The following is a 57,671-nucleotide window of genomic DNA, read 5'->3' on the forward strand; positions in this document are numbered from 1 at the left end:
GCGAACACCAACTTCGGCAAAATATCCCCAGCTACGGAGGCATGAACCAATAAAGATTCCATAGCATTGCAAACACCATAGCGACGGGTCTTGGCATTCATCGCAATAACAAACGCTTTATCTAAGTCTGCTTCGTCATCAATATAAACATGACAATTGCCATCCAAGTGTTTAATAACAGGAACTCGAGCATCCTTACTAATACGCTCTATCAAGCCTTTCCCACCGCGAGGAACAATGACATCGACAAATTCAGGCATAGAAATTAACTTTCCAACCGCCTCTCTATCTGTCGTATTAAGAACCTGCACCGCATGTTCTGGTAATCCCGCAGCCACAACACCCGCAGTTACCGCCTCAGCAATGGCTTGGTTTGAATAGAATGCTTCAGAACCACCACGCAGGATAGTTGCGTTACCAGACTTCAAACATAAACTTGCTGCATCAATAGTCACATTTGGGCGTGACTCATAAATGATACCAATAACCCCCAAAGGGACACGCATCTGGCCACGTTGGATACCAGACGGTAAATACACCATATCTGAAATTTCACCAATTGGGTCAGGTAAAGAAGCAACCTGCTTCAAACCCTCGATCATTCCATCAATTCGCTTATCGTCTAGCAACAAACGATCTAACAAAGCTGAATCCAAGCCTTTAGCACGACCATTTTCCATGTCCTTAGCATTCTCTTCTACCAATCGAGGTCGAGCATTTTCCAAAGCCTCTGCCATAGCAAACAGAGCCATATTTTTTTGCTTTGTGGATGCTTTAGCAAGTAGACGAGATGCCGCCCTAGCTTGCTGACCAATTTGATTCATATAAGATTCTAAAGACATTTTTAATCTCTAATATAGGTAAAAATAACAAACAGCAGATCGTCAAATAAGTCGCGATCTAACTCATCTAGACAGTATACTATCACAATATTTTTATTCATTTAGTGCAGATTTTCACGAAAGGATCTTCCATTGCCACCTATCAACTCTTTTACTCTTTCAACCATTGGCATAGTGCATTCTTGCTACAAAGAAAAATTTGGCATACCAAGACAGCCAGGACTGGTAACAGAAGCAACAGCGCGTCTAGAACTAATTCCTCCTTATAGCAGGTTAGACATACTAGAAGGGCTAGATGGATTCTCTCATATCTGGATCCAGTTCGTTTTTCACGCCTGTATAACCGAAAATTGGAAAGCCAAAATACGCCCGCCACGACTTGGCGGCAAGACCAAAATGGGTGTATTCGCCACTCGAGCCACACATAGACCCAACCCCATAGGCTTATCTGTTGTGAAGATTGGACGCATCTACCAAGAAGACAAAAAAACCTTTATTGATTTGCATGGTGCAGATTTACTAGATGGCACACCCGTTCTCGACATAAAACCCTACCTACCTTATGCCGACAGCATTGTCGACGCAAAAGGCGGCTTTGCTCCGACACCAGCACAAATGCAAATTAAACCCGTGATATTTTCAGAACTCGCAAGAACACAATGCGAAAACTATCAAAATTTGCATAAAAGAGAAATAACGACTTTAATTAAACAAATCGTGGAACAGGATCCTAGGCCCTCTTACTTATCAGAGCAAATTGATAGAGAGCACGGCATCAAGCTCTGGGATATCAATATAAAATGGTGTGCAAGAAACGATCACTTTGAAATACTTCGTATAGAAGACGAATAAGAGAGCAGGAGATGAATAAAAAGCAGTTCTTAAACACTTATAAAAAAATCGACTCGCTCAACCAAGAGAGAACAGAAAACACTCAAAAGCGGGCACTTTATCGCTCAGAACACGATGAACGCCTAATAAAAGACTTTCATTACGCTAAATTCCAAAAAAACCTACATAACGCGCAACAAAACAACACGTTAAAAGAGCTGCTTGAGAAAGATAACTGGAGCGAAGAAGATACAGAAAAGCTTCTCAGCTCGCTACGCTAAAAAACATACACCGAGTCTATACCCATGGTTATCCACATGTTCTGTGTATAGTTTCCTTGTCAATAAATTCAAAAAAATAAGTAAAAAAAAGCGGACCTAAGTCCGCTTTTTTACAACAACCAAGAGATCAAAACTTAGTTTTGGTTTTCTAGTTGTGCTTTGATCAAATCACCAATAGTGGTTGGACCATTAGTTTCAGCTTGTTGCTTCTCAGAATGAGATTTCAACGCAGCTTTCTCTTCAGTAGCATCTTTCTGCTTGATAGAAAGAGTGATAGTACGAGCTTTACGATCAACATTGATGATCGCAGCTTCTACTTTGTCGCCTTCTTTCAATGCAGTTGTTGCATCTTCAATACGTTCACGGCTGATTTCAGATACTTTCAAAGTAGCTTCAACGCCTTCAGCAAGAACAACTACCGCACCTTTTGCATCAACTTCAGAAACAGTACCGTTAACGATAGTGCCTTTGTCATTTTCAGCAACGAATGCTAGGAACGGATCTTCTTCTAGTTGTTTAACACCTAGAGAAATACGCTCACGCTCAGCGTCGATAGACAATACAACAGTCTCTAACATATCGCCTTTCTTGTATTGACGTACTGCTTCTTCACCAGTTTCGTCCCAAGATAGGTCAGATAGGTGAACAAGACCATCGATACCACCGTCAAGACCAATGAACACACCAAAGTCAGTAATAGACTTGATAGCGCCAGAGATTTTGTCGCCTTTATTGAAAGAAGTTGCGAACTCTTCCCATGGGTTCATTGTGCACTGCTTGATACCCAAAGAAATACGACGACGCTCTTCATCAATATCAAGAACCATAACTTCAACTTCATCACCGATCTGAACAACTTTAGATGGGTGAATGTTTTTGTTAGTCCAATCCATTTCAGAAACGTGAACTAGACCTTCTACGCCTTCTTCAAGTTCAGCGAAGCAGCCGTAATCAGTCAAGTTAGTAACTTTAGCAGTTACTTTAGTGTTTTCTGGGTAACGTGCTTTGATAGCAACCCATGGATCTTCACCCAACTGCTTAAGACCTAGAGACACACGGTTACGCTCGCGGTCAAACTTAAGTACTTTAACATCGATTTCATCGCCAACAGCAATGATTTCGCTTGGGTGTTTGATGCGTTTCCAAGCCATGTCAGTGATGTGTAGAAGACCATCAACACCACCAAGATCAACGAAAGCACCGTAGTCAGTAAGGTTCTTAACGATACCTTTAACTTCTTGACCCTCTTCAAGAGAAGCAAGCAATGTTTCACGTTCAGCGCTGTTAGTCGCTTCCATAACGGCACGACGAGAAACAACAACGTTGTTACGTTTTTGATCAAGCTTGATAAGTTTGAACTCTAGATCCACACCTTCCAAGTGAGATGTGTCGCGGATTGGGCGAACATCTACCAAAGAGCCAGGCAAGAAGGCACGGATGTTAGCGATATCAACTGTGAAGCCACCTTTGACTTTACCATTGATAACACCGTGAACAATGGCGTTTTCTTCGTAAGCTTTTTCAAGCACAGACCAAGTTTCTGCACGTTTAGCTTTTTCACGAGACAATTTAGTCTCACCGAAGCCATCTTCAACAGCGTCAAGAGCAACTTTAACTTCGTCACCGATGTTTAAGTTGAACTCACCACTATCCGTTAGGAACTGAGAACGAGGAATTACGCCTTCAGATTTAAGACCTGCATGAACAGTTACCCACTCGCTGTCGATATCAACAACAATACCAGTAACAATTGAGCCTGGCGCCATTTCGACGGTTAATAGGCTTTCTTCAAACAGTTCTGCGAAGCTTTGAGTCATTGTATTTCCTATATAGTCGGCCTATATAAAGAACTAGGCCATATCCACATTGCCAGCAAATGTGGGTCAATTTTTTTGGATGATGCGATGAAAGCTTGCTGGCACTTTCATCGACTTGAATAACATTTGATCTATTCTAGCACATTATAGATAAAAAATAGTAGACGCGAAAAAGAACAGATTATACAAGACCCGCTTTTGCCGTTTCAGCAAAAATCATCTCGACAACCTGTTCTATGGTCAAATTCGTACTATCTATTACTAAAGCACCTGCTGCAGGCACAAGTGGAGCAATCGCTCTATTTGCATCACGCTCATCCCGCTCTTTAATCTTTTTAACTAATTCGCCTAGATTAACAGCTTCCCCTTTTTGCTGCAATTGCTGCAAGCGACGCTGAGCACGTTCTTCTGCCGATGCCGTCAGAAATATTTTAATCTGCGCAGAAGGAAAAACCACCGTCCCCATATCACGCCCGTCCGCCACTAAACCGGGCGATTGCGAAAAAGCACGCTGACGTAACAACAAACCTTCTCGAACTTCTGGAATAGCCGCCAACTTAGACGCGCAATTACCAACCTCTTCAGTTCGAATGGCTTGGGTAACGATCTCGCCTTCTAGAATAATTTCAACTTTACCCTCTTCTGACTGCTGAAACTGTATATCCAAATGCTCAGCCAAGACTTTCAAAGTCTCAACATCATCAGAGGACATACCGTGATGCGATACAGCAAGTGCCAGCAGTCGATATAAAGCACCACTATCAAGTATGTGCCATCCCAGCTTTTCTGCGATTAATTGACTTACAGTGCCTTTACCTGCACCACTTGGACCATCAATCGTAATAACTGGGCCTTGGTTGATCATAACTATTCCTCTTAAAAAACTATTGCGCCACAGTGCAGTGAAAACCTAACTGCATAGCAACACTCTCCAACTCGTTAAATTCTTCTAATAATTTTTGGCAATCATTCACTTTTGTAACCGATTGGCTTCGCGCTCCTAACGCCAACATGGCAAGCGCTAATTTATCATCACCAGCACAATCCAACTCACCACCAAATGGAAGACCACCTTTTATAAGTAAATCACCATTTTCGTAAGCACAACAAATCTTCACATGCTCAAGAGCATCCACTAAAGCCAAGACCCTATCCTCACAATAATAAGGTAGAGAACCGACACCTTGAATACAGCTTTCGCCCTTCGCATAAGCCGCAGCAACACACAACAAAGGCAACTCATTTCTAAATTGGTAAACCTGCTCTGGCAGCAGGGTAAACGATTTTAACTCAGCAAAGCCCGCCTGAAGCTTACCTTCACACAAGCCAAACTCACCTTGCTCAGGAATACATATATTCGCACCAATCGATTTTAGAAATGATAAAAATGCATAAGACACAGAATCCAAACCCGCATTCTCGATTAGCAACTCAGAACCCGGCAACAAGCTCGCCAATAACACCAACCAAGCCGCCTCATACTCATCACCAGATAATACAATATCCGTACCAACCAAAGACGCTGGAACAACGCTAAAGCCGTCGGCATGCTCCAATATGGTCACACCAAAATGACGCAACAACACCTCGCAGTGAGACAATCCCGTCGACAGTGTCATAACAGAACCTTCAACAGGCGAGTATAGCGCCGCCAAAAACGCCGACATACGCAAACGCTCAGAACCTGCCGTCAAATCAATATACACATTAGACGAGACGCCCGGCACAAGACTAACAGGCAGACAGTCGGTCACTTCAGAGACCACATCACCACCCATTTTGCGCACCAAAGAAAACAAGTCACTCATAGACTGATTTAACAATGCACCTTCCGCCACAACAGAGACAGGAAATGACTGCCCAGCCAAAACAGGCAACAACAAATACAAACTTTCCCGCGATTGATGAACATTAATGGGAGCAATAGGTGCTTTTAAACCACGAAGGCCAACCCCATGAACACGCAAGTGATCAGCAGATACCTCCTCAATCACAACCCCCATATCGCGAAAAGCCTGTATTGTAATGCGAACATCACCAGTCAAATCAACGTTCTTTATTTCACTCACGCCTTCAGAAAGCGCAGCTATGGTAATCACTTTATGTGACAGAGATTTGTCACCCAATAAAGAAATATCACCTTTAATCGCAGAAGCAGGCAAAACAGAAACCGATACTGGGCGAACCTCTTTCGTAGAGCCAATTGTACGCTGCTCTAATAACCGAAGAAAATGATCTCGCGCAGACTTAGCACGAGTAAAAACACCAAACATGCTTGCACCATCACCTTGCTCTATCGCAGCGCGCATATCAGCAAGACGATCCGTGAAATGATCTAACGTAGCCAAGGTAGCCTCTTTATTGGCCATAAAGACATCGCGCCACATAACAGGGTCGCTTGAAGCAATCCGAGTAAAGTCTCGAAAGCCACCAGCAGCAAACTTAAAGATATCCTGACTACGCTCACCATTAGCCAATGCATCAACCAAAGTATAAGCAAGGAGATGCGGCAAATGACTTGAAGAAGCCAATACATGATCATGATGATCAACATCCATACTCACGACATCTGCCCCAACGGCACGCCAAAGACGATGAAGACGATCCAACAACACAGGATTACTGTCTGCCAATGGTGTCACTATAGCCATATGCTTCTCAAAAAGAAGAGGATTAGATGCTAATACACCACTCTTTTCCGCTCCAGCAATAGGGTGCCCAGGAATGAAGTTGGTTGGCACATAACCAAAAACACGGCGAACAGATTCAACCACACTACCTTTCGTGGAACCCACATCCGTGACAAGCGTATGCTCAGACAACAAAGGCTTCAGATCCGTTAATACTGACTCCATTGCCCTTACCGGAGTAGCAAGAACAATCACATCCATTTGAGAAATAAATTCAGCCGTCATTTCTGCTGGATGATCAATCACTCCCGTTGAAACACCAAGAGATAATTCCCCTTCTCGACGGTCAATTGCAAACAATGTCGCCAAGCCACGCTCTTTTAAAGCCTTAGCAAATGATCCACCAATCATGCCAAGACCGATGATCATGACATTGCCAAATTTCTTTTTTTCTTGAGACGTCACTGCAAAAGACGCCTTAAAATCACGTTCACCAGCCAAAGCACAACACTCTTATAAAATTGCTAAAGTACAGCCACAGGGTAAGAACCCAACACTTTTACTTCCGATGCACGTTCACGCAATTCATCGATCACGGCACGACACTCGTCATCTTCATGATGACCAACAAAGTCAATGTAAAAGATATAGCCCCAACGACTCATTAATGAAGGACGAGTCTCAAGGCGAGTCATATCCACTCCATGACGTTCGAACGCCTCAAGCAAACGATATAAAGCACCCGGCTCATTTTTTGCACTAATTAGTAGTGATGTCTTATCTTTACCGCTTGGTGGAACATCCTGATTACCAACGATCAAAAAGCGCGTGGTGTTATCAGGACGATCTTCAATATTAGAAGAAATTTTCAATAATCCGTATAGCTCGCAAGCCACCTCCCCCGCAATGGCAGCAATAGCACGACCACTGCGACCAGCCTCAGCCGCAAGACGAGCAGCTTCGGCATTGGAACTCACAGCAATGCGCTCAACATGCGGCCAATAACGATCCAACCAAGCACGACATTGCGCCAAAGACTGCTGATGGGAATAAATATGAGTGACGTCATCGGAGTTAATATTCGGACTCACCAACAAATGATGATGAATACGCTCCTCCACTTCACCGCATATTTTTAAACGCGAGTCACGAAAGCTATCTAACGTATGATTAACAACACCTTCTGTCGAATTTTCAACCGGCACGACACCATAATTAGCTGCACCAGACTCCACTTCACGGAACACCTCATCAATAGCAGCCATCGGCGCACTAACAATAGATTTACCAAAGTGCTTCAATGCCGCTTGCTGTGTAAAAGTGCCTTCTGGCCCTAAAAACGCGATACGCATTGGCTTTTCAAGAGCCAAACATGAAGACATAACCTGTCGAAAGATCTTCGCCATCTCTTCATTACCCAAAGGCCCTTCATTGCGTTCCATAACTCTACGCAACACTTGAGCTTCACGCTCAGGGCGATAAAACACGACGGCCTCATCCCCCTGCTCAGCCAATTTAACTTCGGCCACTTTTTGAGCACAAGTTGCTCGCTCGTTAATCAGCATTTGTATTTGCGAGTCAATGGAATCGATACGATCGCGCAATAAAGGCAGCGTATCTGGTACTGCTTGTTTGGAATTTGACATGCTATTAAATATCCGTAGAGGTTAGTGTCTTAAAAAGTTTTATCCGTGGCGCTCTTCAAAACCACGCATAAATTCAATCAAAGCCTCAATACCTTCCATCGGCATTGCGTTGTATATACTTGCACGCATCCCACCAACAGAGCGATGCCCTGCCAAGGTGCGCAGACCAACCGCCTCAGATTCTTGCAAAAATAGAGCCTCAAGTGACTCATCCGCAAGAATAAATGGCACATTCATTCGAGAGCGGTAGACAGGATCAACAGGGTTTGAGTAGAAATTACTAGAATCGATAAAGTCGTAAAGCGCTTGTGCCTTACGGATATTGATCTGTTCAATCGCCTCAACACCACCCTGCGCCTCTAACCACTCAAACACTAAGTCAGCTAGATAAATAGCAAAAGTTGGCGGCGTATTGATCATCGAATCATTTTCAGCCAAATGAGCAAAGTTCCAAATGGCCGGCAAATCATCACTAGAACGAGCTAATAAATCCTTACGAATAATGCAAATAACCACACCCGCTGGACCAACATTTTTTTGTGCGCCAGCGTAAATCACACCGTATTTACTGACATCTACTTTGCGAGACAAAATAGTTGAAGATAAATCCGCAACAATAGGCAAATTTGTTTCTGGCAAGTCTGCAAACTCTAAACCACCAATGGTTTCATTTGGACAAATATGTAAATAAGCAGCGCTTTCATCTAATTCTAGCGTAGAGAAATCAGGAACTGTGGTGTAGTTTTGAGCTTTAGAGGAGCCAACCACACTAACTTTTGTGTATTTTTTCGCCTCTTTAATTGCCTTTGAAGACCAAGCACCGGTATCCAAAAAACAAGCCGACTCAAACCCATTAGCCAAATTCGCAGGAATTTGAGAAAACAAGGTAGATGCACCACCTTGAACAAACAAGATTTCATAGTCATCACTGATATTCATCAAGCGCGACAAACGAGCCTTAGCTGATGCCAAAATAGACATAAACTCAGAGCTACGATGACTCATTTCCATCACAGAAACGCCCGCACCATGCCAATCTAACAATTCAGCCTGTGCTTTTTTCAAAACCGCTTCAGGAAGCGCTGCGGGACCAGAACAAAAATTATATACTCGGCTCATCCTGCTTATTACCTCTAGTATTTTCAGGATCTATCTACAACAAAAGCGACGCACCTAAGTGCGTCGCTTTATTTTCTATTCCGTATCGCTATCAAGGATATCAGGAGATTCGCCACCATCATTCGGTGCTTGATCAACAACTGTAGTATCATCTACCTCATCGATCTCAACATCTTCTTCTTCATCATCTTCAACAACACGCTCAATGCCAACCAAGTGCTCATCGTTGGTCAAACGAATCAAAGTAACACCTTGAGTATTTCTACCCTGACATGACACTTCCGTCACACGGGTACGAACCAAAGTACCTTGATCAGTAATCAAAATAATCTCATCAGTTTCATCAACCTGAGCAGCACCAACAACAGGGCCATTACGCTCAGAAACCTGAATACCGATAACACCTTGACCACCACGACCATACACAGGGAAATCTTCTACCAAAGTACGCTTGCCATAACCATTTTCACAAGCCATCAACACAGCAGAACCATCCTGAGGAACAATAAGTGAAACAACCTTAGCATCTTCACCCAAACGAATACCACGTACACCTGCTGCAGTACGCCCCATTGCACGAACATCAGATTCTTTAAAGCGGATTGTTTTACCAGAAGATGAAACCAACATAATATCGTTTTCACCATTAGTAACAGACACACCAACCAACTCATCGGTTTCATCTAAGCTTAGCGCAATCAAACCAGTCGAACGTGGGCGCGCAAAATGCTGCATCGCTGTCTTCTTAACTGTTCCATTTGCCGTCGCCATAAAGATATAGCTACTAGCCTCAACAATGGCATCATCAGAAACATCATCATCCGCTTCGGAATCAGCCTCAACCGCTTCAACAACAGGTAAAGGCAATAGTGCGGATATAGACTCACCTTCTCTCAAAGGTAATAAATTAACAATAGGACGACCTTTCGCACTACGGCTAGCTACCGGAATCTCAAACACACGCAACCAGTAAACTTTACCAAAGTTACTAAACAGCATGATTGTGTCATGACTACTAGTAACCAACAAATGCTCGATGTGATCCTCATCTTTCATGCTCGCAGATGACTTACCGCGACCGCCACGACGCTGAGCTTGATACTCAACTAATGGCTGGGATTTCGCGTAACCTGTATTCGAAATCGTCACCACCATTGGCGCTTCATCAATCAAATCAGCAATAGTCAGATCTTGGCGAGACGTCAGAATTTCAGTACGTCGTGCATCACCAAAAGTTTCTTTAACTTCTTGCAGCTCTTCACGAATCACTTCCATCAAACGATCTGGATTAGACAGGATATTGAGTAACTCGCCAATAAGCTCAATCAGAGTCTTATATTCACCCAGTAACTTATCGTGCTCCAAGCCTGTCAAACGATGCAGACGCAAATCCAAAATTGCTTGAGCTTGATCAGGTGATAAATGATATGCACCATCAACAAATCCGTAACCAGCCTCAAGATCATCAGGGCGGCAAGCATCAGCACCAGCGCGCTCAAGCATGGCAACCACATCACCCGGCTCCCAAGACTCACTAACAATTTTTTCTTTTGCTTCAGCTGACGTCGGCGATGTACGGATTAGCTCAATTACACGATCAATATTCGCCAGAGAAACAGCCAAACCTTCTAAGATGTGGCCGCGTTCACGAGCTTTACGAAGTTCGAAAATCGTACGACGAGTAACCACTTCACGACGGTGTTTAACGAAGCACTCAAGAATTTGCTTGATATTAAGTAACTGAGGACGACCATCAACCAAGGCCACCATGTTAATACCAAACACTGACTGCAACTGAGTTTGTGTGAATATATTATTCACAACAACATCAGGGTTTTCACCGCGACGCAACTCGATAACGATACGCATACCGTCTTTGTCAGATTCATCACGAAGCTCACTGATACCTTCCAGTTTTTTCTCTTTAACTAGCTCAGCGATTTTTTCAATCACTTTCGCTTTGTTTAACTGGTAAGGGATTTCAGTGAAAACGATGGACTGGCGATTGCCTTTCTCCATGTCTTCAAAATGGTGACGGGCACGCATGTAAATACGACCGCGACCAGTTTTATAAGCTTCAATAATACCAGCGCGACCATTAATAAACGCCCCAGTAGGGAAGTCTGGCCCTGGTATATGATCGATAAGCTCATCAATAGTAATGTCAGCATTATCAATAACTGCCAAACAACCATCGATAATCTCACCAAGATTATGAGGTGGGATATTAGTCGCCATACCTACTGCAATACCCGCCGAACCGTTCACTAACAGCCCAGGAACTCGCGCAGGCAATACTTCTGGCATAAACTCTGTGCCGTCATAGTTAGGCACGAAGTCGACGGTTTCTTTCTCTAAGTCCATCAAAAGATGGTGAGAAATTTTCGCCATACGGATTTCGGTATAACGCATTGCTGCAGCACTGTCACCATCGACAGAGCCGAAGTTACCTTGACCATCAACCAAGGTGTAACGCATTGAGAAAGGCTGCGCCATACGAACAATCGTATCGTATACAGCAGAATCACCATGTGGGTGATATTTACCGATTACATCACCGACGATACGCGCCGATTTTTTGTACGGTTTATTCCAATCATTTTTAAGTTCATTCATCGCAAATAGAACGCGACGGTGAACAGGCTTTAACCCGTCTCGCACATCAGGTAATGCTCGACCTACAATTACACTCATGGCGTAATCTAGGTAAGATCCCTTAAGTTCATTTTCGATACTGACGGGAATAATTTCTTTGGCTAATTCACCCATAGATACAATCGATCCTTATGCCTCGGAGTCAAAAAGACTCCCTAATATCTTTTTATAAGCGCCGCATTGTAACATAAGGAAATAAATAACACCCCTTCAAGGAGCATGTTTTGTTGCTCTATATCGCATTTATAGAATCCATCTACGGAACACTCTCTTTAACAAAGCAAGTTTGCTATTGGTCACCTCTGAGGTTGGCGCTATACTAGGATAACGTAATAAAAATAAGCATCGCCTCCACTACCTTAAGAAGCATTTCAGAAAACAGGCGATCGGTTCAGTACAACGAACATAGCTTTCTCACTCTTAGCGACATTGAAAAATGGAAAACAAAACATGACAAACACTCAACAGAACAACGTAGACCTGAATGAAGTTGCGAAGTTTGAAGCACTTGCGAGCCGTTGGTGGGACACAGAAAACGAATTCAAACCATTACATGATATCAATCCGCTACGTACCGATTATATCAGCGATAGAGCCAATGGATTGCAAGGAAAGAAAGTCATCGACGTAGGTTGCGGTGGCGGCATTCTATCTGAAGCGATGGCAAAACTAGGTGCAAATGTGAAAGGCATCGATATGGGTGAAGCCCCCCTTGCCGTAGCAAAACTACATAAAGAAGAATCCAAACTCGACATTGATTATGAAAAAATCACCGCTGAAGAAATAGCGCAACGAGAAGCAGGCCAATATGATGTTGTCACCTGCCTTGAAATGCTTGAGCACGTACCCGACCCATCTTCAGTTATCAAAGCCTGTATGACTCTAGTAAAACCAGGTGGTCACGTATTTTTCTCTACGATCAACAGAAACCCGAAAGCGTACCTTTTTGCCATCGTTGGCGCAGAATATATCTTAAAAATGCTACCAAAAGGAACTCACGATTACGCTAAATTCATCCAGCCAGCAGAGCTCAACAATTATGCAAGACAAGCCGGATTAGAAGTTACTCACATGACAGGAATGACATACAACCCTCTCACCAAAATATACAAACTTAATGACAAAGATGTGTCTGTCAACTACATGATGCACACCAAAAAAAACGAAGCCTAAGCAAGGCACAAGGAGGAGATATGTTTGATTATCAAGCCCCAAGCCAACTACTTAAAGACAAGGTAATCCTTGTTACTGGAGCCGGTGATGGCATAGGCAAAGAAGCCGCAATCACCTACGCAAAACATGGCGCAACCGTCATACTTTTAGGCCGCACAACAAAAAAACTCGAAGCGGTTTACGATTACATCGAAAAACACCAATACCCACAAGCAGCCATTGTCCCACTGAATCTTGACGGTGCTGCCGAACACGACTATATCGAACTTGCTAACACTATAGAAAATGAATTCGGCCATCTTGATGGCATCCTCCACAATGCCAGTCTACTGGGCGAGCGAACCAGTCTAGCAACCTACGATCCAACACTGTTTGAACAAGTTATGCGTGTCAACGTCACCAGCCAACTAATGCTGAATCAGGCCCTTCTGCCTATTATGCAAAAAGCAGAGCACGCCTCCATAATATTTACCTCTTCAGGCGTTGGGAGAAAAGCAAAAGCTAACTGGGGAGCCTACGCGGTATCAAAGTTCGCCACTGAAGCTATGATGCAACTACTATCCAGCGAACTAGAAAGTCTATCACCTAACATTCGGGCTAATGCCATAAATCCGGGCGCAACAAGAACCAACATGCGAGCAAACGCCTACCCTGACGAAGATCCCAAAACACTCCCCACCGCAGAAGAAATTATGCCGATTTACCTCTATCTAATGGGTAAAGACAGCCTAACAGTGAACGGCAAATCGCTGGATGCCCAATAGAATAATCCGACACCATATGCAATGGGCCAAAGCCCATTGCATCCCACCACATGCTTCAGTTAATCTGAAGCCATGACCAATATCAGAAAAAAAGTCTCCACCTATTACTTTCTACTTATGGCACTTGCATCTTTTTCGATACAAGCGGATACCTCGTATCCTATCGAAAACAACACAACCCCCAAAATAAGCAATCACATGAACCAAGACAATACGTCATTTCAAGCAGCACAAGAAAGCAATCAAGCCAGCCCACAACAAACCAACAGTAGCGCAGTAGAAGTGATAAATGATCAAATTATTAACATACCTAACAAAAGCCTCACCGACAAAAATGACTACCACCTCATAACTCTAACTAACAACCTAAAAGTATTATTAGTAAGCGACCCGCAAGCTGAACGTTTTGCCGCATCACTATCAGTCAATGTCGGTAATTTTCAAGACCCAGACAACCAACAAGGGTTGGCGCACTTTTTAGAGCACATGCTTTTTCTTGGTACTAAAAAATACCCAGAGGCGGGCAACTACCAATCCTATATAAATACTCATGGCGGCTCCCATAACGCTTATACAAGCACCGACACAACAAACTTTTACTTCGACATCAAACCCACCGCATACGAAGGTGCTTTGGATAGATTTTCGCAGTTTTTCATCAACCCACTTTTTAGTGAATCACTCACTCAGCGTGAGAAAAATGCCGTTGATTCAGAATACAAAGCTAAACTTCAGGACGAAAGCAGACGAAATACCCAAGCACTAAAAACACTAATCAATCCCAAGCACCCATTTAGCCATTTCACTGTTGGCAGCCTAGACACCCTCAAAGACCAGCCAAATAACCCACTAAGAAAGCAGTTACTCACACTTTATAAAGAAAACTATTTTAGTGAGAACATGGCGCTAGTTATGGTAGCAAACTTACCCTATAACCAAATGGCCACACTTGCTCGTCAGTACTTTTCAGATATCCCAAGCGAAAAACCTAAGACAGAAATACACTACCCAACACTCATCCCAAAAGGTAAACTACAACTACAGTTTGTGCGTTCATTAATCGACAACAGCACATTAAGTTTTTACTACCAAATAGACGCCCAAAATAAAAACTACAAGACCCAACCAACACGCTATTTATCTTATATTTTAGGCAATGAGAACAAAGGATCACTATATGCGTTCCTTAAATCCGCAGGACTAATCAACGGAATTTCAGCAAGCACGAGTACAGACTATGGCGACAACGCATTATTCACTGTCAGAATAGCTTTAACAGATGAGGGATTGAAAAAAATAGACACAGTAGCCAAGCATTTTTTCGCCACTGTTAGCACTTTAAAATCCTCCCCCATCAACCCAATGTATCTACAGGAGGGACTAAAACTTAGCCAGCTCATGTTTAACAATCAAAGCTATGTCGACCCACAAAATCTAGCTAGATCCCTATCTGCAAGAATGCTTAAAACACCACCGGAAGACATTCTCAGTTGCTACCGCCTAGAGTCTACAGCAGACGAGAAACAAGTTCGCCATTTACTAAAACAACTATCTCAAGAAAACCTTTTAGTACAAATAACATCAAATCACGAATTCCCAGAAAGCTGGGCCGATCAAAAGCCAACATGGCAAACAGAACCCTGGTACCAGAGCAAATACAGCAATAATAATTTCAGCCAACTATTTTTAGACATCATCAATCTATCAGTAAAAAGTACACAAGTTAGCTTGCCCGAAAAGAACACTTTCATCCCTGAGTCTTTAGATTTAATTGATAAAAAAGACACAACCCCATCAATCATTTTTCAAAAAAAGGGATTCACCTACTGGAATAAATCTGACTCAAGCTTTGGCAAACCCACCGCCATGAACTTTCTAGCAATACGTTTTGCCGATGCTGCAGATACACCAGAACACACCCTACTCAACAGATTATGGAGTCGCCTTTTCAATGATAGCGTAAGCGAATCAACCTATGCACCATATGTTGCAGGACTGGGTTACGCATTTTACCCCCACGTCAACGGCGCAACCTTACGAACCAGCGGCTATTCAGACAAACAAAATGCCTATATCACTTGGCTAGTTGATCAACTTTTCTTATTTCGCCCGACACTAGAGCGATTCAAACAAGCCAAAACACAACTAGAAAAAGATTTAAGCAACCAAAAAAGCCGACAAGCCTATAGCAACGCTAGTAGCGCACTAAGCACATTGATTACTAAAAATAGCTTTACCACCAAACAACTTGAAGATGCACTGGCACAACTTTCTTTAGAAGACCTTCGAGAATACACAAAAAAGGCACGCGAACATTTTGATGTAGTTGGCTACAGCACAGGCAATTTAACTAAGGAACAGACAGAAAAACTTGCAGACTCGATTTATCAACGTTTTAGTGATCGCCTCACCCCTAGAGAGCCACTGGAAATTGAAACCAAAAATCTCACCACTCAAAAGAAATACCACTACCAGTTCGAATCAACAAGCGACGACAAGGTGATTTTATATGCGCTAATAGACACCAGCGCACAGACAACAAAAAAAGCCATTACAGAAAAAGCTTATTTTTCAATACTAAGAAAACTAATAAGCAGCCCTTTTTATCAGGAGCTAAGAACCAATCAACAGCTTGGCTATATTGTTGGAGCACAAGACCTCAGCATTAGGAACACACCAATACTAGGATTATTAGTACAATCCCCCAACAACGACAGCCTAACGATCATTCACTCTATAGAAGACTTCCTAAAGGAACAGAGAAATAGATTACCCAACATATCGGAAAAAGATTTTTCACAAGCTAAAAACGCCCTACTAAGCGAACTGAAAATGACCTCCAAAAACCTAAGTGACAATGCAATAAATGAATGGCATCAAATTGCCAAACCAGACCCAGATTTTCTAACCCGCGAAGAATGGATAAACAACGTAGAAAAAATTCAGCGAGAGGACTTTATTGCTTTTATAAATCGCAAACTGCAATCAACAGATACGACAAAAATAATCATTCACAATAAAGCATTTCCAAAAGAACTCATCGAGCAACAAGACTGGAGAGAAACATCACCCAACTCCCCCAACCTTTAAAATAAGGCTACCTAGACAACCTCAAAAGCCTCAACCACCAATCAGCTTCTCTAGCTTCTCTTGATCTGTTGCTGGGGCACCCTTAGCCCCGCTTGCTGCAGGAGCAACCCCTTTGCCAATTGGTGAAAAATCACCAACATCTGGCTGCACCTTATCAACTGACGCATCATCTTTTTTGGCTTGATCACCAAAAATACCAATCTCCGGCATCATCCGAAGACGCTTAGCCTGAATGTCTTCAGGTATATTCCCAGTAAACAGAACCGTAAACGGAGCTTCTTCGGTGCGCTTGTTCACTTCATCGTAAATAGCCTGTTCCCGCTCAGCAATGGCATTCTCTTCCAAATACGACATACCTTTACCATCAGCCGTTATCACAATATTTGGCCCCAATGTCGTTTTTGCCTTTTCAGCCGGAATAATTGCAACCTCTTCTTTGGAGCTAACCACAACTTGATGCTGCGTATGGATTACCTGATTACCGTAAATGATATCGACAGGCTGACGCTCTATTGTCTGAGCATTCGCAAGCAAGGACAAAGCAGAAAACAACCCCAATGAATATTTCATAACCACCCCAGAGTAAGACCTTATTCACTATAAGAGATAAAAACACATAAAAAAAGGAGCTCAAGCGATACCTGAACTCCTTTTTTGTCTCTTTTAGTAAAAACTAAAGAGTAATTACTTCAAAATCTGCTTCTGGGTTTGCTTCGGCATCATAATCAACACCATCTACACCAAAACCAAACAGCTTCAAGAATTCGTCTTTATAAAGCTGATAGTCCGTTTCAGCAAATAAATTCGCATCATTTACTTTCGGCCAAAGCTCACGACAAGCTTGCTGAACATCTTCACGTAATTCCCAATCATCCAAGCGAAGACGATTTTTATCGTCTGTCAACTCTGCAGGATTATGGTTATTGTACAAACGCTCTGCGAACATACGATAAATTTGATCCATACAACCTTCATGGATACCTTTCTCGCGCATTACCTTGAAGACCATCGCCAAATATAGCGGCATTACTGGAATTGCTGAGGAGGCCTGAGTAACAACTGATTTCAATACAGCAACGTTCGCGCCACCGCCAATTTTAGCCAATTGAGCATCGATAGCAGCGGATGCACGATCCAAATCCTCTTTCGCCTTACCTAACGCACCATGCCAGTAAATTGGCCAAGTAATGTCAGAGCCAATGTAAGAGTAAGCCACAGTACGCGTACCTTCAGCTAATACACCAGCTTCTTGCAAAGCAGACATCCAAAGCTCCCAGTCCTGACCACCCATAACAGTAGTCGTAGCAGCAACTTCTTCTTCTGTCGCCGGCTCGATTTCCGCTTCAATAATCACGTCTTTATTCGTATCAATCGCAGTAGAACGGTATGGCTGGCCAATAGGCTTAAGAACCGAACGAACAACTTCACCCGTTTCTGGCATTTTACGAACTGGAGAAGCCAACGAGTAAACCACCATGTCAATTTGACCAAGATCTTGCTTAATCAAATCAATAACGGTTGCACGCGCTTCGTTTGAGAAGGCATCACCATTAATGCTTTTAGCATATAAACCTTCTTCTTTGGCAACTTTATCGAATGCCGCAGAGTTATACCAACCCGCTGTACCTGTTTTCTTATCTGTACCTGGCTTTTCAAAGAAAACACCTATTGTAGCTGCGCCAGAACCGAACGCTGCAGCAATACGAGAAGACAAGCCATAACCACTTGACGCACCGATTACAAGTACTTTTTTAGGACCATTTTCGATAGCCCCTTTGCTTTTAGTAAAAGCAATTTGCTCTCTTACATTTTGCTCACAGCCTACTGGATGTGTTGTTGTACAGATAAATCCGCGAATCTTTGGTTTTATGATCATAATATCTTCTCAACGTCATGTTTTGCTTACGTCTTGCCAGACAATCCCTTCAAATGAGGCAGGCAAGACAAATCTGCTTGCCATGATACAATAGCCGGACGAATATGTCCTGATTCTGCTAAAAATTCAGAACCAAAAATCACTGAAACATTGAGAGAATACCGTGCACCTACTTGTCATCGGCTATGTCTGGCCAGAACCTAACTCATCTGCCGCTGGCAGCCGAATGATGCAATTACTTAATTGTTTTTATAAACAACAATGGCAAATATCATTTGCGAGCCCCGCACTACAAACAGAACACATGACAGACCTATCTCAATTAGGCATTGAAGCGGAACATATCGAACTTAACGATGCTTCTTTCGATACCTATATTGCAGACAAAAAACCGGACATTGTGATATTTGATCGCTTCATGATGGAAGAACAATTCGGTTGGCGGGTTGAAAAATTCAGCCCAAACTCATTAAGAATTCTCAATACCGAAGACCTTCACTCATTAAGACAAGCCAGACACAACGCCCTTAAACAAAATAAAACTTTTGTGGTTGAAGACCTTTATAGTGACCTAGGCATTCGTGAAATCGCCGCCATTCATCGCTGTGACTTAACCCTAATGATTTCAGAAGTGGAAACAAAACTGTTAATTGATGAATTTCACGTGCCAGAAACCCATGCATTTCACCTTCCATTTATGCTACCTAAACCTAAAGACACTGACACTCTAACCAGCTTTGAAGAGCGCCAAAACTTTATTAGCATCGGCAATTTTCGTCATGCACCAAACTGGGATGCTGTCCAGCAATTAAAAACAGAGATATGGCCAAAGATTCGAAAGCGTCTACCAAAAGCAGAAATGCATATTTATGGTGCATACCCTCCACCAAAAGCCACGCAATTACATAACGCAAAAGAAGGTTTTTTAGTAAAAGGCTGGGCCGAAGACGCCCAAAAAGTCATGCAACAAGCTCGACTTTGCTTAGCACCATTACGTTTTGGGGCTGGTATTAAAGGAAAATTGGTTGAAGCTATGCAGGTAGGAACTCCAAGTATAACCACCAGCATTGGCGCTGAATCTATGCATGGCGACCTCCCTTGGAACGGCGTGATCACTGACGATATAGACACCTTTGTCGATGCCGCTGTGTCACTCTATGAAGATAAAGAAAGCTGGCAACTGATGCAACAAAATGGCAATAGAATATTGCAAGCTCGCTATCAAGCAGAAGAATGGGAACCCAAATTAATTAATCGATTGAAGCTACACGTTCAGCTAAAAGAAAGCCTAAGAAAAAAGCATTTTTTGGGATTAATGCTGCGACACCACAGCCTTAAGAGCACGCAATACATGTCGCAATGGATAGAACTTAAAAACAAAAACGAAGATAAGTAACATTAATAAAAAGCACTAGCTAGAAACAAAATTACTTTTAGCCTCTCGCTCGCGAACCTTTTTCATCACCGCCTGCTGAGAGGCTTTATTCATACTGCCCCACAGGCTAATTTCCTTACCAGTACGATAACAGCCCACACAAATATCTTCGTCATTCAAAAGACAGACATTGACGCATGGAGATTTCAACTGAGGTTTTGGCTTAGTCATTTTTAATCAGTACACCTAAAATAAAAGGCCTTAGCAAAGAACTTCACCAAGGCCTCAAATTCTAATATTCAGCGTTATGATAAACGCGCTGAACATCATCCAGGTCATTCAATAGATCTAAAAAGCGGTCAAACTGCTCCACTTCTTCACCTTGAATTTCGGTTGTGTTTTGAGCAACGAATTGAATTTCATCAACCTCAAATTCAATCTCGCCAAATGCATCTGTTAATGCTGTTTTTGCCTTGCTGTAATCGGTATGAGGCGCAAAAACAGTTACTTTACCGTCCTCTAGCTCAATATCTGTTACATCAACATCAGCCATCATCAAGGCTTCCAATACAGCCTCTTCGTCAGTACCAGCAAAAACAAAAATAGCACTGTGGTCAAACATATGACTCACGCTGCCTTGGCTACCGATTTTACATTTCACCTTGTTAAAGCAAGTGCGCACGTCACCAAAAGTACGGTTTGGGTTATCAGACAAACAATCCACGATAACCATAGTATTGCCAGGACCAAAACCTTCGTAGCGAGCAGTATCAAAGTCTTCTCCACCACCACCTTTCGCCTTATCAATCGCTTTGTCGATAACGTGAGTTGGCACCTGATCTTTTTTAGCTCGGTCGATCAGAGAACGAAGTGCCAAATTACCATTAGGATCAATACCACCGGATTTTGCGCAAACATAAATCTCACGGCCGTACTTGCTGTAAACCTTGGCTTTTTGGTCAGACGTTTTTGCCATGGACTCTTTGCGGTTTTGAAAGGCTCTGCCCATTACATATTCCTATTCTATACAGTCTTAAAAATAAGATTCTAACGTGTCGCCCAAAAAGAAGGAACTGCTAGCCAAGTATAAATACAATAAAAAGCCAACCTTACCACAACAAAAATGCTATGAAACAAGAAACCTAGCCAATATAGACATACAACCATCAATCCCCAAGTGACAAGTAACTAAGCAAGCTGTCGAATAACTTTCGCAAGCACCGTGATTGCTTGATGGATTTGCGCCGGAGAAACACGAGCAAAACTCAATCTTAGAAACGAATCATCAAGTGGACTTTTACATGGGAAAAATGGCGTACCAGGAAGAACCAACACCTTATCCTTCAACGCTTCAGTCAGTACTAATTGTGATGAAACACCTGCGGGCAATTTCACCCAAAAGAACATACCACCAGCAGGAATAGAAAATTCAATAAGGTCGCCAAGCTCTGCATTTAAAGCCTCAGCCATTACAGCCCGCTTTTCCTTATAAGCTTTTTGGAGCTGAATAACGTGATCCGGATATTGTCCAGACATAAAGAATTGGGTAATCATACTCTGACCAAGACGATTGGTATGAAGATCAACAGCTTGTTTTACTTTAACCAAGTACGGAGAAAAAGCATCACAGGAAACAATATAGCCAGTACGCAAACCTGGCCACAAAACCTTAGAAAAACTCCCCATGTACAGCCAAGGTGTTTGTTTTATCAAAGTGGAAATAGGCGTAAGGTCAACATTGTCATAACAAAGATCGCGATACGGATCGTCTTCAATGAGCAATATATTTTTCTCATCGAGCAGAGCTGCAATCTCGCGCCGACGCTCCAAGCTATAACAATGCCCTGCTGGATTCTGAAAATTAGGAATCAAATAAACGGCTTTTGGATGATATTGCTCAATCGCATCGCGTAAAGCTGAAACAGACATCCCTTCAGCATCCGACAAAACATCTTGAACCTTTGCGCCTTGTAATTTAAATACCTGACAAGCAGCAAGATACGTAGGCTGTTCGGTTAAAATGGTCGAACTTTCGTCTAAAATTAAGCGACTAACAATATCCAAACCTTGCTGCGAGCCGTTGGTTATCAGTACATTCTCAGTAGATGTCTCAATGCCCCGATCTGCCACAATCGACACAATACAGTCGCGCAGGTCTTTTTCGCCTTCACTTGGGCCATATTGTCGACTGTCGGTTAGTTGCTTCAGTTCTGGGTAAGCAGGCATCAAATTTTCATCTGGCAAACCACCCGCTAAAGATAGAACGTCTGGCTGTTGACTATAATGCAGCAATTCACGAACCAAAGAAGCTTCCATGTTTCGTGAGTGTGGAGTCAATAAATGAGAAATATCCATGCCAAATGCCTCGATATATTAAGAGTAGAGAAACAGAGTCAGACATTTTAAAAAAATAGAAAAGATACAATTCTCGATTTATTGAAGGATACAGAAAGAGAATGAGACCTTTGCACGAAGTCACGAGCAAAGCCAAGACGAGGCAAAAATAGACGAAAAAGCGGAGTTTATGGGTTATAAATGAGCATTTTGAGTCTATTTTTAACAAAGTATTGGCAAGCGCAGTAGTCGTGCAAAAGTCTCAGAATGTATTATTTATTGCTCAATACTATTCGTCTCAGCGTGCAGCAAGCACTCGAACTGCTGATTTTTTTCTTGCCAAAGACCATTCACCCACTGCTGAAAATACGCTCTATATTCTGCATCATCTTGATAGTTCCCAAGTAAAGAATCATCAATAGGCATTACTCTAATATGCACTTTAATATTGGACACTTTTCCACAAAGATAATCAAAAAAACTCGGAATACCTTCAGGATAAACAATAGTTACATCAATTAATTGATGTAACTTTCCGTCCATAGCATTTAAAGCAAAAGACAAGCCGCCCGCTTTTGGCATAAGAAGGTGCTTATACCGACTAGATTGTTGATCATGTTTTTCAGCGGTGAAACGAGTTCCTTCTAGGAAGTTCATAATCGACACAGGGAAGTATTGAAACTTATCACAAGCTTTTTTCGTCACCTCAATGTCTTTTCCTTTCAGCTCGGGTTTCTTTTTGAGCAGCGCAGAACTGTAACGTTTCATAAAAGGAAACTCTAATGCCCACCAAGCAAGACCAATAAAAGGAACCCAAATAAGCTCGCGCTTTAAAAAGAACTTAATGAAGGGAATACGTCTATTAAACAGGCGCTGCAGAATAAGAATATCCACCCAAGATTGATGATTAGCCGTTATCATATACCAATCATTCAATACAAAATCACACGTACCCGACACATCAATAACAGAACGGCCTAAGTAGCGCTGATTGATGTTATTTATCCCGATCCAAAACGTTGCTATGTTGTCCAATACAACATTTAAAACCGCCCGTATCGACGCAAAGGGTAAAATACACTTAAACAAAGCCAAAACCATGACAGGAACGAAACAAATCAAGGTATTCATTATGATCAAAAAAAAATGAAATCAGACCTTTTAACACAAACAAAACAGGCATAAGCCAACCTAAAATACAAAAATTGACGCATCATACTAAAGGAAACTCTTGATTGGAAATCCTCATTATTTACACTCCAACCAAGTAGCCAGCTTTCCACATAAAACTGTATAGTAAACAGACGATTAGAATGACTACTCAACCAGCTCGATGACGAAGACTTTGTGATAACGTATCGATAATTATTAACTCCCTGTAAATAACACATAAACACTACACAATAGGACCTCAAACTCCACTATGGCAATGACCAAAGGATTAAAAATTCGACATAAACTTTTTGCAGTTTTTGTTTTAAGTAATATTTTACTCATTGTTTCTATGTGGCAAGTATTTCAATGGAGTTTTGATAGAGGATTTGTATCCTACGCAACGGAACGTGATCGTGACTTTTTAGAGCAAATGGCAAACAGAACGGCCAACTTATACATTTACTACGACGATTGGTATTTTTTGGTCCAAGAAAGCCGAATGGAAAGCGAATGGCATAAAGCAAAACTAGAGAACTTAAGAGATTTGGTTCCGCCCCCTAGCACGCCAAACTTAGATTTAATCTATCCTTCCCAGTATTATCGCCAACGTTTTCTATTATTCGATAGCCAACAAAAACCGATCATCGGTAAAACTCGCTTTGCCGATGCAGAAACCCACGCAGTTAGCGTGAATAAAAAAGTAGTGGGGTACGTTGGCCTTCGCTCAATCAGAGAGCTCGTTCAGGATCAAACATTGCGCTTTGTTCGCCAGCAAGGTGAAGCATTCCTACTTATCTCAGCCTTCATGCTTGCGATAGCAGCACTTTTAACTTGGCCTTTGGCGCAGTGGTTAAGCCGCCCTATTAGTTCCATGCAGAAAGCCACAAAAAAACTGGCTGCTGGAAAGTTTGACACTCGCATATCAGTAAAAGGGGCAGATGAGTTAGCTAGCCTTAGTTGTGATTTCAATAACTTAGCTTGCACCTTAGAGCACGCGCGCGAGGCACGTAAACGCTGGGTTGCTGACACCGCTCACGAGCTAAGAACTCCTGTAGCAATTCTTAGAGGAGAAATTGAAGCAATGCAGGATGGGATTATTAAAGTATCTCCTGAAAGCCTCTCTTCACTGCATCAAGAAACTCTTCATATTGCACGCCTAATTGATGACTTAAACCAATTATCAATGCATGATATGGGTAATTTAAGCTATGAAATGGAAGATATTTCGATAAATGACATTATTGAACAAACAGTTCAATCAATGACACTTCCTTTTACTGAAGCTGGATTAGAATTAGGGTTTGAATATTCTCAAAAAAGCCCTATTGTTATGCATGGTGACTCTGATCGATTACATCAGCTCTTTTCGAATCTAATGAATAATTCATTAAAATATACAAATGCGCCTGGAAAGCTAACCGTAAAACTTTTAAAAAAGAACAAGAAAGCCGTCGTTCTTTTTGAAGATACTGCACCAGGTGTTAGCGACGAAGATAAAAACAGAATTTTTGAACAATTTTTCCGAGTCGAAAATTCAAGAAACCGCGCTACAGGTGGACGAGGCTTAGGTCTCGCTATATGCGCAAGTATTGTGGATGGTCATCAAGGCACAATCAGTGCTTATCACTCCCCTGATGGTGGCTTAGGAATAAAAGTTGAATTCCCTTTAAACTAGTATAGTTAAACGAACAGGAACGAATAATATTATGAGCAAAGTACTGATTATTGAAGACGAACCAAAACTAGCAGAACTAATGTCAGCTTACCTAGAACAGGCTGGCTATGAACATCATCACCTAGATCGTGGCGATATTGCTGTTAATTACATCAAAAATAACCAAGTTGATATCGTTCTACTAGATCTAATGCTTCCAGGATTGGACGGTGTAGAAATCTGTAAACAAGTTCGTCAATTCAGTGGCGTGCCTATTATCATGGTGACGGCAAAAGCAGAAGAAATCGATCGTCTTATCGGTTTAGAAATGGGTGCTGATGACTACGTTTGTAAACCATTTAGCCCTCGTGAAATTGTCGCTCGTGTAAAAGCAAACTTACGTCGCGTAGAATTAGACCAAGCAGAATCGCCAAGAACTGATGGCTTCGATCTAGATGTAGATCGTCTTCGCGCAACGTATAAAGGTGATTTAATCGACTTAACAACAGTTGAATTTCAATTGCTTCAATTGCTAATCAAAGAACCTGGTCGCGTTTTCGGCCGTGATCTTATAATGAAAAGCATTTATGCCGATAGCCGCGTAGTGAGTGATCGCACTATTGATAGCCATATCAAAAAGCTTCGTAAGAAAATTTCTGCTGTGGCACCTGAATTAAATGTTATTCATTCCGTTTACGGTGCAGGCTACCGCTTCGAAAACAACGATCAGTAAACACCTTCTTTAAGGAATGGCGTTGAACAACTTTTTAGATGTACTGGTATTTTCTTTCTCTATAACAATGCCAATATTTATGATATTAGCATTGGGAGTTATTTTATACCGAATACGAATTATCAATGACAACTTCATTGATGTCGCATCTAAACTGGTGTTTAACGTTACACTCCCTGCGTTACTTTTCATTAGTATTTCCAAGAGTGACATATCTTCAAACACTGACTTATCATTGGTGATATATGCAATGATAGCGGTAACTGTTACCTATATTGCATTAGAACTACTCTTGTCTATTTGGGAGCCTGATAAAGCAGAAAGAGCGGTTTTAGTCCAAGGCGCTTTTCGATCAAATATGGGCATTATTGGGTTAGCCTATTGTGTTAATGCCTACGGCAACAATGTTTTCTCGGTGGCATCAGTCTATCTAGGCGGAGTCACTATATTATTTAATATACTATCCGTCATTGGTCTAAGCAGAGCTCTAGGAAAAAATGCCAGTTTGATTGGCATTCTAAAAGGTATAGCGAAAAACCCACTAATCATCGCTATTTTGGCTGCCTTTATTACGTCACTAACTGGTTTATCACTTCCTTCAACGCTTTATAAGGCAGGAGATTATTTTGCACAAATGACGCTCCCTTTAGCACTCTTGTGCGCTGGAGCATCACTCAACTTTAAGTCTTTAAAAAGCGGGATGCTAGGCGCTATATTGGCATCTGTAGGTAAACTTATTTTTATCCCTTTCATACTGACTTTTGGCGGGTATTTATTAGGCTACCGCGGCATGGAGCTAGGCGTATTATTCCTCATGTCATCCGCCCCAACAGCATCCGCTAGCTATATCATGGTACGCGCCATGAATGGCAATTCTTCACTTGCAGCAAACATCATCGTTATTACAACCATCGCATCCTTGATTAGTACTAGTATTGGCGTTACTTTGTTACGCAGCTTTAATTTAATCTAATCCGATTAATTAAACATTTAACACTGGCTAAACACATTAAAGGCTCGCGAGACTTTCTTTGATTTCACAATTCCGTAAACATCGTCTTTTCTTTCTCACCTCCGGTTGCACTCTACTTACTCTACTATTTTTTGGTGTAAACACCATTGCCTATCAGGCACTCATTATAGACAAGCATTCGGAAGGCCAAGATAAACTACTCGATTACGTTATTGAGTTGCGCAATGAATTAAAAAATTACCATATCCTCCCCTATGCTCTTGCAGATAACCCTACTCTACTGGCCTTTATGAATAATCCTAAAGATCCTGTTTTAACACAGCGACTGCAGCGACAACTAGAAGACCTGACACATGTATCCAAAACACAAGATTGGTTTATTTTATCTGCTCAGGGTGATCTTTTGGTTTCCAGTGAACAATCTCCACACTTCAATTTAGATGACTACTTTAGTAAGCAAGACTTAAGCAATGTACTTAGGGAACAACAAGGAGAGTACATCCTTGTCTCTGGTTACAACCCTAAGCAGTATCAATCAGCACACCTAGTATTGGCTCCTGTTTATACAAAAGCAGGATTAGCAGGCGCTGTCGCAGTAAGAATTAACGTCAGTGATTTGATTGAGCGATGGAATCTTTTCGATGATCTCGTTGTGATGACAGATCAAAACAGTCTCATTTTCTTAGCCAGTAAATTAAATCGGCTTTTAGTTAGTAATTGGCTAGACAACCCTACAGACGTCCAGTTTTTAAATAATACTCGCTCTAAAATTTACCATCTAAACGATGAAAACTACCTTTTACAGAATGTCACGTTAGATGACTTGAAGTGGCAAATTCATTACTTATCAAATTTAAAAGGCATCCAGAAAAAAGCACAAAATATCGCCTTTATCAGCCTAGGTGTTTTTGCTCTGATATTTCTTTTTTGGCTTTATCGGCGCGAACGCTCTTTAAAAATTGCGTCAAAATTAGAGAATGAAATACTCATTGCCAATAGCGCTCAACGCCAAAGAGTCCTGATCGAAAATACCCATGTCGGACTATTACAGCTAACAAAACGTGGTGAAATATCTTTCGTAAACCCAATGGGGTTACGTTATTTCGGGCAAAGAGCTGAACTAAACAGCCATTATTTATATGAGTTCCTACCAGATTGTCCCGAGAACCAAATCGCCTTAGCTTTTATCAGATCCCTGCAAACACAAGAGGTCGCTGGAAATACATTTGCAGCAAACTTACTAGAACAAGAAGTGGTTTTACAAAAAGAAAACGGTCAAATTTTTCCGGCACTACTCTCTGTCTCTTCTTTAGAATGGAGTGACTCACAAGGCTACTTAGTAACCCTACTCGATATCAGCAAGCGCAAAAGAGCAGAATTGAATTTGCTCGACGCAAATACACGACTTGAAGAACGAGTATTAGAACGAACGAAGGCATTAGAAGCCGCACAAAAAGAGCTATTAAGGACCGAAAAACTCGCCGCCATAGGACAAATGTCGACAGCCATCGCTCACGAATTAAATCAACCACTCACCGGCATAAGAACATTAGCCTATACCGCAGAACTGCTACTTAAACGCCAAGATTCAGAACAAGCTTTAAAAACTCTCATAGACCTAGAGTCCCTTGTTGTTAGAATGCAAAAACTAACCAGCGAACTAAAAGTACTTGCTTATAGAAGACCAGAACAACTTGCACCAACCTCTATAAAAAGTTCCGTAGAACGAGCTATTGAAAGCCTTGGTGATGACGTAAACAATGTTCAGTGGAAAATTGCATTCAATGATCTAGATGCTGTTATCGCGGAACCTACTCGACTAGAAAGAATATTTTCTAATTTAATTAGCAACTCCATTCAAGCCTGCTCCGAACACAAAATCACGCCAAGTATTAAAATATCCCTCGAAACACATGATAAACAGATAACCATAAACTACCAAGACAATGGTCCAGGTATAGAATCGTCTCAACTTACACATATTTTCGAGCCTTTTTTTACGACAAAGCCGATCGGTAAAGGCTTAGGATTGGGGCTGGCAATTAGTACAAACCTAGCAAAAGACATGAATGGCGTACTAAAAGCAAGTCATGACAATGACTCAAAACTTGTATTCAGCTTAACACTGTTAAAGGCCTAATATGGAAAACAGTAACACCAACAATCACATTGAAATATGGCTACTTGATGACGACGATATTGTTCGTTCAACCACCGCCCAATGGCTGCGCTTATCAAACTATAACGTACGAGAATTTCAAGAGGCTCAAGAGCTGATAGATCAGTTCAAAGTTGGGCTACCTTGCATTATCGTCAGTGATATTCGTATGACACCAATCGACGGTTTAACATTGATGAGCGACTGTTTGAGTAAAGAGCATGAGCTTCCATTTATACTGATTACCGGACATGGTGACGTCGACACCGCCGTCAATGCTTTGCGTGACGGCGCTTTTGATTTTCTTGAGAAACCCTTTGACCCAAACCGGTTGTTACAAACTGTTGAAAAAGCTATTCAACTAAGAAAAGTTCAGCTTCAACATGCTAATCAATCCCAATACCTTGGCGACTTACATGGCTTAGAAGAAATCATCATTGGTAAAAATGAGCAAATCATCCGTGTCAGACAGCAAATTCGCACCTTCGCCAGCATGGACACCCATGTCATTGTTTACGGAAAAACCGGCTGTGGCAAAGAGTTAGTTGCAAAAGCTTTACACGATTGTAGTCCAAGAAGCAGCAACCCATTTGTCGCAATTAATTGCGCCGCTATTCCAGCAGACCTGTTTGAAAGCGAACTATTCGGCCATGAGGCTGGCGCCTTCACCAGTGCGAACAAGCAAAGGATTGGCAAGCTTGAGCATGCCAGTGGCGGCACATTGTTTCTAGATGAAATAGAAAGTATGCCACTCGCGATGCAAATTAAATTACTACGCGTATTGCAGGAAAATCAGCTCGAGCGAGTTGGCAGCAATAATACGATCAAGATAGACCTAAGAGTTGTCGCGGCTGCAAAAAGTGATCTACAGACGCTAGAAAACTTTAGACAAGATTTATTCTTTCGACTGAATGTATCACAAATACATCTTCCAGATTTACGCAACAGAGGATCTGATATTCCACTGCTCTTTGAGCATTTTTGTCGAATAGCAGTAAAAGAGCGCGGAGGAGATCTTAGACAACTTAGTCCAATCGATCATGAAACGCTGACGTTATACGGATGGCCAGGAAATGTTCGTGAACTTAGAAACGTTGCGCTACGCTATGCACTTGAACCTAACACGAGTGTTGCAAAAATATTGGCAGGCTACCAAGCTCAGGATGATATAGACACCATAACCCCTCTGCCACTTAGCGTGAAGGTACAAGAATTTGAACGTAGCTTAATTGAAGCCAGTATTCGACAACAAAAAGGCAATATTCAACTTGTGTTAGAACAACTCCAGCTTCCTCGCAGAACACTCAATCAGAAAATGCAAAAATACGGCCTAAATCGAACCGACTACTTAGACTGACTCCCACCAAACAATACACATCAGATAAAAATATGAATAAAGTGATTCTCATATAAAATATTTAATGAGAATCACTTGCATTGAAAGCAAAAAGAATCTTTAATGATAACCATTATCAGATTGAGGCGACATACGATGCAACTAAACATGCGCGATGTGTATGACAATGCAGGAAAAATCAAAGAAGAAGTAGCGCCATGGCTATCTGGCCATAAACAACTACTTGCCCTACTTCCAAATTTGCAATTACTTGACCAACACTTAATTAGTAATGCAAATGTTTCAATACATGAAGAAGCAAAATCAGGGCTTTATTTTTCTTTTTTGGGTACGGGCCCAATCAAGACAGCAAAAGATATTAATTCTGTACAAATTTCATATCAGCCAAAAAATATTAATGGTCATTTCTTGATGGCAAAGGGTGATGAATACAGCCTACTGCAAACTCGAATTAGTCCAGCCCATTTAGCGGCAGTCCTAGGTGAAACAGAAGATCAAATCATCCAGCATTTTATGGTTATGCGAGACAAGCTAGGCAATGAAAGCTCCGTAATTCAGCTACCTCTTACAGAAAGAACCATCAGGGCCATTGAGCCCATATTGGCACACAAAGGACACTCGATCAGCCTTGCTGGATACCTCTATTCGCTTATATTTACACTGATCGAGCAGCTACAAATGCTCAGTCATTTATCACAATGCGAAGACTGCCAAAGCAAACTTTTCCATGCGCAAAACCTAATAGAAACACCTGAATACGATACTCTCAACATCAAACATCTAGCGCAACAAGTTGGCCTTAATACAGAAGCTCTTGCCATTGGTTTTAACCTTATTGTAGGACAACCTATCGAAAGCTATTGCACTCGTAGCCGAATCAAATTTGCAGCCGCCCAACTAAGACAAAACCCGGCTGAAAAATCTCATATTGTAGCGCAAAGCGGTTTTTCAGAAGACCAGTTCGAAGCGGCTTTTATTCAACACTTCGGTGTCAGTAGCCACCAATATGGACAAATTCACTAAATTACAGAAAGCAAAGGCATCACATGGCTCAATCAACAATTGCCCTTATTTACGGCACAGATACAAACAATACAGAAGAAGTTGGCCGCAAGATTGCCAAACAATGGGAAGAACTTGGTGAGCAAGTAGATATATTCAACATCAAAGATATTGAACTGAGCCAACTTGAGCAATACCCCATGCTTATCTTGGGAATCCCTACTTGGGATTTTGGCGGTATTCAGTCCGACTGGGAGGACATTGGAGACAATCTAGCTGAACTGGCTCTTGAAGATACTGTCATAGCCCTATATGGGCTAGGTGATCAATTTGGCTACGGCGATTATTTTGTTGATGCTGTAGGTTGGCTATATGAAAAATTATTACCAACTAATGCGACCTTTATTGGCCAATGGCCAACAGAGGGCTATGAATTTGAAGCATCTAGAGCATGTATCGACAACAAAGAATTCTTCATCGGCCTAGCAATTGATGAAGATCAACAGTTTGAACTCACTGATCAACGCATTGAGCAGTGGGTTATCCAACTTTACGCAGAGAGAGCAGTAGAAGCCGCCTAAATTATCGCCTGACTGGCCATTAGATTGAAGCTAACGACTCAAATTTGGTTTACCCACACATTCGCTGCCCCGAATGCCCAAATTTAGCATTTAATCAATGAGATAATTTTACGACTTGCTCTAAATAGCGTGAAGACCGTGGCTACCTCTCCTTTCTCTCCTGCTTGGAGGTAGCCACGTATTTCTTTCTATTGTGACTATTTTTTTCTAGTCACTATTCGCTATGATGTTAAAAAAGATCGTAACCTCTTTAACAAACAGCAGGGACAAATGAACTTACAACTTTCCGACATCATCATTCTTCTATTAATTATTGCTGTAGCCTACGCTTGGTGGAAAAACTCCTCCATTCGAGAGCAGGCTTTAATAAACGCAAAAAAACACTGTGAATCACTTAACCTACAACTTTTAGAGGAAAGTGTCGCTGGTGCAGAATGGAGACCAATCTGGAACCAAGGGGAAATAAAAATTAAAAGAACCTACAGGTTTGAATTTAGTTCCAGTGGAATAGCACGATATCAAGGAAAAATCAGCTACCTTGGTAACCAAAAAATAGACATATGGCTAAGCCCTCACGACTTTTAGATAAGCCAAATTTACCTCACCACAAAAAAACATCAAAAATAGCATTCATTACCATTATCGTAACAAGATAAATCTATATTTTTATGTCAATTAATTGCAAACAAGGCCATAGTAGAAATAGAATGCTTAAGTAAACATTTGTAATGCTTCAATAGACATGTAGTGAAGACTGAAAGTTTTGATGGCTCTCAGCAAAATGTCTATTTGTTCAATTTATAATAAAAAAGTGCAGGATATAATATGTTGGCAAACCTTAGTTTTCGTACCAAGTTACTCTCATTATTGATTGCGGCTATTCTTGGATTCGTTGTTGTAACTGCAGTTGCTTTACAAGGATTGAATGTTCAAGAAACCTCATCCTCAAAATTCGATCGTCTTACCACAGTAGATAAAGACCTTGCATCTTTAGCTATTACCTTAATGGAGGAATACGAGACACTGTCTGGCATTGACAACAGCACCTACGAAAATTTTCTAGAGCAGCTAAATGCTAACCACGAAAAGTTCATGGTTACGCTAGAAAATGATACAAACCTTCTTCAAGACCCAGAAGCAAAGAAAAACATAACTAACATTACCTCTTCTTTAGCCAATTATAGCGATACGTTAAAACTACTTGTCAATCAAAGACAAAAAGTTGGCTTTAATGGGTCTTCTGGTTTAAAGGGCGAAATCTCTCAATTAGGTGAAAAAGTAACAGAAGAAATTTCGTTCCTAAGCCTAGTAAAACAAGAATTCCTACCGGTTCGAGAAGCCGAAAAGAACTTTATCTTTGAACCAGTTCCGGAAAACAAAGCGGCCTTCATGGAACGTTATGACAAGTTTTATAAACGTGTTACTAACTTCGGCCTTGAAGAACGCTTCGGTGAAGTTATTAATAAGTATTATGCAGCTGTCGAAAACTTTGATAAAGAAAACCAACAACTAAAAAACCTACAATCACAATTTATAGATAGTAAAACAAATTTTGCTCAAACTCGTTTAGCTGCAGTTGAGTACATGCAAAAAGCAGTGCTAGAAGCACGCCAGCAAGCTTCTGAAAGCTCTCAACAAGCTAGCATAAGCTTAATCATTGTAAGTATTGTTGTTGCTGTCATTGCCGCGCTTATGATGATGGGAATTGGCAGTAGTGTTAATAGTACGCTCAATCAAATCATCAAAGACCTAGGCAAAGTTAAAGGTGGTGACCTAACAGCTCGTTTACACGTTAACAAAAAACGTAATGATGAATTTGATTCTTTATGTAGCTCTGTAAACGAGATGACAACGGGGTTAGGCTCAGTAATTGGTGAGGTTGTGGATACCACTCAAGGTGTCAACAACATGGTTAATGAACTCAACACTTCTGTTACTAACATCGCGCAAAGCAACCGCTCTGTTAGTGAGCAAACAAACTCTCTAGCAGCAGCGACAGAAGAAATATCCACCACTATTTCTAGCATTTCTAGCACAACAGAAGATCTAAGCAGCCAGTCTCAACACACTTACGAATCTGCAAAAGTTGGTGCTGAAACGATCAAGGGTGCGTTATCGAATCTTTCTAGCACTATTAGTGTTGTCAACAAAACAAGTGAGCAACTTAACGAGCTTGGCCAACTATCTAAAGATATCGACAACGTTATAGGTATGATCAATGACTTAGCAAATCAGACCAACCTCCTTGCACTAAACGCAGCCATTGAAGCAGCGCGTGCCGGTGAAGCTGGCCGCGGTTTCTCTGTTGTTGCCGATGAAGTACGTTCTCTAGCTGAGAAAACAGTTGATGCAACAGCCAAAATCACAGATATCGTCAGCACTATTCAATCTTCAACACAAACAGCAATCGAAACTATGCACAGTGGTCAAGAAAGCTTACATGCTATTGAAGAGTTTAGTGAAAAAGCAGAATTGGCTATTCGTGAAATAGAACAAAATGCACAGACAAGTTCAGCTTCCTCAATTGATATGGCTCGCTCTATCCAAGAAGTTGCAAAAACAGCTGTACATATGAGTGAAGAAATGGACAAAATTGCACAGCAACTTCAACGTGATAATAGCTATATTAATAGCATTGAAGGCAATACCCGTGACATTCACAATCAAGTTAGCAGCCTAGATAAAAAGACGAGTGTCTTTACTACTCGTTAATGCAAATAGATAAGCTACTAATGTAAAAAAAACCGGCTTTGATAGCCGGTTTTTTTTCGATCATATTTTTGTAACTTTACTTTTTGGCTAAAACGCCGCCTTATAGATCAGCGTATTCTTTTTCCCAACGCTTTGCTTCTTTCTTAGAAGGGCCGCCTAGTACGTTCACTGCGGTGCGCATACGGGCACGAGAAATATCTGAACCTAGAATCGCCATAGAGTCAAAAACAGAAACAGACGCAGTCGTTCCAGAGATAGCGACGAATAATGGTGCAAAAAAGTCTTTCGGCTTAATCTCCATTACTTGCGCTAATGCTTTCATCTCGTTAAAGATTTCGTCTTTTTCCCATTTGCTCAGTGCTTCCAAACGCCATAAAGCAAACTGCATAGCCTTACGAAGCGTTTCTTCTTCTAACTTGATAGAAGAAAAATCCTCTTTGGTAATTGGCAACATACCTTTTAAGAAGAACCCAGCCACATCAGCGACATCTGAGAAAGTTTCAACGCGTGGAATTACCAACGGTAAAATCTTCATCAAGTATTCAGGGTTAAGCGCCCATTCAACATATTTTTGTGCAAAAGTTTCTGGGGTTAGATTCTCACGAATCCACATACCATTTAGCCAGCTCAATTTTTCAACATCAAAAACTGGACCACCCAAAGAAACACGCTGAATATCAAAGTGCTCAATCATTTCGTCTAACGAGAATTTTTCACGCTCATCAGGCATAGACCAACCCATACGACCAAGGTAATTAATTACCGCTTCAGACATATACCCCATGCGTTGATAGTACAAAATGCTAGTTGGGTTCTTACGTTTTGATAACTTAGATTTATCTGGGTTACGTAACAAAGGCATATGACACAAAGTCGGCATATCCCAACCAAAGTATTGGTACAATAGAATATGCTTAGGTGCTGAGTTGATCCATTCTTCACCACGAATAACATGGGTAATTTTCATTAGATGATCATCAACAACATTTGCTAAATGATAAGTCGGCATACCATCTGCTTTTAGCAATACTTGCATATCCACTTGAGCCCAATCGATTTCGATTGTGCCACGCAGCATATCCTGTACAACGCATGTACCCTCTTCAGGGATTTTCATACGAATAACATACGGAACGCCAGCATCTAATTTTGCCTGAACTTCTTCTGCCGTCAGGTTAAGAGCACGGCCATCATACTTTTGTGGCAAACCTTGCTCTTTTTGTTCATTACGCATTTGATCCAATTCTTCAGTGGTTTCAAACGCATAAAAAGCATGCCCCTTATCGATCAACTCTTGAGCATATTGACCGTAAATATCGCCCCTTTCGCTTTGACGATATGGCCCATATGGCCCACCCACATCTGGACCTTCTGCCCAATCCAAACCTAACCAACGTAATGCATCCAAAATCATTTTTTCAGATTCTGGCGTACTACGAGTTTGATCTGTATCTTCAATACGTAAAATAAACTTGCCACCCATTTTACGTGCAAATGCCATATTAAATAATGCGATGTAAGCTGTGCCTACATGCGGGTCGCCTGTTGGAGAAGGCGCAATACGTGTTCTTACCTCTGACATAAAAATCTCATTTATTGGTTGTCTGAAATGCCGCTATTATAAGCGTCTCATAAGATATGAGTAAGGGGCTAAGGCTATCTTTTCTACCTAGAAGTTTGATATTCACTCAACTTTACTTTTGATATACCTTAGCTGAGAAAGTCGAACCCCTATTTCCACATCCGTTTTCAGGGCAACTAATGAACGAGATAACAAACACTGTTCATAACCACCTGCTAACATAGACTGAATGCGCTCTGAAAAAGAGGGCAAATTAGCATAAATTTCTTCAACTGTAGGAAACAAACTAATAATACTTAATGCTGTTTTCGGCCCAATACCTTTTACACCTGGAATTCGGTTGGTGGTATCACCGACTAAAGCCCAATAGTCTGTTAGTTGTTCAGGCTCCACTCCATATTTACCGGGTACCCAAATTTTGTCGTAACCCAATTTGGCAAAGTAATCATATTGCAGAATACGATCATCCCCTAACAGTTGAGTGAAACCTTTATCTGTTGAAACAATATAAGATTTAACATTACTGTTCGCCGCTTTCACCGCTAACGTAGCGATAAGGTCATCAGCTTCCCAACCATCTATTCTCAAACAAGGCAAATGGTTGAAACGAAAAACCTTAGCAAAGTCTGGCAAGGATTCGAGTAAGGTATCATCCATAGGCACACGACCTAGTTTATATTCTGGGTAGACTCGATGGCGCCACGTTTTGCCATTTGAATCAAACACAACTACAGCATAAGAAGGGGTAAATTGGTGGGTTAATTTCGCCAAGGCTTCAATAGCAATACTTTGGGTGCGCTCAATACGACGCGTTGAATCTTGCTCTGATTCTAATGCGGCATAGAGTCTTCGAATTAGATTCAATCCGTCAATAATTAGTAATTTTTTATCCACTGCAAACCCTTATTTTTGCTACATTGTTTGACGTTTACTTGAATTTAATAGGGTACCATGAGAGAAGATTCATCACGACAACTTGCGTGCTGTTAAAATCAACAAAAGGACTCTGTTATGAACAACCAACCAGCCTATTTTTGCCTTAGCATTCTTTTAGGAGCCTCTGCTCACAGCGCTTTTGCTGCACCGATCAACGCTGTTATCGGTTTAGATAATAGTCAAATCGTGGAAACTAGCCAGCAACTTAGCCTTACTCCGAACACAGGTACACTATTACCACTTCAAGAAAATTTCGCACCAATTACTCATTTAGAAAACAACTTAAATGCTAACTGGTTTGATTTAATAAACAAAAAAGTAAGAGTGGAACACAAGCAAAGAGATCTAAATTACACTGGCACATTGGCTAAAATCGAGAACAACACTCGATCCTTTGTGCTTAGCAATAAAGAGTTTTCTATGACATTACCCATGGATGACTTTTACTTAATCCCGCTTGAAAACCCAACTGCTGCGGATACAAAACCTGAAAGTAAAGCTGATGCCGATAAAACAGCACCCTACAAGGTTAGCTATCAAACAAACGAGCTTTCGTGGTCGCCACAACTCAGTCTGATTTTCGAAAATAATAAGGTTTCTGTTTCTCAGCAAGCGCTTATTCACAACAATTCAAGCTCTACCATCCAGGTACAAGACAGCCTACTCCACTACTCCCGAAGTGCTGCCCCTCAGCTTTTCAAAGCAGAACGCAGCTCACTTGCAATGAGTGCAGATAGACCCGACATAAGTTACCAAGATAATGAAGTGAGCTATTCTCTGGGTGGTGGCACACTTTCAATCGCACCTTATTCAAACACCTTAATCCCTTTACCTAGCAGCGATAGCAATATAGATAGCCAAACACATAAAGCAAAGCTTTATACTTATGGTAATAATTCCGGAAAAATCGACTTAAATTTCTATAACAACCTAAGCTTCACTTTTCAAAAAAATGGCCTTCCAGGCGAATACAAGACATTTTGGAAAAGAGGAGACCTGCTTATTCCGGGTAATACAGTCCGTTTAGATACAGTTCGTGAAGGCCGATCATTTGACGTCATGACCAATAAAAGCCAAGACATAACTGGCTATTTGACCTTGGTTAGTGCTTCATCTCAAAAACTTCCTAGCACCCATATTTGGGAAGCCACTATTGAAAACCACTCAAATACAGCACAAAAGTATTCAATAGAACAAAGCACTAATGGCGTTGTGGATATATTAGAAGGCAATGAAGCAATACCAATAAATGCAAATAGTTTAATTGTTTCAGGTGAAATAAAGGCAAACTCGAAAAAAACGATTACCTATAAAATAAACGTAAAAAACTAAAATGAAGGAATGTGAAAAAAATAGACTAAGGAAACTACGATTAAGAAGTCGCAAAACACTCAACCTCTCTCTTTCGAATAAAAAAGCACAGGACTCTACTTGTTTTGATGCTTTTCACCACTAAACAAGGCTTATTTAGGCCTTGTTTAGTGGATTTTAAACGGATTAACCCCTTGCCGCCCGTATCATCTGGTCAACCCTAAACACATTGGCTAAGGCAAACAGCATCGCCAGCTTGTTGTCGTTTTTAGCCAATCCTCTATAGATTACTTTCCTAAAACCAAACTGACGCTTTATGATCCGGAACGGGTGTTCTACTTTTGCTCGAATGCTGGCTTTAATGTATTCCGTTCGGATAGGTTGCTTGTTTATTCTCGGGTGTTTCTTGAGAAGACGCACCTTGCTTGGCATTTCTGCAATCAGCCAATCCGCCTTGATGTCTTTTAGTTCCTCTCGTTTTTGTGCGCCTCGATAACCAGAATCCGCTGAAATAAAGGTTTCCTCACCATGAAGCAAATTTTCTGTTTCTGTGATGTCATGTACGTTGGCGGCTGTTGTGCTTAGGCTATGCGTCAGGCCGGTTCTCGCGTCCACGCCAATATGAGCTTTTAGACCAAAAAACCATTGCTTTCCCTTTTGGGTTTGGTGCATCTCGGGATCGCGTGCTTTCGCTTTATTCTTGGTTGAACTGGCGGCTTCAATGATGGTGGCGTCGACAATCGTGCCTTCTTTTAAGTAAATCCCTGCGCTGGACAGCCATTTATTGATCTCTTTAAAAAGCTGACGGGAGAGCTTATGTTTTTCCAGCAAGTGCCTAAAATTCATAATAGTAGTGTGGTCAGGGATAGCGATGTCCAGCGACAACCCAGCAAAAAGGCGCATCGAAGTGATTTCATAAAGCGCATCCTCCATGGCAGGATCACTCATGTTGTACCAATGTTGCATACAGTGAATGCGAAACATGGTGGACAATGGATACGGTCTTCTTCCTTTTCCGGCTTTTGGGTAGAAAGGTTCAATCACCGCTTCAAGCTGATCCCACGGCATCAGTTCGTCCATTCGAGTCAAGAAAATTTCTTTGCGCGTTTTACGACGCTTATTGTTGAATTCACTGTCGGCAAAGGTAAGTTGATGTGACATGGTCAGGCTCGAAGGTTAAAAATGAATTGTCTCATGGAAAGGACTTATTCGCATCTTCCCTAAAAAGCTGCCTTGCTTGCATTAATTTTTCACATTCCAAGTCTACTTAAAACATTTCGTTATGATATGGTCAATAGTCATAATAGATATAGCAAGAATGACACTGCCGAAAGCGAGAAACTTGAGGTACTATTATAACTATATTTCATACTACGAGCCCACAGAGATCTATGAAAAAGCATATTATACCATCACTCATCGCTGCAGCCGTTCTAAGTAGTACAGCTGCTCATGCTGAAAGCATTTACGAAGTATACAAACTTGCCAAACAGCATGACCCAGGTTTACGAGCTGCTGCAGCAACCTACCAGGCTGAAAAAGAAGGCGTAACCGTCACTAAAGGTAATCTATACCCTAATATTAGCTTTAATGGCAATTTGGGTTATAGCAATATTGATAACTCATCTAGCAACTACAACAATACATCAAATAGCTTATCGTTAGATTTAAGCTATCCAATATACTCTCCAGCCCTTAACTACGCCGTTGATGCTGTAGAGATAAATTCAGAAAGTGCCGGCATTCGCTTTAATAATTCTGAAGAAGATTTAGCACTTACTACTCTAACTGAATATTTCAATCTTTTAATCGCGCAGTCAACATTGCAAACAACCGAAGCCTTAGTCAAAAGCACTGCAAGCCAGCTAGACCGTGCTAAGAAACAATATGAAGTAGGTTTGGCATCGATTACAGACTTACAAGATGCACAAGCTGAATATGACTCTGTTCGTGTTACTGAACTAAGCGCTCGTTCAAGTGTGTCTTATGCGCAAAAAGCCTTGTACCAAAGAACAGGACAAGAAATCAAAACAATTCCGCAATTGTCAAAAGACTACCCAATCAGTCTTGACCCAAACATGACAGTTGACTCTTTAATTGCAAAAGCTCGTCTTGATAATAAAGAACTACAAATTTTGAACCTTTCTGTAAAAAGCGCAGAAAATAATATTAGTATCCAGAAAGCAAATGGACGCACTCCTACCGTATCAATAACAGGTTCTTTATCTAGAACTGACAACGACTACAGCAGCAGTGCCCCCGCCTCAATGAGTGACGGTGCAACAAATACATCTTCTATCGGACTAGGTGTTAAAATCCCACTATATAGTGGTGGTGCAATTAATGCTTCTGTCAGACAAGCAACTGCACAAGCATTATCAGCAACAGAACAAAGAGCAAGCTCATTACAAGCTATAGAGCTAAATATCCGTAGCCTATATCTTGATTTGCAAACCGCCGTTGCTCAAATCGATGCTCAACAGCAACTAATTCGTTCTCGTACTAGCGCTCTAGAAGCCACAAAAGCAGGATACGATGTTGGTACACGCAACCTTGTAGAATTACTTGATGCGCAATCAAACCTATATGATGCGCAGAATACCTATGAAAAATATAGATACAACTTTGTAGTGAAAAAACTAAGCCTGTTAGAAGCTACTGGCGACCTTACAGAAGGCAAGATCAAAGAGCTGGATAAATGGTTAGTCGCTAAAAACTAACTTAGCTTTTCTGATTATGAATAAAAAAGCCGTAAACGCTGTTTTACGGCTTTTTTTTCCTGCGAATAAGCAGATTAACTTAGCGGGCTATTAACTTTTCTCGCTTAGTGAAACGAACCAATACTTTATACAATCCATAAGCATCTCGGCTACCAGCCAATTCACGAATAGAATGCATACCAAAAGTTGGTAAACCGATATCAATAGTCGGCACACCTATTTCGCCTGATGTGATTGGACCTATCGTACTACCACAAGCCATATCACTACGAACAACAAAACACTGGACCTCATAATTTTCTTGTGCGGCAATATCACGATACACACTCGCTGTTTCGCTATTTGTTGCATAACGCTGATTGGCATTTACTTTAATAACCGCACCTTTGTTAATAGAAGGCGCATGATTCTTATCATGCTTATGAGCGTAGTTTGGATGCAAAGCATGAGCATTATCAGCAGATACCAACATCGAACGTTGAATCGTCTGAACATATTGCTCAGGATTTGGTGTTAGACGGCGCAACACGTCTTCTAAAAATGGCCCATTTGCACCACAAGCAGACAAACTACCTATCTCTTCATGATCTGTGCAAATAAGTAAACTAGGACGCTGTAAATCAGAATCTAACAAAGCACGCAGCCCAACAAAGCAGCTCAGTAAATTATCTAAACGTGCCGAACAAATATATTCTTTGTGCAAACCAACCAAAGCTGGAAGTTGCGTATCGTATAAGCTCAATTCAAAATCAAGAACCGTATCAATGGCCAAATCTGCATATTGTTTCTTAAGTTGAGATTTTAACAACTCATGCAGATCAAACTCGTGTTCAGCGCCACACAAAATTGGTAATATTTCTTCTTGAGGGTTAACAGAAAATCCTTCGTTTGCTTGACGATTCAAATGGATTGCTAAGTTAGGTACCACTGCAATTGGGTCTTTGAAATCCACCAAACGACTTACAATATCACCCGCTTGCGTTTTCAGTGTAATACGACCTGCAATAGATAAATCTCTGTCTAACCAAGTATGAAGCAAAACCCCACCGTACACCTCAACACCTAACTGGTGATAACCAAAGCGATCAACTTGAGCATTAGGTTTCAATTTCAGACAAGGGCTGTCAGTATGGGCTCCAATCATTCGCCAACCACTTTGGCTAAAATTGAGTTGCGGCGTCGTAAAGGCAATTAAAGAGGATTCATTGCGCGTGACAAAATACTTCCCACCCTCTTCTATTACCCAATCATCTTCTTCTAACAATTCAGTAAAGCCTTCTGCTAGCAAAGCAGAACGCATACTAGAAGTAGCATGAAAAGGTGTCGGAGAAGATTGAAGAAATGATAGTAAAGAGTCGTTAAAATTTGAAAATTCCATAGTGTCCTATAAGCAGAATGCTTTAAAAAAGTGACTTTTTAACACTTTGGCTAGCCTTACAGCCCAGTGTCTAATATGATTTTACCAATGACGTATAAAATAGACAGAGAGAGCCCATACCGGATGAACTATAAACGCCTTTTGCTTTGCCTTTTAACCGGCTATACCTTTGCCTCAACACCTGCGTCCGCTTATCAGGAGCTACAGCCTCCTCATGAATACGACAAAGTATCAAAAGAACTCGTTGAGATGCTAGAAGGCATCCATTATAACAGACCTCACATTGATGATGCCATTTCAGCAAAAGCCTTTGATTACTACATTGATGCTCTAGACCCGAGCAAAAGCTTTTTTCTCAAAAGCGACATAGACAAGCTATCTCAATATAGAAACAGCTTTGACGACGCATTAAGAGACGGTGACACAACGGTTGCTTACACCATCTACAACCTTTACCTTGAGCGTTTAGAAAAGCGACTTCTAAGCCTCCAAGACCATCTGCCAGAGATGATCAAAGGTTTCAATTATGAAATAGATGAAACACTTAATACAGACCCAGACACGCAAAAATGGGCAACAACTGAAGCAGAGCTTGATGACTACTGGCGCAAGCGCCTTAAAAACCGAGCTTTAACCATGAAGCTGAACGGTGAAAGCGAAGAAAAAATCATCTCTACACTTGAACGTCGCTATAAAAATCAAATTAAGCAAGTCGACCAAACTAATGCTGTCGACGTGTATCAAATCTTTGCCAACTCAATAACTGCGGCACTAGACCCCCACACCAATTACTTTGCACCACGCGCATCAGAAGCTTTTAACATCAACATGAGTTTATCTCTTGAAGGCATTGGCGCTGTTTTACAGATGGACGATGACTACACCAAAGTCGTGCGTTTGGTTCCTGGTGGTCCTGCAGCAACTCAAAGTGATCTCTCACCTAATGACCGAATTATTGCGGTAGGCCAAGAAGGCAAACCTATGGTTGATGTGGTGGGTATGCGTCTTGACGATGTTGTCGATATGATTCGTGGCGAAAGAGATACGACCGTAATACTGGAGGTTACGCCAAGCAAAGGCGACACACAAACGAGTAAACGCATTAGCATTGTGCGTAAAAAAGTGAAGCTTGAAGATCAGTCCGCCAAAAAAGAAATCGTTGAAGTGGAACGAGATGGCGAGAAATACAAAGTAGGCGTCATTACACTACCAACGTTCTATTCCGATTTTGCCGCGATACAGGCTGGCGACAAAAACTACAAAAGCTCTACTCGAGACACCAAAGAACTCATAGAAGAGCTACGTAAAGAAGATATTTCGGCATTAATTCTTGACCTAAGAAATAACGGCGGTGGTTCCCTACAAGAAGCCAATGCCCTAGCAGGTCTATTTATTCCATCTGGACCAACAGTACAAATCCGTGATCAAAGTGGACGAGTCACACCATTAGGCGATTCTGACCCTGCCATTGCTTACAGTGGTCCAATGGCTGTGCTGGTAAACCGCATGAGTGCATCCGCTTCTGAAATTGTTGCGGGCGCTTTACAAGATTACGGGCGTGCTCTAATTCTTGGCGATCAAACCTTCGGAAAAGGCACAGTTCAAGTATTGCAAGACATGGACAAAGGCCAACTGAAGGTTACTCAAGCTAAATTCTATCGCGTCTCTGGAGAAAGCACTCAACATAAAGGTGTTATGCCAGACATAGCCTTCCCTTCTTTGATTGATAAAGAAACCATTGGGGAAAGTGCGCTAGATAACCCTTTACCTTGGGATAAAATCCACGAAACTCGCTATCCAGTTTATTGGAATATGCCGGCTTATCTACCTATTTTAGAACCACGTCATGAAGCCAGAATGGCGAAAGACCCTAACTTCATTGCGATCAATGAACAAATAGGTGAGTTCAAAAAACAAGTAGAAACCTATAAAACTATTTCTTTGAAGGAAAGTACTCGCATAAAACAACGAGAAGACAATAAAAAAAGCGAGCTAGAACGTGAAAACACTCGCCGCAAAGCGTTAGGACTAGAACTACTCACGTCGGTTGAAGATATTAAACCGATAGAAGAAGACACTTACGCAAAAGAAGCGTCTGAAATCCTATTAGACTTTATTGCCACCAACCAAATGGCAGAAAAACAAGCCGAAAAGAAAACAGCGCAAAACTAAAAGATAAAACATAAAGAACGAAAAACAGTATTTGACTGTTTTTCGTTCTTATTTTTATGCGCCATCAAAATCATTAATCCATTGATACGAACATTACACTATGGCAAAAGCGTCATCCGACCGGAATACAATCGACCTATTTGGTAAATCCCCTGGCCGCCCTCGCACCCAACCTCTCACTCGAAAAGACCAGCTCAAGATCAATAAACGGGCACAACGAGAGAAAGAAAAAGCTCAGGGGCTAAAGCGTTTAGAACTTATCATTGAGCAAGACATTATCGAGAAGCTGGATAAACTCTGTGAAATGAATGGATTAAAACGTGCAGAATGGCTAACCCAGCAAATTAACAAAAGCCTAGATAAACCCAAAAGCACAAGATCTAAAAAATAAGGCCATTCACGATAGTGATTTGCTATACTCACCAGCCAAATTAAACAGCAAGCTACTAAACAGACTTAATATGGCCAAACTGTACTTCTACTACTCGGCAATGAACGCTGGAAAATCCACCGTTCTATTGCAATCCGCTCATAACTATCAAGAGCGAGGTATGCGGGTTTTACTCCTTACAGCATCGATAGACGACCGATTTGAAACGGGGCAAATTGCCTCACGAATTGGCATATCTGCAGAAGCCAGCCTATTTGATAGCAATACTGACATCATCACTTTAATCAAAGATGAAAATCAGCTAAAAGCATTAAGCTGCATCTTGATTGATGAAGCACAATTTTTAACCAAAGAACAAGTCTACGATCTTTCAGAAGTCGTTGATAAACTGCGCATTCCCGTTCTGGCTTTTGGTATTCGTACTGACTTCCAAGGCGAACTATTCGAAGGCAGCAAGGCATTACTTGCCTGGTCAGATAAACTAATAGAATTAAAAACCGTGTGTCATTGTGGCAGCAAAGCCACCATGGTCATTCGACTCAATGCACAAGGAACCCCCGTTAAAGAAGGCGCACAAGTAGAAATAGGCGGCAACGACCGTTACTTGTCCGTTTGCCGAAAACACTTTAAAGAAGCCGTGAGAGACTAATTATGTGGTTCAAGAACGCCCAGATTTTCCAATTAAAAGACACCGAATCACTAGATACTAATGAATTGATCGACAAAATCCCTGAGTTCCCATTAAAAGAATGCGGCTCTCAGGAAGAGTTCTCTTTCGGCTGGTTACCACTTATCCGTAACAGCGAACAATGGAGCCTAGCCAGTGATCGCTGCTTACTATTCCGCGCAGGCAAAGAAGAAAAAGTCTTACCTTCTGCCGTGGTACGTGAAGAGCTAGAAGCTAAAGTAGCTGAAATAGAGCTAATCGAAGGTCGCAAGGTTGGTCGTAAAGAAAAATCAGACATGAAAGACGAGCTGGTTTTCACACTTCGTCCGAAGGCGTTTTCAAAGCGTACAGACATCTGGGCATACATTGATCTACAAGCTAAAATTTTGGTTCTCAACAGCACCAATGCCAGCATGACAGAACAACTATTTAAGCACCTACAAACCACACTTGGCAGCTTCCCAATGACCCCATTGCAAGCGCAAGTTTCACCCTCTTCATTGATGACAGATTGGTTGGTTAAAAATGAAGTGCCTGCCAGCCTAGAAACCGGTGATGAATGCGAGATCCAAGATTCTTCTGAAGACAAAGCTACCATTCGCTTCAAGTCTCTAGAGCCGTTATCGGAAGACGTAACACGTCACTTACAACAAGGCATGGCGGTTAAAAACCTAGGCCTGCGCTGGACGGACAAATTAAGCTTCGTTCTGCATGAAGATCTGACATTACGCAAAATTAAATTTGATGATGCATTAAAAGAAGCTGCGTTTAATGATTCTCAAGGTGGCGGCTTATCTGATATGGACGCTAACTTCTCCTTAATGTCATTGACTATGAGAGAATTTTTTGCCTCTTACTGCTTATGGTTTGAGATCAATTAAAACCCCGTCTTTTCTTAGCTCCCCAACCTTTTCCACAGATTTCGTGGATAAGCTTGGGGAGAACATTGGGTAAGCTAGACAACAAGGCGCTCTTGCCACAAAGATTCAAAATGCACTAATTTAAACAGGTATAATTCATCCTTATTGTCAAATTAAATTCAACAAAAATACCACTTAAAACCACTGTTAATTTCTACTTAAACTCATCTCCCTTAATAGAAACTTAAGATAAGTTAAGTAAGATGGATTATGTTAAGCAGCCCTAGTATTTAAAACTCTCAACAGGTTAAAAAGCCTTATGACAAAATTGAAGCAAGAACAAGACATAGCCATAAGAGTCACCCTTGTCGGAGCCGTTTGGGACGCCCTACTCGGTTTAGCCAAAATAGTCGCAGGGTATTTTTCTCAATCCCAAGCCTTGATCGCGGATGGTATTCACTCATTATCCGACTTAGTCACTGATGTATTTGTATATTTTGCTTCTGCCAACTCTCGCCAAGGACCAGATGAAAACCACCCTTATGGTCATCTTCGTTTTGAAACCTTGACCACAGTATTTCTCGGCATAGTACTTATTGTTGTCGCTCTTGGCATTGCTTATGAGTCAATTACTGCCCCCGCATCACAAGCGCAATTTACTTGGTATGGCCTCGCAGCATTGGTTGCGACCATTGCCATTAAAGAAGCTATTTTCCATTACACAAAAAAAGCAGGCGATAAAATTGGCAGCAAAATGCTGGTTGCCAATGCCTGGCATAGTCGTAGTGATGCACTTTCTTCTGTAGCCGTACTAATTGGCTTGATTGGTGTTTACTTTGGTTACGGCTGGGCAGATATGGTGGCTTCAATTGTCGTAGCCCTATTGATAGGCAAAATGGCAGTCAGCATGGTATGGGAAAACTTAGCTGAACTGGTGGATACAGCGCCCGATCCAAAACTTATTGCACAAATCAAAGAAACAGCTAATAGCCTAAAACATGTCATGGCACCTCATGATGTCAGAGCAAGATCCATGGCAGGTAAAATTTACCTAGATATGCACATTCATGTGCCAAGCCATGCTAGCGTAAGCGAAGGTCATTACCTTGGCGATTTAGTTGCTTACACCATCAAAAAAGCCCATTCACAAGTACAAGATGTGATGGTACATATCGACACCGATGATAAGATCCAAACTGAAAGTTTCATTCATGAATCCGGCAAACCACCACATTTAAAACTACCAGCTCGTCATCAAATATTGGCGGACCTAGGCTTTTTACTGCGCCAACATACAGCCTACGTAGACATCCCTAACACTCGATTACACTACCTAGACAATCGTCTTGATTTGGAAATCATCGCCAATTCAGCAAAGGTTCCAGAAGGCACGGACTTGCAAAAACTGACCACTAGAATTCTTCAGGAACTGCAAACCACCAACTACATAAATAAGGCCACTGTGCTTTGGGTTTTCCCAGAATAACAAAGAAAATTAATCAGCTATGTTTTTTTTGTAGGTCGGGATTTATCCCGACAAGGCCTAAAATGTCGTTATGAGCTTTTTGGGACGTGCTTTAGTACGACAAAAAAGCTCTCAACACAAAAACAAAACCTTGACGCGCTAAAGCACGACCACAAGCTCTGAATCACGACCTACAAAAAAACAATCACCTGTAGGTCAGCCTTCAGGCCGTCAAAAAGCCCGATAACACCAAACCAAAAACCTTGACACTCTAAAGCACGACAATTTACGCCAAAAGCGACGAGTAATGAAACACGAAAAAATTCAATTACTCGTTCGGTTCGTCGGTAAAAACATCATCACTTAGATACTCTACTGGCAATGCCTTGCTCGTCTTAGCACCCATCAACTTTAGCTTCTCCGCTCTAGCAACCAGATTACCCCGCCCTGCGGTTAGCTTTTTCAAGGCCGAATCATGAGTACGGCTCACGGCTTCCAGCTTGCTACCAATGTCATCCATATCTTGTACAAATCCCGAAAACTTGTCGTACATTGCCCCAGCTTGCCGCGCAATTTCAATAGCATTTTGACTTTGTTTTTCATTGCGCCAAATGTTTTGAATGGTACGTAAAGTCGCTAACAAATTAGACGGCCCAACAATAATAATATTGTGCTCAAACGCTTCGCTAAATAATCCATTATCACCTTGTAAAGCCAAACCAAATGCCGCCTCAATAGGAATAAACAAAAGCACAAAATCCAGTGAGGTAACGCCAGGCAAATCATGGTACGACTTGGCGCTCAGCTCTTTCATATGACGACGCACCGCATCCAAATGCTGTTTTAGCGCACGATTTCTATCTTCATCGGTTTCGGCCTCCATATAAGCTAAATAACTAATCAGCACCATTTTCGAATCGACAATAATTTGCTTACCTTCGGGCAGATGAATCACCACATCGGGCTGCAGGCGTCGACCTTCTGCTGTTTGATAAGACGCTTGTGTTTCGTATTCGCGACCTTTCTCCAAGCCCGAGCGCTCTAAAATTCGCTCTAAAATCACTTCCCCCCAACCACCTTGAAGCTTGTTTTGACCTTTCAAGGCATGAGTTAGACTCACCGCATCATCACTGATTTTCTGGTTCAGTAGCTGCAATCCTTTTATTTCTTTCACCAACGAAAAACGCTCACGAGCTTCTTCTTGATAACTCTTTTCGACACTTTCTTGAAATTTTTGGATTTGCGAACCAAGCGGCGTTAATAAAGAACCTAACTGGCGCTCGTTTTCTTTCGCTAATTGCAGCCCCTGCTGACTCATAATTTCATGGGCCATTTGCTTAAATTCGGTTTCGTTTTGCTTTTTTTGCTCGCGGTAAAAGGCTTCCTTTTCCTGCCAAACACTTTGTGCGGCAGCAAATTGTTGCTCTAAAGTCAGCGACTCTTTCTCCAAATAATGAATCTGATCTTTCGATTGCTCTAAAAGACGCTTTAATTCCTCATTTTGTAGCTGCATTTTTTCTTGTGTGTGCTGCCACTGACGGCGCATAGCCTGTACAATAGCGCCAGCAATGCCAGATAGAAGAATCGCGCCGATACAAAAGCCCGATAACACCCAAACTGATTGCGAAAGCCAATCTGTCATATGAATTAAAACTCGCTATTTTAAATGTCTGTTTTTAACAAAGTGAGGCATTTGCATGACGTCACGAGCAAAGGCAAGACGAGGCAAAAATAGACGAAAAAGCGGAGTTTATAGGTTATAAATGAGCATTTTGGATCTATTTTTAACACTGTATTGGCGCGCGCAGCAGTCATGCTAAGGTCTCGATAAGTTTACATGGATTACTACCTAAGCCCAACACACACGCAACGCTTTGATCTAGAAATAAAAAATAGTCAGTTCATTACGACCGTTTGTCGTACGAACGGCCGCGATGCTGCAAAGGCTTTTATAGATGAAATGCGCCAACGCTACCCTGATGCTAACCATCATTGTTGGGCGTTTATTGCAGGTATGCCAAATAATGCCCATCTATGGGATCAAAGCGACGATGGTGAGCCTAAAGGCACAGCGGGTAAGCCGATGTTGAATGTATTACAACATTCCAATTTTGGTGAAACCACAGTAGTCGTAACCCGCTTTTTTGGCGGTGTAAAACTTGGGGCGGGAGGCTTAGTAAGAGCGTACAGCCAAGCCGTACAAGAAGCGCTTTCGCAAACAGAATATGAAAATGTATATCCACGCAGCCCCGTTCAGCTGAAAATCGCCTATTCTTTACTGGGGAAGGTTGAATATTGGCTAGAACAGAGCGATATAGAAATAACCAACAAAACATACAGTGACAGCATAGTGATTGATCTTGCTGTTATTGAACGTACTTGGCCTGAACATAAAATCGTATTGACGGATTTATGCCAAGGCAGTTTAACTTTAATTGAACCGGACAATGAATAACTATGTACCAAACTGGACAAAGATGGAGTAGCCGCAACGAGCCTGATCTCGGCGTTGGCATGATAGTAGACACACAAAATAAGTCTTTTACCTTGCACTTCCCTGATGCGGAAGCGGATCGTCAATACTCAAATGACCAGACTAGTCTTGTTCGCCGCACGTTAACCGTCGGTGATCAACTGCACTTCCAAGATGAAACCTTCACCGTATTGGAAGTCGAAGAAATTAATGATCTGATCGAATACCGCATCAGCGAAGACGATGATTGGTTAGAAGAATCCATCATTCAATTCCCACGTAACGACAAGAACGAGCTAGATTCTTTATTAGCACTTTCTCCAGCTCGTCGCATGTGGTTCGACCTACGTCGCCATACGCTTGAACACCAAGCAGCCAATGCAGCATCGCCAGTACGCGGCTTAATGGGCTTGAAAGCAGAGCTTCTACCGCACCAGATTTATCTGGCTCATGAGATTGCTAATCGCCCGAAAGCACGCGCCCTTTTGTGTGATGAAGTGGGTATGGGTAAAACCCTAGAAGCCGGCCTAATCTTGCATCAACGCTTACTAAACGGACTATGCAAACGCGTACTTATTCTAACACCAACCAACCTGCAACATCAGTGGTTGGTTGAGATGCTACGCCGCTTCCACCAGCCATTCTCACTGATCAACGAATCCGTATACGAAGACTTCATGGAAGGCGACGACAACCCGTTTGAGCAACAACCTTTTGTTATCTCGCCAATCGATTGGGCAAGCCAACACCCGAAAGCCACTCAGCATATGCTAGATGCGGAATGGGACATGGTTATTGTCGACGAAGCGCATCACCTTGCGTGGCACCCAGAAACACCAAGCATTGGTTATCAGGTCGTGGCACGCTTAGCGGCGAAAACAGAATCTCTATTACTGTTGAGCGCAACACCAGAACAAACTGGTGAACGAGAGCATTTCTCTCGCTTGCAACTGTTAGATGCTGATCATTATCACAATTTCGAGCATTACCAAACACAACAACAAGCATTCAAACAAGCGGCTGAGTTAGCAGAAGCTCTATTGCCATTCAGTCAAGAAGACAGCTCACCAGCAGCACTAGATTGGAACAAGGCGTTTGGCTCTTACTTACAAGAAGTCAGCGCCAAAGATTGGTTCCAAGCACTTACAAGCAAATCTGGTGCAGAACAAACCGAAGCAGCAAAAGAAGCCATCAGTTGGTTAATCGACCGCCACGGAACGGGACGCGAAATGTTCCGTAACACTCGAGCTGCTGTGGGTGGCTTCCCGGATCGTTACCTTCATTCTTATCCATTAGATAACAATGAACACTTCGAATCCGCTGATCGTCATGTGCAACCAGAAACCGAAGTGCCTGACGGCTTATGGGAAAAAGATCCTCGCTGGGTTTGGCTAAAGGAATTCCTAGAATGCCAAGCAGACAAAGTTCTAGTTATTTGTCACACCGCCGACATGGCACAATGGCTAAATGACCAACTGACTTTTGCTGGCTTCCAGAGTGCAGATTTCCACGAACAAATGCCACTGATCCACCGTGACCGTGCTGCAGCTTATTTTGCAGACGAAGATGGTGCACAAATTTTAGTGTGTTCTGAAATCGGCAGTGAAGGCCGTAACTTCCAATTCAGCCATCACATTGTCATGTACGATTTGCCAGAACACCCAGACCTGCTTGAACAGCGCATTGGTCGTCTTGATCGCCTAGGGCAACTCAACGACGTGCAAATCCACGTACCTTATCTCAAGAAAAGCGTGCAAGAGCGTCTATTCAACTGGTATCACCACGCCCTAAACGCATTTTGTCGTACTACGGGTTCTGGCGATAAAGTCGAAGAAGCTTTTGGCGATAGCTTACATGCGTACTTGCATGGCCAAGACGACGATACAGATCTGCTAAAAGAAGCAAACATCTACCATGAAGCACTGCTAAAACAAATGGAAGAAGGTCGTAACCGCTTGCTAGAAATGAGTTCGTGCCGTCCAGAACAAGCCCGTGCGTTAATCGAACAGATTAACAACCAAGCGACAAAAGGCCTGCATCATTACATTGAACAAGTTACTCACGCGTTCAACATCTACGCAGACTGCATCAATGATGATCCAGATCGCGCCGCTTGGTTCTTGCGGCCTTCTACTGACATGATGCTCGAAGCTCTGCCAGGTATCGAAGAAGAAGGCAAAATGCTCATGCTTGATCGCCGTCAAGCAAGCCAGCGTGAAGACGTAGCGTTCGCAACCTGGGAACACCCGCTGATCACTATGCTAATGGACGAAGTTCAAGGCTTTGACTCTGGCAAGCTTACTTCAGCTATCTTGCCAATCGCTGCATTACCAGAAGGCACAGTATTGGTGGAAAGTATGTTCGTCATCGAAGCGACGGCTCACCCACGTTTAAAATTGGCGCAATCTCTGCCAATGACACCAATGTGGCAATTGTCTGACTCAAACGGCAAATTCCTCCATCAGCAATTTACGGCCGACAAATGGGCAGAAAAACTGAAAGGTGTGCCAAACCGAGTCGCGGAACAATGGGTTGCTGCCTTGCGCAAAAACCTTATTGAAGTACTACAAGCTCACCAGTTGAATGCTCAAGACCAAGCGCGTCCGATCGTTCACGCAGCGAAAACGTCTTACCAACATCGTTGCCAGAATGAAATCGAACGTTTAGTGGAATTGAAAGCATTTAACGACACCATTCGTGATGAAGACATAGAACGTCTTGAAACCAACATGCAAGAAGGTTTGACTCGTATCGACGAGCACCAAATCCGCTTGGATGCGATTCGTATCATCTTAACTACTAAGCCGGAATAACATCCTGTGCAGGATGCAGTGCCGAGTTTAGAGCTATCTCGCTTAGAGATATTGTACGAAGACGAATGGTTTGCCGTGATAAACAAACCTGCTAACTGCTTATCTGTGCCCGGTCGTGGCCCAGATAAGCTCGATTCAATATTGTATCGAGCAGAGTGTTTATTTGGCGAAGCCTTTGCCATACATCGACTGGACGAAGCCACATCTGGCTTAATACTCGTGGCAAAAACCCACGAATGTCAAAAACGCATGTATGCGCATTTTCGTGAACGAGAAGTCCAAAAAGAATACCGCGCCTTACTGCGCGGTCATCTTTTGGGTGAAAAAGGCGAAGTACGAAAACCACTGCGCTGTGATTGGCCAAACCGTCCTAGACAAATCATCTGTACTGATGAATGGAGCAAAGACTCCATCACCTACTGGGAAAAAATGACCTATGAAAACAACACCACCCGTGTTCGACTCGTGCCGTTTACTGGCCGTTCTCACCAACTGCGTGTTCACATGCAAAGCCTAGGACACTCGATTATTGGCGATGAATTCTACGACCCAGAGTTTCAGAACGACCCTCGGTTGTTGTTGCACGCCTATCGGCTAGAGTTTAGGCATCCGTTTACCAAAGCATGGATTGCCTTTGTCGCGGCTTGTCCGTTTTAGTTCTTGTCTTTAAGTTCCATTCAAACGCTTTGTATGCGTCAACTTTTATTCCGCTCTGCTGAGCGGGTAACTTTTTGCTAGCGCCCAAAAAGTAACCAAAAATTCGCTTTATCGGGCTTTCGCCCAAACGTCTCATTCACTTTGCTAAAGCAGAGTTTAGCAAGACGATTTAGATCGTAAGGCATAGATTGGTTTTGTTGTACTTAGGAAGGGTATTTTTAACTGACTCTGAAACTCCATAAAGTCGCGCAACTTCGTCACGTCGAACTGACTTATTCAAGACAAAGACCGTAGGTCTGATGAGACGAGGAACGAGGCGTAATCTGACGGTGGAAGCGAAGCTTTCATGTTGAGGATTAACTCTGGTGTATTACCTAAAGCGGTGCAAGATGGTGTGTGAATGATGCCGATACAACAGTAATTACTCAGCAGAACTTCTAAGGATAAAGTTGTTATGTCATTGAATATTCACAAGACCGTGCCGTTACTGCACCCTCCTGCCAATCCTGGGTATTTGAAGCATTATCTTACGCAAGACCAATCAAATTAAACTGATTCAGATTTTCTGCAACTCAGGACTAAAAGGAGTATACAGTCTGTTTTATTACTCCTTTTTCAGTAAAGTTCGAAACACCTTAGCAAGGAGCTTTATAGCGGTATCCATTTCCATTGGAGTATACGCTGCGAAGCCCAACAAAAAACCAGCTTGGGGCTGGGCTGATGCGTAAAGCGCAGTTAATCCGAAAAGGTCTATACCTTCACGACGAGCACTATCAATAACCGTCTGCTCAGAAATTTCACACACCAACTTGCAAAATATTTGCATTCCTCCATCCGGTACTATTGGAATAACGTACTCAAAGAGATGCTTTTCAATTAATTGCACCAACACATTCAAGCGTCCAGCGTAGATGAGTCGCATACTACGTACATGAGCACCAAAGTGACCAGCTTCGATAAAACGTGCAAGTGTTAATTGCGGAATCGGCGCACTATGCCCATCCAACAAAGTACGTGCGCGAGTCATTGGTTCGACAAGGGAATCAGGCAATAGCATGTAACCTATACGAACACCAGGAAACAACGACTTAGTAAATGTCCCCACATAAATCGTACGCTCGTAACGGTCCATCCCCTGAATACAAGCAGTCGGCTTACCTGCATAATGAAATTCACTGTCGTAATCGTCTTCGATAATCCAAGCCTTCTGTTGAGCGGCCCACTCTATTAATGTTAAACGCCGGTCCAGTGTCAATGTCGCCCCAGTAGGAAACTGGTGTGATGGGCTTAAGAACACAACCCTAGCCGACACCGATGAATTACAAAGAGCATCAACCTGCAAACCGTGCTTATCAACTGGAATCGGAATACATTCAAGACCAGCAGCTTCAAATGCCTTTCGTGCGCCATGGTAGGCTGGGTCTTCCATAAAAATCCGCTCACCGGTATCCAATAACACCTGCGCACAAAGCGCTATGGCCTGCTGTGAACTTGTTAAAATCAGAATACGTTCCGGCGTTGCCCGTGCGCCACGTTCAAGATTAATATAATCAGCAACAGTACAACGTAATGCCTCCATACCTTGCGGCGGACCTGCTTGCAACGCTAGATGGCCGTATTCTTTCAACACCTGTCGCTCCAAACGCTCCCAGACTGGCAACGGAAAATTACGTGTTTCTGGCACACCCTGAATAAAAGGCCTAGGAGCTGAAAAGTTTTTTATACCTCCGTCAAGAAACATAGCCATACCTCTTTGGCTCAATATTGCTTCATGACTGTCCGACGGAATTGAATGCAATACAGGCCGTTTAGATAATCGATGAGCCCTCATTGAAACAAAACTGCCACTTCCTACGCGCCGCTCTATAAAACCTTCCGCATGTAACTGGCCATAGGCGGTTTCAACAGTATCCCTAGAAACAGCCAATGACTTTGCCAAAGCACGTGTTGCAGGCAAGGGCTTTCCGGAGGTAAGAACACCATCAAGAATGAGCTGTTTTATCGCCCTCTGGATTCTTATATGCAATGGAAACGCCGAATTGATTGGATTAACCAACCAAGCCTTTACCGTCTCCAATTGAGAAGATTTAAACAATTGGACTGGACTCCTTTATAAAATTGGATGGGTAAATCAGGCCATTTAATTGCTATAAATACAAGCCTAATTTATTACCAAAAGAGTCGGCGACTATGTACGCATATTTGAAAAAATCCAAACAATCATTTGATGCACTCCCCCCTGCCATAGCTGCACTGATGACTGTAATCGTCAATTATGGAGGGACCTTTGTACTGGTATTTCAGGCCGCAAAAATAGCAAACTTATCGCCTGAATTAACAGCATCTTGGGTTTGGGCTTCATCGATTGGCGTTGGGCTTACCTGTATTTTTCTGAGCTGGCGTACCCGCGAACCTATCATCACAGCATGGTCCACACCAGCAGCAGCATTTCTGATTATCGCATTACCGACGGTCTCCTACGCGGAAGCTATTGGCGCCTACTTGGTATCTGCCGCTTTATTTATCGTACTAGGTCTAAGTGGCTATTTTGAAAAAGTAATCCGGTTAATTCCACCCGGTATTGCCGCTGGCTTGCTCGCCGGTATTTTGTTGCAATTTGGTATCGGGGCCTTTGCTGTAATCAATGTCGAGCCACTCTTAGTGGTGTTGATGGTATTAAGCTATCTTGTATTAAGACGGAGTGCTGGTCGTTACGCCGTAGCAGGCATGATGATAGTCGGACTAATATGGCTAATACTGCAAAAACGACTGGATTTATCCAGCATCGAACTAATCGTAGCAACACCAGTTTTTATTACACCGGTTTTTTCGTGGAATGCACTGCTAAGTATAGCACTGCCGTTATTCCTAATTACGCTAACAGGCCAATACATTCCTGGAATGCTGGTACTACGCAATGATGGCTTTAAAACCAGTGCCAGTCCTATTTTGACCCTTACCGGCCTAGGTTCATTGCTGTTTGCGCCGTTTGGCTCTCACGCAATAAATATTGCAGCGATTACTGCTGCTATTTGTACTGGTAAAGAAGCACATCAAGACCCGGCGAAACGCTGGATTGCTGGTGTTATTGCAGGCGTGTTGTACATTCTTGTGGGGATATTCGGCGTTACGCTGGCAACACTATTTATGGCATTTCCTACAGCCTTTATAACAGCTCTTGCCGGTATAGCCTTGATCGGAACTATTTCCAGCAGCCTTACTGCTGCTATCAGTGACTCAGCTTCGCGCGAGGCATCTCTCATTACCTTTTTAGCAAGCGCATCTAATATCACTCTGTTCGATAGAGGTGGCGCTTTCTGGGGGCTGCTAATCGGCCTCGCTGCCTATGCTTTATTAAGCACAAACTTTTCAATGAAAACAAAATAATATTTGTAATCAGTATTTAACCAAAAACTTTATGAAATAAATTTTCACCCAAAAAAAGCGAGTATGAACTATGAACCAAAGCCCTAATATCATTATCACAA

Annotated in this window: 46 protein-coding genes (2 of these 46 only partly in view); 27 read left to right on the top strand and 19 right to left on the bottom strand. The window is 42.0% G+C overall.

The features are described 5' to 3' along the window. Positions 1-842: the 5' portion of a glutamate-5-semialdehyde dehydrogenase gene (locus B6N13_RS03980; protein ID WP_169458564.1), read on the bottom strand. It extends 418 nt beyond the left edge of the window; 842 of the gene's 1,260 nt are visible here — the first part of the coding sequence; the start codon lies at positions 840-842; the stop codon falls past the left edge of the window. Positions 843-974: 132 nt separating this feature from the next. Between B6N13_RS03980 and tsaA the strand changes: the two genes are divergently transcribed. Further along, positions 975-1,694 carry a tRNA (N6-threonylcarbamoyladenosine(37)-N6)-methyltransferase TrmO gene (tsaA, locus tag B6N13_RS03985; RefSeq protein ID WP_012070541.1) on the top strand — a complete coding sequence of 240 codons (720 nt, stop codon included), beginning with the start codon at positions 975-977 and terminating at the stop codon, positions 1,692-1,694. A gap of 11 nt (positions 1,695-1,705) precedes the next feature. After that, the gene (locus B6N13_RS03990; protein WP_169458565.1) at positions 1,706-1,954 is read left to right on the top strand and encodes a hypothetical protein; all 249 of its coding nucleotides are present in this window, start codon (positions 1,706-1,708) and stop codon (positions 1,952-1,954) included. A 134-nt stretch (positions 1,955-2,088) separates the two neighbouring features. Here B6N13_RS03990 and rpsA read toward each other — a convergent pair whose 3' ends face one another. The 6 genes from rpsA to gyrA all read right to left on the bottom strand — a co-directional run bounded on the left by rpsA (position 2,089) and on the right by gyrA (position 11,935). Next, positions 2,089-3,771 (bottom strand): 30S ribosomal protein S1, encoded by a 1,683-nt coding sequence (gene rpsA / locus B6N13_RS03995; protein WP_012070543.1) that lies wholly within the window; start codon positions 3,769-3,771, stop codon positions 2,089-2,091. A 181-nt stretch (positions 3,772-3,952) separates the two neighbouring features. Beyond that, complete coding sequence (gene cmk, locus B6N13_RS04000) at positions 3,953-4,636, bottom strand: (d)CMP kinase (RefSeq protein WP_169458566.1); 684 nt, start codon at positions 4,634-4,636, stop codon at positions 3,953-3,955. Between the two features lie 19 nt (positions 4,637-4,655). Next, positions 4,656-6,902, bottom strand: coding sequence for a bifunctional prephenate dehydrogenase/3-phosphoshikimate 1-carboxyvinyltransferase (locus B6N13_RS04005; protein ID WP_169458567.1), 2,247 nt, complete (start codon positions 6,900-6,902; stop codon positions 4,656-4,658). A gap of 23 nt (positions 6,903-6,925) precedes the next feature. Continuing rightward, complete coding sequence (pheA, locus tag B6N13_RS04010) at positions 6,926-8,047, bottom strand: prephenate dehydratase (RefSeq protein ID WP_012070546.1); 1,122 nt, start codon at positions 8,045-8,047, stop codon at positions 6,926-6,928. 39 nt (positions 8,048-8,086) lie between these two features. Next, positions 8,087-9,166 carry a 3-phosphoserine/phosphohydroxythreonine transaminase gene (serC, locus tag B6N13_RS04015; protein ID WP_169458568.1) on the bottom strand — a complete coding sequence of 360 codons (1,080 nt, stop codon included), beginning with the start codon at positions 9,164-9,166 and terminating at the stop codon, positions 8,087-8,089. 75 nt (positions 9,167-9,241) lie between these two features. After that, a complete protein-coding gene (gyrA, locus tag B6N13_RS04020) occupies positions 9,242-11,935 on the bottom strand; it encodes a DNA gyrase subunit A (protein ID WP_169458569.1) in 2,694 nt (897 codons plus the stop codon). 336 nt (positions 11,936-12,271) lie between these two features. Here gyrA and ubiG point away from each other — a divergent pair, with 336 nt between their 5' ends. The 3 genes from ubiG (at position 12,272) to B6N13_RS04035 (ending at position 16,848) form a co-directional block, all read left to right on the top strand. Further along, a complete protein-coding gene (ubiG, locus tag B6N13_RS04025; protein ID WP_169458570.1) occupies positions 12,272-12,994 on the top strand; it encodes a bifunctional 2-polyprenyl-6-hydroxyphenol methylase/3-demethylubiquinol 3-O-methyltransferase UbiG in 723 nt (240 codons plus the stop codon). A 20-nt stretch (positions 12,995-13,014) separates the two neighbouring features. Further along, complete coding sequence (locus B6N13_RS04030) at positions 13,015-13,758, top strand: YciK family oxidoreductase (RefSeq protein ID WP_012070550.1); 744 nt, start codon at positions 13,015-13,017, stop codon at positions 13,756-13,758. Between the two features lie 198 nt (positions 13,759-13,956). Further along, entirely contained in the window at positions 13,957-16,848 is a 2,892-nt protein-coding gene (locus B6N13_RS04035) for an insulinase family protein (protein WP_169458571.1), read from the top strand. A gap of 30 nt (positions 16,849-16,878) precedes the next feature. Here the strand turns inward: B6N13_RS04035 and B6N13_RS04040 are convergent, their stop codons facing one another. Further along, the gene (locus B6N13_RS04040; protein WP_012070552.1) at positions 16,879-17,418 is read right to left on the bottom strand and encodes a hypothetical protein; all 540 of its coding nucleotides are present in this window, start codon (positions 17,416-17,418) and stop codon (positions 16,879-16,881) included. A 103-nt stretch (positions 17,419-17,521) separates the two neighbouring features. Further along, positions 17,522-18,724 (bottom strand): enoyl-ACP reductase FabV, encoded by a 1,203-nt coding sequence (fabV, locus tag B6N13_RS04045; RefSeq protein ID WP_169458572.1) that lies wholly within the window; start codon positions 18,722-18,724, stop codon positions 17,522-17,524. Positions 18,725-18,887: 163 nt separating this feature from the next. Between fabV and B6N13_RS04050 the strand changes: the two genes are divergently transcribed. Then, positions 18,888-20,120: a glycosyltransferase family 4 protein gene (locus B6N13_RS04050; protein WP_169458573.1), complete on the top strand. Its 1,233-nt coding sequence runs from the start codon at positions 18,888-18,890 to the stop codon at positions 20,118-20,120. A 15-nt stretch (positions 20,121-20,135) separates the two neighbouring features. Here the strand turns inward: B6N13_RS04050 and B6N13_RS04055 are convergent, their stop codons facing one another. From B6N13_RS04055 to B6N13_RS04070, 4 genes are all read right to left on the bottom strand, one after another. Further along, complete coding sequence (locus B6N13_RS04055) at positions 20,136-20,330, bottom strand: DUF1289 domain-containing protein (RefSeq protein ID WP_169458574.1); 195 nt, start codon at positions 20,328-20,330, stop codon at positions 20,136-20,138. Between the two features lie 61 nt (positions 20,331-20,391). Beyond that, positions 20,392-21,108, bottom strand: coding sequence for a YebC/PmpR family DNA-binding transcriptional regulator (locus B6N13_RS04060; protein ID WP_012070556.1), 717 nt, complete (start codon positions 21,106-21,108; stop codon positions 20,392-20,394). A 179-nt stretch (positions 21,109-21,287) separates the two neighbouring features. Next, positions 21,288-22,454, bottom strand: a complete 1,167-nt coding sequence (locus B6N13_RS04065) for a PLP-dependent aminotransferase family protein (protein ID WP_169458575.1) — start codon at positions 22,452-22,454, stop codon at positions 21,288-21,290. A 255-nt stretch (positions 22,455-22,709) separates the two neighbouring features. Beyond that, the gene (locus B6N13_RS04070; protein ID WP_169458576.1) at positions 22,710-23,564 is read right to left on the bottom strand and encodes an acyltransferase; all 855 of its coding nucleotides are present in this window, start codon (positions 23,562-23,564) and stop codon (positions 22,710-22,712) included. A 292-nt stretch (positions 23,565-23,856) separates the two neighbouring features. Between B6N13_RS04070 and B6N13_RS04075 the strand changes: the two genes are divergently transcribed. The 9 genes from B6N13_RS04075 (at position 23,857) to B6N13_RS04115 (ending at position 34,758) form a co-directional block, all read left to right on the top strand. Further along, positions 23,857-25,263, top strand: coding sequence for an ATP-binding protein (locus tag B6N13_RS04075; protein ID WP_012070559.1), 1,407 nt, complete (start codon positions 23,857-23,859; stop codon positions 25,261-25,263). A gap of 31 nt (positions 25,264-25,294) precedes the next feature. Then, the gene (locus B6N13_RS04080; RefSeq protein WP_012070560.1) at positions 25,295-25,975 is read left to right on the top strand and encodes a response regulator; all 681 of its coding nucleotides are present in this window, start codon (positions 25,295-25,297) and stop codon (positions 25,973-25,975) included. Positions 25,976-25,991: 16 nt separating this feature from the next. Next, positions 25,992-26,948: an AEC family transporter gene (locus B6N13_RS04085; RefSeq protein WP_012070561.1), complete on the top strand. Its 957-nt coding sequence runs from the start codon at positions 25,992-25,994 to the stop codon at positions 26,946-26,948. Between the two features lie 58 nt (positions 26,949-27,006). Next, on the top strand, positions 27,007-29,088 hold the full coding sequence (locus B6N13_RS04090; protein ID WP_169458577.1) for an ATP-binding protein: 2,082 nt from the start codon (positions 27,007-27,009) through the stop codon (positions 29,086-29,088). A 1-nt stretch (position 29,089) separates the two neighbouring features. Then, the gene (locus B6N13_RS04095; protein WP_169458578.1) at positions 29,090-30,463 is read left to right on the top strand and encodes a sigma-54 dependent transcriptional regulator; all 1,374 of its coding nucleotides are present in this window, start codon (positions 29,090-29,092) and stop codon (positions 30,461-30,463) included. Between the two features lie 135 nt (positions 30,464-30,598). Further along, positions 30,599-31,486 (top strand): AraC family transcriptional regulator, encoded by an 888-nt coding sequence (locus tag B6N13_RS04100; protein WP_169458579.1) that lies wholly within the window; start codon positions 30,599-30,601, stop codon positions 31,484-31,486. 23 nt (positions 31,487-31,509) lie between these two features. After that, positions 31,510-32,046 (top strand): flavodoxin, encoded by a 537-nt coding sequence (locus B6N13_RS04105; RefSeq protein ID WP_169458580.1) that lies wholly within the window; start codon positions 31,510-31,512, stop codon positions 32,044-32,046. A gap of 270 nt (positions 32,047-32,316) precedes the next feature. After that, positions 32,317-32,631 carry a DUF3301 domain-containing protein gene (locus B6N13_RS04110; RefSeq protein WP_012070566.1) on the top strand — a complete coding sequence of 105 codons (315 nt, stop codon included), beginning with the start codon at positions 32,317-32,319 and terminating at the stop codon, positions 32,629-32,631. Positions 32,632-32,871: 240 nt separating this feature from the next. Beyond that, on the top strand, positions 32,872-34,758 hold the full coding sequence (locus tag B6N13_RS04115; RefSeq protein WP_012070567.1) for a methyl-accepting chemotaxis protein: 1,887 nt from the start codon (positions 32,872-32,874) through the stop codon (positions 34,756-34,758). Positions 34,759-34,858: 100 nt separating this feature from the next. On the opposite strand, the gene gltX is transcribed toward B6N13_RS04115, so the two are convergent. Beyond that, complete coding sequence (gene gltX / locus B6N13_RS04120) at positions 34,859-36,340, bottom strand: glutamate--tRNA ligase (RefSeq protein WP_012070568.1); 1,482 nt, start codon at positions 36,338-36,340, stop codon at positions 34,859-34,861. A gap of 102 nt (positions 36,341-36,442) precedes the next feature. Further along, the gene (gene xni / locus B6N13_RS04125; RefSeq protein WP_169458581.1) at positions 36,443-37,234 is read right to left on the bottom strand and encodes a flap endonuclease Xni; all 792 of its coding nucleotides are present in this window, start codon (positions 37,232-37,234) and stop codon (positions 36,443-36,445) included. Between the two features lie 117 nt (positions 37,235-37,351). Between xni and B6N13_RS04130 the strand changes: the two genes are divergently transcribed. Then, positions 37,352-38,608 (top strand): hypothetical protein, encoded by a 1,257-nt coding sequence (locus B6N13_RS04130; protein WP_169458582.1) that lies wholly within the window; start codon positions 37,352-37,354, stop codon positions 38,606-38,608. A 165-nt stretch (positions 38,609-38,773) separates the two neighbouring features. Here the strand turns inward: B6N13_RS04130 and B6N13_RS04135 are convergent, their stop codons facing one another. Continuing rightward, positions 38,774-39,748 carry an IS5 family transposase gene (locus B6N13_RS04135; protein WP_169458583.1) on the bottom strand — a complete coding sequence of 325 codons (975 nt, stop codon included), beginning with the start codon at positions 39,746-39,748 and terminating at the stop codon, positions 38,774-38,776. Between the two features lie 230 nt (positions 39,749-39,978). On the opposite strand from B6N13_RS04135, the gene B6N13_RS04140 reads away from it, so the two are divergent. Next, positions 39,979-41,307: a TolC family outer membrane protein gene (locus tag B6N13_RS04140; RefSeq protein ID WP_012070571.1), complete on the top strand. Its 1,329-nt coding sequence runs from the start codon at positions 39,979-39,981 to the stop codon at positions 41,305-41,307. A 79-nt stretch (positions 41,308-41,386) separates the two neighbouring features. Here B6N13_RS04140 and B6N13_RS04145 read toward each other — a convergent pair whose 3' ends face one another. Next, complete coding sequence (locus B6N13_RS04145; RefSeq protein WP_012070572.1) at positions 41,387-42,685, bottom strand: M18 family aminopeptidase; 1,299 nt, start codon at positions 42,683-42,685, stop codon at positions 41,387-41,389. A gap of 87 nt (positions 42,686-42,772) precedes the next feature. Here B6N13_RS04145 and B6N13_RS04150 point away from each other — a divergent pair, with 87 nt between their 5' ends. From B6N13_RS04150 to B6N13_RS04170, 5 genes are all read left to right on the top strand, one after another. After that, positions 42,773-44,857 carry a carboxy terminal-processing peptidase gene (locus tag B6N13_RS04150; RefSeq protein ID WP_248280222.1) on the top strand — a complete coding sequence of 695 codons (2,085 nt, stop codon included), beginning with the start codon at positions 42,773-42,775 and terminating at the stop codon, positions 44,855-44,857. A gap of 100 nt (positions 44,858-44,957) precedes the next feature. Then, complete coding sequence (gene ybfE / locus B6N13_RS04155) at positions 44,958-45,248, top strand: LexA regulated protein (protein WP_012070574.1); 291 nt, start codon at positions 44,958-44,960, stop codon at positions 45,246-45,248. A gap of 70 nt (positions 45,249-45,318) precedes the next feature. Next, complete coding sequence (locus tag B6N13_RS04160; protein ID WP_012070575.1) at positions 45,319-45,897, top strand: thymidine kinase; 579 nt, start codon at positions 45,319-45,321, stop codon at positions 45,895-45,897. Positions 45,898-45,899: 2 nt separating this feature from the next. Then, positions 45,900-46,796: a recombination-associated protein RdgC gene (locus B6N13_RS04165; protein ID WP_012070576.1), complete on the top strand. Its 897-nt coding sequence runs from the start codon at positions 45,900-45,902 to the stop codon at positions 46,794-46,796. A gap of 298 nt (positions 46,797-47,094) precedes the next feature. After that, positions 47,095-48,261, top strand: a complete 1,167-nt coding sequence (locus B6N13_RS04170) for a cation diffusion facilitator family transporter (protein WP_012070577.1) — start codon at positions 47,095-47,097, stop codon at positions 48,259-48,261. A 307-nt stretch (positions 48,262-48,568) separates the two neighbouring features. Here B6N13_RS04170 and rmuC read toward each other — a convergent pair whose 3' ends face one another. Beyond that, positions 48,569-49,882, bottom strand: a complete 1,314-nt coding sequence (gene rmuC, locus B6N13_RS04175) for a DNA recombination protein RmuC (protein WP_012070578.1) — start codon at positions 49,880-49,882, stop codon at positions 48,569-48,571. Positions 49,883-50,077: 195 nt separating this feature from the next. Between rmuC and B6N13_RS04180 the strand changes: the two genes are divergently transcribed. The 3 genes from B6N13_RS04180 to B6N13_RS04190 are packed head-to-tail and all read left to right on the top strand — an operon-like array spanning position 50,078 to position 54,183. Next, positions 50,078-50,695, top strand: a complete 618-nt coding sequence (locus tag B6N13_RS04180; protein ID WP_012070579.1) for a YigZ family protein — start codon at positions 50,078-50,080, stop codon at positions 50,693-50,695. 2 nt (positions 50,696-50,697) lie between these two features. Next, positions 50,698-53,526, top strand: a complete 2,829-nt coding sequence (rapA, locus tag B6N13_RS04185) for an RNA polymerase-associated protein RapA (RefSeq protein ID WP_169458584.1) — start codon at positions 50,698-50,700, stop codon at positions 53,524-53,526. 6 nt (positions 53,527-53,532) lie between these two features. After that, positions 53,533-54,183 (top strand): RluA family pseudouridine synthase, encoded by a 651-nt coding sequence (locus tag B6N13_RS04190; RefSeq protein WP_348981521.1) that lies wholly within the window; start codon positions 53,533-53,535, stop codon positions 54,181-54,183. 604 nt (positions 54,184-54,787) lie between these two features. Here the strand turns inward: B6N13_RS04190 and B6N13_RS04195 are convergent. Next, positions 54,788-56,278 carry a PLP-dependent aminotransferase family protein gene (locus B6N13_RS04195; protein ID WP_169458585.1) on the bottom strand — a complete coding sequence of 497 codons (1,491 nt, stop codon included), beginning with the start codon at positions 56,276-56,278 and terminating at the stop codon, positions 54,788-54,790. A gap of 95 nt (positions 56,279-56,373) precedes the next feature. On the opposite strand from B6N13_RS04195, the gene B6N13_RS04200 reads away from it, so the two are divergent. Next, positions 56,374-57,570 (top strand): benzoate/H(+) symporter BenE family transporter, encoded by a 1,197-nt coding sequence (locus B6N13_RS04200; protein ID WP_169458586.1) that lies wholly within the window; start codon positions 56,374-56,376, stop codon positions 57,568-57,570. Between the two features lie 70 nt (positions 57,571-57,640). Next, positions 57,641-57,671: the 5' portion of a GNAT family N-acetyltransferase gene (locus tag B6N13_RS04205; protein ID WP_169458587.1), read on the top strand. 425 nt of this gene lie beyond the right edge of the window; only the first 31 of its 456 coding nucleotides appear in the window; the start codon lies at positions 57,641-57,643; its stop codon lies beyond the right edge, outside the window.

Source organism: Marinomonas sp. UCMA 3892 (assembly GCF_012726345.1).
Taxonomy (GTDB): Bacteria; Pseudomonadota; Gammaproteobacteria; order Pseudomonadales; family Marinomonadaceae; genus Marinomonas.

Bases quoted from the DNA above. Each gene is read 5' to 3' on its own strand.
- B6N13_RS03990 (WP_169458565.1), top strand. From the start codon at position 1,706: ATGAATAAAAAGCAGTTCTTAAACACTTATAAAAAAATCGACTCGCTC.
- rpsA (WP_012070543.1), bottom strand. From the start codon at position 3,771: ATGACTCAAAGCTTCGCAGAACTGTTTGAAGAAAGCCTATTAACCGTC.
- cmk (WP_169458566.1), bottom strand. From the start codon at position 4,636: ATGATCAACCAAGGCCCAGTTATTACGATTGATGGTCCAAGTGGTGCA.
- pheA (WP_012070546.1), bottom strand. From the start codon at position 8,047: ATGTCAAATTCCAAACAAGCAGTACCAGATACGCTGCCTTTATTGCGC.
- serC (WP_169458568.1), bottom strand. From the start codon at position 9,166: ATGAGCCGAGTATATAATTTTTGTTCTGGTCCCGCAGCGCTTCCTGAA.
- gyrA (WP_169458569.1), bottom strand. From the start codon at position 11,935: ATGGGTGAATTAGCCAAAGAAATTATTCCCGTCAGTATCGAAAATGAA.
- ubiG (WP_169458570.1), top strand. From the start codon at position 12,272: ATGACAAACACTCAACAGAACAACGTAGACCTGAATGAAGTTGCGAAG.
- B6N13_RS04030 (WP_012070550.1), top strand. From the start codon at position 13,015: ATGTTTGATTATCAAGCCCCAAGCCAACTACTTAAAGACAAGGTAATC.
- B6N13_RS04035 (WP_169458571.1), top strand. From the start codon at position 13,957: ATGAACCAAGACAATACGTCATTTCAAGCAGCACAAGAAAGCAATCAA.
- B6N13_RS04040 (WP_012070552.1), bottom strand. From the start codon at position 17,418: ATGAAATATTCATTGGGGTTGTTTTCTGCTTTGTCCTTGCTTGCGAAT.
- fabV (WP_169458572.1), bottom strand. From the start codon at position 18,724: ATGATCATAAAACCAAAGATTCGCGGATTTATCTGTACAACAACACAT.
- B6N13_RS04055 (WP_169458574.1), bottom strand. From the start codon at position 20,330: ATGACTAAGCCAAAACCTCAGTTGAAATCTCCATGCGTCAATGTCTGT.
- B6N13_RS04060 (WP_012070556.1), bottom strand. From the start codon at position 21,108: ATGGGCAGAGCCTTTCAAAACCGCAAAGAGTCCATGGCAAAAACGTCT.
- B6N13_RS04065 (WP_169458575.1), bottom strand. From the start codon at position 22,454: ATGGATATTTCTCATTTATTGACTCCACACTCACGAAACATGGAAGCT.
- B6N13_RS04070 (WP_169458576.1), bottom strand. From the start codon at position 23,564: ATGAATACCTTGATTTGTTTCGTTCCTGTCATGGTTTTGGCTTTGTTT.
- B6N13_RS04075 (WP_012070559.1), top strand. From the start codon at position 23,857: ATGGCAATGACCAAAGGATTAAAAATTCGACATAAACTTTTTGCAGTT.
- B6N13_RS04080 (WP_012070560.1), top strand. From the start codon at position 25,295: ATGAGCAAAGTACTGATTATTGAAGACGAACCAAAACTAGCAGAACTA.
- B6N13_RS04085 (WP_012070561.1), top strand. From the start codon at position 25,992: ATGGCGTTGAACAACTTTTTAGATGTACTGGTATTTTCTTTCTCTATA.
- B6N13_RS04095 (WP_169458578.1), top strand. From the start codon at position 29,090: ATGGAAAACAGTAACACCAACAATCACATTGAAATATGGCTACTTGAT.
- B6N13_RS04100 (WP_169458579.1), top strand. From the start codon at position 30,599: ATGCAACTAAACATGCGCGATGTGTATGACAATGCAGGAAAAATCAAA.
- B6N13_RS04105 (WP_169458580.1), top strand. From the start codon at position 31,510: ATGGCTCAATCAACAATTGCCCTTATTTACGGCACAGATACAAACAAT.
- B6N13_RS04110 (WP_012070566.1), top strand. From the start codon at position 32,317: ATGAACTTACAACTTTCCGACATCATCATTCTTCTATTAATTATTGCT.
- B6N13_RS04115 (WP_012070567.1), top strand. From the start codon at position 32,872: ATGTTGGCAAACCTTAGTTTTCGTACCAAGTTACTCTCATTATTGATT.
- gltX (WP_012070568.1), bottom strand. From the start codon at position 36,340: ATGTCAGAGGTAAGAACACGTATTGCGCCTTCTCCAACAGGCGACCCG.
- B6N13_RS04130 (WP_169458582.1), top strand. From the start codon at position 37,352: ATGAACAACCAACCAGCCTATTTTTGCCTTAGCATTCTTTTAGGAGCC.
- B6N13_RS04135 (WP_169458583.1), bottom strand. From the start codon at position 39,748: ATGTCACATCAACTTACCTTTGCCGACAGTGAATTCAACAATAAGCGT.
- B6N13_RS04140 (WP_012070571.1), top strand. From the start codon at position 39,979: ATGAAAAAGCATATTATACCATCACTCATCGCTGCAGCCGTTCTAAGT.
- B6N13_RS04145 (WP_012070572.1), bottom strand. From the start codon at position 42,685: ATGGAATTTTCAAATTTTAACGACTCTTTACTATCATTTCTTCAATCT.
- B6N13_RS04150 (WP_248280222.1), top strand. From the start codon at position 42,773: ATGACGTATAAAATAGACAGAGAGAGCCCATACCGGATGAACTATAAA.
- ybfE (WP_012070574.1), top strand. From the start codon at position 44,958: ATGGCAAAAGCGTCATCCGACCGGAATACAATCGACCTATTTGGTAAA.
- B6N13_RS04160 (WP_012070575.1), top strand. From the start codon at position 45,319: ATGGCCAAACTGTACTTCTACTACTCGGCAATGAACGCTGGAAAATCC.
- B6N13_RS04165 (WP_012070576.1), top strand. From the start codon at position 45,900: ATGTGGTTCAAGAACGCCCAGATTTTCCAATTAAAAGACACCGAATCA.
- B6N13_RS04170 (WP_012070577.1), top strand. From the start codon at position 47,095: ATGACAAAATTGAAGCAAGAACAAGACATAGCCATAAGAGTCACCCTT.
- rmuC (WP_012070578.1), bottom strand. From the start codon at position 49,882: ATGACAGATTGGCTTTCGCAATCAGTTTGGGTGTTATCGGGCTTTTGT.
- B6N13_RS04180 (WP_012070579.1), top strand. From the start codon at position 50,078: ATGGATTACTACCTAAGCCCAACACACACGCAACGCTTTGATCTAGAA.
- rapA (WP_169458584.1), top strand. From the start codon at position 50,698: ATGTACCAAACTGGACAAAGATGGAGTAGCCGCAACGAGCCTGATCTC.
- B6N13_RS04200 (WP_169458586.1), top strand. From the start codon at position 56,374: ATGTACGCATATTTGAAAAAATCCAAACAATCATTTGATGCACTCCCC.